This is a genomic window from Rhodanobacter sp. FW104-R8 (assembly GCF_001617365.1).
Taxonomy (GTDB): domain Bacteria; phylum Pseudomonadota; class Gammaproteobacteria; order Xanthomonadales; family Rhodanobacteraceae; genus Rhodanobacter.
This window is the reverse complement of the sequence record NZ_LVJR01000121.1, coordinates 1-50,935: the sequence shown is the minus strand read 5'-3', so window position 1 is coordinate 50,935 and position 50,935 is coordinate 1. Positions and strand designations below refer to the sequence as shown.

At 70.5% G+C, this 50,935-nt stretch carries 50 protein-coding genes; 32 read left to right on the top strand and 18 right to left on the bottom strand.

Going from position 1 to position 50,935, the window contains the following annotated elements; translation table 11 throughout:
- Positions 1 to 88 precede the first annotated feature (88 nt).
- Positions 89 to 1,480, bottom strand: coding sequence for an MBL fold metallo-hydrolase (locus RHOFW104R8_RS16075; protein ID WP_068097384.1), 1,392 nt, complete (start codon positions 1,478 to 1,480; stop codon positions 89 to 91).
- A 160-nt stretch (positions 1,481 to 1,640) separates the two neighbouring features.
- On the opposite strand from RHOFW104R8_RS16075, the gene RHOFW104R8_RS16070 reads away from it, so the two are divergent.
- The 5 genes from RHOFW104R8_RS16070 to RHOFW104R8_RS16050 are packed head-to-tail and all read left to right on the top strand — an operon-like array spanning position 1,641 to position 5,048.
- A complete protein-coding gene (locus tag RHOFW104R8_RS16070) occupies positions 1,641 to 1,913 on the top strand; it encodes a PepSY domain-containing protein (RefSeq protein ID WP_063089599.1) in 273 nt (90 codons plus the stop codon).
- Positions 1,914 to 1,939: 26 nt separating this feature from the next.
- Entirely contained in the window at positions 1,940 to 2,491 is a 552-nt protein-coding gene (locus RHOFW104R8_RS16065; protein ID WP_068097381.1) for a cytochrome b/b6 domain-containing protein, read from the top strand.
- A gap of 48 nt (positions 2,492 to 2,539) precedes the next feature.
- Positions 2,540 to 3,214 carry a response regulator transcription factor gene (locus RHOFW104R8_RS16060; protein WP_068097374.1) on the top strand — a complete coding sequence of 225 codons (675 nt, stop codon included), beginning with the start codon at positions 2,540 to 2,542 and terminating at the stop codon, positions 3,212 to 3,214.
- Complete coding sequence (locus RHOFW104R8_RS16055) at positions 3,211 to 4,590, top strand: ATP-binding protein (protein ID WP_068097371.1); 1,380 nt, start codon at positions 3,211 to 3,213, stop codon at positions 4,588 to 4,590. Before RHOFW104R8_RS16060 ends, RHOFW104R8_RS16055 begins: the two co-directional genes overlap by 4 nt.
- A gap of 35 nt (positions 4,591 to 4,625) precedes the next feature.
- Complete coding sequence (locus RHOFW104R8_RS16050) at positions 4,626 to 5,048, top strand: OsmC family protein (protein WP_068097368.1); 423 nt, start codon at positions 4,626 to 4,628, stop codon at positions 5,046 to 5,048.
- A gap of 96 nt (positions 5,049 to 5,144) precedes the next feature.
- On the opposite strand, the gene RHOFW104R8_RS16045 is transcribed toward RHOFW104R8_RS16050, so the two are convergent.
- Genes RHOFW104R8_RS16045 through RHOFW104R8_RS16035 form a run of 3 tightly spaced genes read right to left on the bottom strand, consistent with a single transcriptional unit; the run spans position 5,145 to position 8,939 of the window.
- Positions 5,145 to 7,661, bottom strand: a complete 2,517-nt coding sequence (locus tag RHOFW104R8_RS16045; protein WP_068097365.1) for a cation-translocating P-type ATPase — start codon at positions 7,659 to 7,661, stop codon at positions 5,145 to 5,147.
- Between the two features lie 52 nt (positions 7,662 to 7,713).
- Positions 7,714 to 8,151: a universal stress protein gene (locus RHOFW104R8_RS16040; RefSeq protein ID WP_068097363.1), complete on the bottom strand. Its 438-nt coding sequence runs from the start codon at positions 8,149 to 8,151 to the stop codon at positions 7,714 to 7,716.
- Positions 8,152 to 8,177: 26 nt separating this feature from the next.
- On the bottom strand, positions 8,178 to 8,939 hold the full coding sequence (locus tag RHOFW104R8_RS16035; RefSeq protein WP_068097360.1) for a glucose 1-dehydrogenase: 762 nt from the start codon (positions 8,937 to 8,939) through the stop codon (positions 8,178 to 8,180).
- A gap of 198 nt (positions 8,940 to 9,137) precedes the next feature.
- Between RHOFW104R8_RS16035 and RHOFW104R8_RS16030 the strand changes: the two genes are divergently transcribed.
- The 13 genes from RHOFW104R8_RS16030 to RHOFW104R8_RS15970 all read left to right on the top strand — a co-directional run bounded on the left by RHOFW104R8_RS16030 (position 9,138) and on the right by RHOFW104R8_RS15970 (position 22,018).
- Positions 9,138 to 10,385, top strand: a complete 1,248-nt coding sequence (locus tag RHOFW104R8_RS16030) for an NnrS family protein (RefSeq protein ID WP_068097357.1) — start codon at positions 9,138 to 9,140, stop codon at positions 10,383 to 10,385.
- A 127-nt stretch (positions 10,386 to 10,512) separates the two neighbouring features.
- Complete coding sequence (gene nirK / locus RHOFW104R8_RS16025; protein WP_068097354.1) at positions 10,513 to 12,039, top strand: copper-containing nitrite reductase; 1,527 nt, start codon at positions 10,513 to 10,515, stop codon at positions 12,037 to 12,039.
- A gap of 2 nt (positions 12,040 to 12,041) precedes the next feature.
- Positions 12,042 to 12,806, top strand: coding sequence for a formylglycine-generating enzyme family protein (locus tag RHOFW104R8_RS16020; RefSeq protein ID WP_068097352.1), 765 nt, complete (start codon positions 12,042 to 12,044; stop codon positions 12,804 to 12,806).
- 10 nt (positions 12,807 to 12,816) lie between these two features.
- Positions 12,817 to 13,389 carry an SCO family protein gene (locus RHOFW104R8_RS16015; protein ID WP_068097347.1) on the top strand — a complete coding sequence of 191 codons (573 nt, stop codon included), beginning with the start codon at positions 12,817 to 12,819 and terminating at the stop codon, positions 13,387 to 13,389.
- A gap of 200 nt (positions 13,390 to 13,589) precedes the next feature.
- Positions 13,590 to 14,840 (top strand): alginate export family protein, encoded by a 1,251-nt coding sequence (locus RHOFW104R8_RS16010; protein ID WP_068097344.1) that lies wholly within the window; start codon positions 13,590 to 13,592, stop codon positions 14,838 to 14,840.
- 65 nt (positions 14,841 to 14,905) lie between these two features.
- Positions 14,906 to 15,190, top strand: coding sequence for a DUF2249 domain-containing protein (locus RHOFW104R8_RS16005; protein ID WP_068097440.1), 285 nt, complete (start codon positions 14,906 to 14,908; stop codon positions 15,188 to 15,190).
- Positions 15,171 to 16,424 (top strand): hypothetical protein, encoded by a 1,254-nt coding sequence (locus RHOFW104R8_RS16000; RefSeq protein ID WP_068097341.1) that lies wholly within the window; start codon positions 15,171 to 15,173, stop codon positions 16,422 to 16,424. The genes RHOFW104R8_RS16005 and RHOFW104R8_RS16000 overlap by 20 nt, the downstream gene beginning before the upstream one ends.
- Positions 16,421 to 16,858, top strand: coding sequence for a putative zinc-binding protein (locus RHOFW104R8_RS15995; RefSeq protein WP_068097338.1), 438 nt, complete (start codon positions 16,421 to 16,423; stop codon positions 16,856 to 16,858). Before RHOFW104R8_RS16000 ends, RHOFW104R8_RS15995 begins: the two co-directional genes overlap by 4 nt.
- Positions 16,859 to 16,993: 135 nt before the next feature.
- A complete protein-coding gene (gene nadA, locus RHOFW104R8_RS15990) occupies positions 16,994 to 18,019 on the top strand; it encodes a quinolinate synthase NadA (protein ID WP_068097335.1) in 1,026 nt (341 codons plus the stop codon).
- On the top strand, positions 18,016 to 19,500 hold the full coding sequence (locus tag RHOFW104R8_RS15985; protein WP_068097332.1) for an L-aspartate oxidase: 1,485 nt from the start codon (positions 18,016 to 18,018) through the stop codon (positions 19,498 to 19,500). Before nadA ends, RHOFW104R8_RS15985 begins: the two co-directional genes overlap by 4 nt.
- A 65-nt stretch (positions 19,501 to 19,565) precedes the next feature.
- Complete coding sequence (gene fabA / locus RHOFW104R8_RS15980) at positions 19,566 to 20,081, top strand: 3-hydroxyacyl-[acyl-carrier-protein] dehydratase FabA (RefSeq protein WP_068097328.1); 516 nt, start codon at positions 19,566 to 19,568, stop codon at positions 20,079 to 20,081.
- A gap of 1 nt (position 20,082) precedes the next feature.
- Entirely contained in the window at positions 20,083 to 21,291 is a 1,209-nt protein-coding gene (fabB, locus tag RHOFW104R8_RS15975; RefSeq protein WP_068097325.1) for a beta-ketoacyl-ACP synthase I, read from the top strand.
- Between the two features lie 67 nt (positions 21,292 to 21,358).
- Positions 21,359 to 22,018: a hemolysin III family protein gene (locus RHOFW104R8_RS15970; RefSeq protein WP_068097323.1), complete on the top strand. Its 660-nt coding sequence runs from the start codon at positions 21,359 to 21,361 to the stop codon at positions 22,016 to 22,018.
- Between the two features lie 9 nt (positions 22,019 to 22,027).
- Here the strand turns inward: RHOFW104R8_RS15970 and RHOFW104R8_RS15965 are convergent, their stop codons facing one another.
- Complete coding sequence (locus RHOFW104R8_RS15965; RefSeq protein ID WP_068097320.1) at positions 22,028 to 22,414, bottom strand: helix-turn-helix transcriptional regulator; 387 nt, start codon at positions 22,412 to 22,414, stop codon at positions 22,028 to 22,030.
- A gap of 156 nt (positions 22,415 to 22,570) precedes the next feature.
- Here RHOFW104R8_RS15965 and RHOFW104R8_RS15960 point away from each other — a divergent pair, with 156 nt between their 5' ends.
- The 6 genes from RHOFW104R8_RS15960 to RHOFW104R8_RS15935 all read left to right on the top strand — a co-directional run bounded on the left by RHOFW104R8_RS15960 (position 22,571) and on the right by RHOFW104R8_RS15935 (position 29,585).
- Entirely contained in the window at positions 22,571 to 22,777 is a 207-nt protein-coding gene (locus tag RHOFW104R8_RS15960; protein ID WP_068097318.1) for a DUF2892 domain-containing protein, read from the top strand.
- Positions 22,778 to 22,790: 13 nt separating this feature from the next.
- Positions 22,791 to 23,231, top strand: coding sequence for a DUF302 domain-containing protein (locus RHOFW104R8_RS15955; protein ID WP_235604410.1), 441 nt, complete (start codon positions 22,791 to 22,793; stop codon positions 23,229 to 23,231).
- Positions 23,232 to 23,323: 92 nt separating this feature from the next.
- The gene (locus RHOFW104R8_RS15950; protein WP_068097312.1) at positions 23,324 to 24,613 is read left to right on the top strand and encodes an NAD(P)/FAD-dependent oxidoreductase; all 1,290 of its coding nucleotides are present in this window, start codon (positions 23,324 to 23,326) and stop codon (positions 24,611 to 24,613) included.
- A 35-nt stretch (positions 24,614 to 24,648) separates the two neighbouring features.
- Positions 24,649 to 25,746 carry an efflux RND transporter periplasmic adaptor subunit gene (locus tag RHOFW104R8_RS15945; RefSeq protein WP_235605155.1) on the top strand — a complete coding sequence of 366 codons (1,098 nt, stop codon included), beginning with the start codon at positions 24,649 to 24,651 and terminating at the stop codon, positions 25,744 to 25,746.
- The gene (locus RHOFW104R8_RS15940; protein ID WP_068097307.1) at positions 25,743 to 29,006 is read left to right on the top strand and encodes an efflux RND transporter permease subunit; all 3,264 of its coding nucleotides are present in this window, start codon (positions 25,743 to 25,745) and stop codon (positions 29,004 to 29,006) included. The genes RHOFW104R8_RS15945 and RHOFW104R8_RS15940 overlap by 4 nt, the downstream gene beginning before the upstream one ends.
- Before the next feature lie 81 nt (positions 29,007 to 29,087).
- Positions 29,088 to 29,585, top strand: coding sequence for a DnrO protein (locus tag RHOFW104R8_RS15935; RefSeq protein ID WP_068097304.1), 498 nt, complete (start codon positions 29,088 to 29,090; stop codon positions 29,583 to 29,585).
- 61 nt (positions 29,586 to 29,646) lie between these two features.
- Here RHOFW104R8_RS15935 and RHOFW104R8_RS15930 read toward each other — a convergent pair whose 3' ends face one another.
- The 8 genes from RHOFW104R8_RS15930 to RHOFW104R8_RS15895 form a co-directional block, all read right to left on the bottom strand.
- The gene (locus RHOFW104R8_RS15930) at positions 29,647 to 31,791 is read right to left on the bottom strand and encodes a TonB-dependent copper receptor (RefSeq protein ID WP_068097301.1); all 2,145 of its coding nucleotides are present in this window, start codon (positions 31,789 to 31,791) and stop codon (positions 29,647 to 29,649) included.
- A gap of 66 nt (positions 31,792 to 31,857) precedes the next feature.
- Positions 31,858 to 32,265 carry a DUF2946 domain-containing protein gene (locus RHOFW104R8_RS15925; protein ID WP_068097298.1) on the bottom strand — a complete coding sequence of 136 codons (408 nt, stop codon included), beginning with the start codon at positions 32,263 to 32,265 and terminating at the stop codon, positions 31,858 to 31,860.
- The gene (locus RHOFW104R8_RS15920) at positions 32,249 to 32,521 is read right to left on the bottom strand and encodes a hypothetical protein (protein ID WP_068097295.1); all 273 of its coding nucleotides are present in this window, start codon (positions 32,519 to 32,521) and stop codon (positions 32,249 to 32,251) included. Before RHOFW104R8_RS15920 ends, RHOFW104R8_RS15925 begins: the two co-directional genes overlap by 17 nt.
- Positions 32,518 to 33,282, bottom strand: a complete 765-nt coding sequence (locus tag RHOFW104R8_RS15915) for a prephenate dehydrogenase/arogenate dehydrogenase family protein (protein ID WP_068097438.1) — start codon at positions 33,280 to 33,282, stop codon at positions 32,518 to 32,520. The genes RHOFW104R8_RS15920 and RHOFW104R8_RS15915 overlap by 4 nt, the downstream gene beginning before the upstream one ends.
- Complete coding sequence (locus tag RHOFW104R8_RS15910) at positions 33,279 to 34,397, bottom strand: PLP-dependent cysteine synthase family protein (RefSeq protein ID WP_068097292.1); 1,119 nt, start codon at positions 34,395 to 34,397, stop codon at positions 33,279 to 33,281. The genes RHOFW104R8_RS15915 and RHOFW104R8_RS15910 overlap by 4 nt, the downstream gene beginning before the upstream one ends.
- A gap of 14 nt (positions 34,398 to 34,411) precedes the next feature.
- Positions 34,412 to 36,376 (bottom strand): pyridoxal phosphate-dependent decarboxylase family protein, encoded by a 1,965-nt coding sequence (locus tag RHOFW104R8_RS15905; protein WP_407071454.1) that lies wholly within the window; start codon positions 36,374 to 36,376, stop codon positions 34,412 to 34,414.
- Positions 36,364 to 36,768, bottom strand: a complete 405-nt coding sequence (locus RHOFW104R8_RS15900; protein WP_068097289.1) for a SirB2 family protein — start codon at positions 36,766 to 36,768, stop codon at positions 36,364 to 36,366. Before RHOFW104R8_RS15900 ends, RHOFW104R8_RS15905 begins: the two co-directional genes overlap by 13 nt.
- Before the next feature lie 72 nt (positions 36,769 to 36,840).
- Positions 36,841 to 39,123 carry a nitric-oxide reductase large subunit gene (locus RHOFW104R8_RS15895; protein ID WP_068097286.1) on the bottom strand — a complete coding sequence of 761 codons (2,283 nt, stop codon included), beginning with the start codon at positions 39,121 to 39,123 and terminating at the stop codon, positions 36,841 to 36,843.
- A 238-nt stretch (positions 39,124 to 39,361) separates the two neighbouring features.
- Here RHOFW104R8_RS15895 and RHOFW104R8_RS15890 point away from each other — a divergent pair, with 238 nt between their 5' ends.
- Together RHOFW104R8_RS15890 and tpx are read left to right on the top strand one after the other, a co-directional pair.
- Positions 39,362 to 39,799, top strand: a complete 438-nt coding sequence (locus RHOFW104R8_RS15890) for a CopD family copper resistance protein (RefSeq protein WP_068097283.1) — start codon at positions 39,362 to 39,364, stop codon at positions 39,797 to 39,799.
- Positions 39,800 to 39,825: 26 nt separating this feature from the next.
- Positions 39,826 to 40,326, top strand: coding sequence for a thiol peroxidase (gene tpx / locus RHOFW104R8_RS15885; protein ID WP_068097280.1), 501 nt, complete (start codon positions 39,826 to 39,828; stop codon positions 40,324 to 40,326).
- Between the two features lie 104 nt (positions 40,327 to 40,430).
- Here tpx and RHOFW104R8_RS15880 read toward each other — a convergent pair whose 3' ends face one another.
- Together RHOFW104R8_RS15880 and azu are read right to left on the bottom strand one after the other, a co-directional pair.
- Positions 40,431 to 40,847 (bottom strand): group III truncated hemoglobin, encoded by a 417-nt coding sequence (locus tag RHOFW104R8_RS15880; RefSeq protein ID WP_407071453.1) that lies wholly within the window; start codon positions 40,845 to 40,847, stop codon positions 40,431 to 40,433.
- An 89-nt stretch (positions 40,848 to 40,936) separates the two neighbouring features.
- Positions 40,937 to 41,383 carry an azurin gene (azu, locus tag RHOFW104R8_RS15875; protein WP_068097274.1) on the bottom strand — a complete coding sequence of 149 codons (447 nt, stop codon included), beginning with the start codon at positions 41,381 to 41,383 and terminating at the stop codon, positions 40,937 to 40,939.
- 143 nt (positions 41,384 to 41,526) lie between these two features.
- Between azu and fdxA the strand changes: the two genes are divergently transcribed.
- Positions 41,527 to 41,850: a ferredoxin FdxA gene (gene fdxA / locus RHOFW104R8_RS15870; protein WP_068097271.1), complete on the top strand. Its 324-nt coding sequence runs from the start codon at positions 41,527 to 41,529 to the stop codon at positions 41,848 to 41,850.
- 109 nt (positions 41,851 to 41,959) lie between these two features.
- Here fdxA and gap read toward each other — a convergent pair whose 3' ends face one another.
- Positions 41,960 to 42,961, bottom strand: coding sequence for a type I glyceraldehyde-3-phosphate dehydrogenase (gene gap / locus RHOFW104R8_RS15865; RefSeq protein WP_068097268.1), 1,002 nt, complete (start codon positions 42,959 to 42,961; stop codon positions 41,960 to 41,962).
- Positions 42,962 to 43,108: 147 nt separating this feature from the next.
- Here gap and RHOFW104R8_RS15860 point away from each other — a divergent pair, with 147 nt between their 5' ends.
- The 4 genes from RHOFW104R8_RS15860 to RHOFW104R8_RS15845 all read left to right on the top strand — a co-directional run bounded on the left by RHOFW104R8_RS15860 (position 43,109) and on the right by RHOFW104R8_RS15845 (position 47,192).
- On the top strand, positions 43,109 to 43,927 hold the full coding sequence (locus RHOFW104R8_RS15860) for a S1/P1 nuclease (protein WP_068097432.1): 819 nt from the start codon (positions 43,109 to 43,111) through the stop codon (positions 43,925 to 43,927).
- Positions 43,928 to 44,022: 95 nt separating this feature from the next.
- Entirely contained in the window at positions 44,023 to 45,495 is a 1,473-nt protein-coding gene (gene pyk / locus RHOFW104R8_RS15855; RefSeq protein WP_068097265.1) for a pyruvate kinase, read from the top strand.
- A 118-nt stretch (positions 45,496 to 45,613) separates the two neighbouring features.
- A complete protein-coding gene (locus RHOFW104R8_RS15850; RefSeq protein WP_068097262.1) occupies positions 45,614 to 46,054 on the top strand; it encodes an energy transducer TonB in 441 nt (146 codons plus the stop codon).
- A gap of 133 nt (positions 46,055 to 46,187) precedes the next feature.
- Complete coding sequence (locus RHOFW104R8_RS15845) at positions 46,188 to 47,192, top strand: class I fructose-bisphosphate aldolase (RefSeq protein WP_068097259.1); 1,005 nt, start codon at positions 46,188 to 46,190, stop codon at positions 47,190 to 47,192.
- 221 nt (positions 47,193 to 47,413) lie between these two features.
- On the opposite strand, the gene RHOFW104R8_RS15840 is transcribed toward RHOFW104R8_RS15845, so the two are convergent.
- Both RHOFW104R8_RS15840 and RHOFW104R8_RS15835 read right to left on the bottom strand, forming a co-directional pair.
- A complete protein-coding gene (locus RHOFW104R8_RS15840; RefSeq protein ID WP_068097256.1) occupies positions 47,414 to 48,013 on the bottom strand; it encodes an outer membrane protein in 600 nt (199 codons plus the stop codon).
- A 208-nt stretch (positions 48,014 to 48,221) separates the two neighbouring features.
- Positions 48,222 to 48,854 carry an outer membrane beta-barrel protein gene (locus RHOFW104R8_RS15835; RefSeq protein ID WP_068097253.1) on the bottom strand — a complete coding sequence of 211 codons (633 nt, stop codon included), beginning with the start codon at positions 48,852 to 48,854 and terminating at the stop codon, positions 48,222 to 48,224.
- 228 nt (positions 48,855 to 49,082) lie between these two features.
- On the opposite strand from RHOFW104R8_RS15835, the gene tkt reads away from it, so the two are divergent.
- A partial coding sequence (gene tkt, locus RHOFW104R8_RS15830; protein WP_068205467.1) for a transketolase occupies positions 49,083 to 50,935 on the top strand: 1,853 nt, incomplete at its 3' end.

Genomic DNA, 50,935 nt, shown 5'->3' with positions numbered 1-50,935 from the left:
GGCGGGTATGGCGGGCGCGGCCGGGCGGCGGCGCCCCTGCATGCGCGCGGCGCGGGCGGGCGCGGTCGTTGCCGCGGCAGCCGGTGGCTCAGTCGATCTTGATCGGCTCGTGCAGGCCGGGCAGCCGGCAGGCGACGCCGCGCGCGGCCAGCACCTCCTGCATCGCCTGCATGCCGCGGCCGTGTTCGCCATGCACCAGGAATACCTTGCGCCGCGGCGCGTCGCCCAGCCAGGCCAGCAGCGAGGGCTGGTCGGCGTGCGCGGAGAAGCCGTTGATCGTCCACACCTGCGCGCGCACCGGGATCTCCTCGTTGAACACGCGCACGCTGGCCGCGCCGTCGATGATCCGCCGTGCCAGCGTGCCCTCGGCGGCATAGCCGACGAACACCACGCTGCTGCGTTCGCGCCACAGGTTGTGCTTGAGGTGGTGGCGCACGCGGCCGCCGTTGCACATGCCGGAGCCGGCCAGGATGATCGCGCCGCCGTCTACGCTGTTGATCGCCATCGACTCGGCCGTCTCGCGGGTGAAATGCAGGCCGGGCATGGCGAACGGGTCGCCGTGCCGCAGCTCGTCCAGGAAGCCGTCGTCGAAGCACTCCGGATGGCGGCGGAAGATCTCGGTGGCGGAGATCGCCATCGGCGAATCCAGGAACACCCGCACGTGCTGCGGGATCGCGCCGCCCGCGATGCCGCGGTGCAGGTAGTAGAGGATCTCCTGGGTGCGTTCCAGCGCGAAGGTGGGGATCACCACGTTGCCGCGGCGGTTCACCGTCTCGCGGATGGCCCGGTACATCTCGTCCACGGAATCGGGCACCGAGCGGTGCGGGCGGTCGCCGTAGGTGCTTTCCATCACCACGTAGTCGGCGGCCGGCGCGGGCGTCGGGTCGCGCAGCAGCGGGCGGCCCGGGTTGCCGAGGTCGCCGGAGAACAGCATGCGGCGGCGCTGCCTGCCGTCGTCCAGTTCAAGCAGCACCGAAGCCGAGCCGAGGATGTGGCCGGCGTCGAGGAAGCACGCGCTGACGCCGTCGACGACGTGCACGGTTTCGCCGTAACCGACATCCGGGCCGAAGAAATCCAGTGCGTGCAACGCGTCGTCCAGCGTATACAGCGGCGGCGCCACCGCCTCGCCGCGGCGGTTGCTGCGCTGGGCGCGGCGCGCGTCCTCTTCCTGCAGGCCGGCGGCGTCCAGCATCACCACCCGGGCCAGCTCGCGGGTGGCGGCGGTGGTGAGGATGCGGCCGCGGAAGCCCCGGCGCACCAGCAGCGGAATCCTTCCGCAATGGTCCAGGTGGGCATGGGTGAGCAGCAGCGCGTCGATGCCGGCCGGGTCGAAGCCGAACGGTTCGGCGTTGGCCCGCTCGACCTCGTCGCTGCCCTGGAACATGCCGCAGTCGATCAGCACGCGGCGGTCGTTGCAGGTGACCAGGTGGCAGGAACCGGTGACCTGCTTGGCGGCACCGTGGCAGCTGTAGATGATCATGCGGATGTTTCCTCAGGGATGCAGCTCGCCGGACTCTCGCATCAAGCCCGTGCCGGCGTACTGACTGGTGTCAATCCGGATGCCGGGTTCTTAAGACTGGCATAAGCCGTCCCGGCTGCAATGGCACCCAAGGCAATCATGCCGAAACCGGAGACGCACCATGAAACGCTCACTCGTTGCACCGCTCTTTCTTGCCGCGGCCGCGCTGTCGGCGTCCGCCTTCGCCGCACCGCAATGCACCAGCGCACCGCGTGCGCAGTGGCTGACCGAAGCGGCGATGAAGCAGAAGATCCTCGACCAGGGTTACGCCATCAAGGTGTTCCAGGTCTCGGGCAACTGCTACGAGATCTACGGCAAGGACAAGGCCGGCAAGAAGGTGGAGATCTACTTCGACCCCACCGACGGCCGCATCGTCAAGCAGAAGGGCGGCTGATCATGCACCCGCGCGAGGACAGGCCTATGAACGCCACGGTCAAGGTCTGGGATCCGCTGGTACGCGTGTTTCACTGGTCGCTGGCGGGCCTGTTCCTCGCCAATTTCTTCACCGAGGACGGCGAGCTGGTCCACCGCGGGATCGGCTACGCCCTGCTGGCCCTGCTCGCCGTGCGTTTCGCGTGGGGCTGGGTCGGCACGCGGCACGCGCGCTTCAGCGACTGGGTGCTCGGCCCGCGCCGCGTGCGCGATTACCTGCGCGAACGCCTGGTCGGGCGTTCGCGGCGCCAGCTGGGGCACAACCCGGGCGCGGCGATGATGATCCTGGCCCTGCTCGCCGGCGTGCTGCTGGTGGGCCTCACCGGCTGGCTTCAGACAACGGATGCCTTCTTCGGCACCGGCTGGCTGGAGGAGCTGCATGAGGTGCTGGCCTACGGCGTGCTGGCCCTGGTCGGCGTGCACGTGCTGGCGGCGGTGGGCGAAAGCGTGCATTACGGCGAGAACCTGGTCGCCTCGATGATCCACGGCCGCAAGCGCGCCCTGGAGCAGGACGATGCCGGCGGCGGGAAGATGCGATGAATTGCCTCAGCCACGGCTGGCAGGCGGGCCGCTGAATAGAATCACGCCATGCGCATCCTGCTAGCCGAGGACGACCAGGCACTGGGGCGGGCGTTGGCCGATGGCCTGCGCCAGCTCGGCTATGCGGTGGACTGGATCACCGACGGCAACCAGGCCGCCGCCGCGCTGGCCGACACCGCCTACGCCGCCGCGGTGCTGGACTGGAATCTTCCGCGCAGCAGCGGGCCGGCCATCATCGCCGGCATGCGCCTGCGCCGGGATGCCACCCCGGTGCTGCTGCTGACCGCCCGCGACGAGCTGTCGGACCGGGTCGCCGGGCTGGATGCCGGCGCCGACGATTACGTGGTCAAGCCGGTGCACCTGGACGAACTCGCCGCCCGCCTGCGCGCACTGCTGCGCCGAGCCGACGGCCAGGTCGAGCCGGCGATACGCGTGGGCGAGCTTGAAGTCACCCAGGCCGCACGCAGCGCCACGCTGGCCGGCGCGGCGCTGGAGCTGACCGCGCGCGAGTACGCGCTGCTGGAAATGCTGGTGCGCCATCCCGGGCGCGCGTACTCCCGTGAGCAACTGGAGGATGCGCTGTACGGCTGGGACCGCGAGGTGGCCAGCAATGCGGTGGAAGTGCACATCCACCATTTGCGCCACAAGCTGGGGCCGGGCTGGATCCGCACTTTGCGCGGCATCGGCTATGCGATCGACCCGCCTGGCGGGCAGGCCGCATGATCCGCCCCTCGCTCAACCGGCGGCTGGTGCTGCGGCTAGTGGCCGGCATCGTGCTGGTGTGGTGCGCCGCCGGCGGCTGGCTGGCCTGGCGCAGCCTGCACGAGGTCGACGAGATCTTCGACCAGATGCTGGTGCGCACCGCCGCCAGCGTGTTCGCGGTGATGCCGGCCACGCCGGCGCCGGGCGTGGCGGCGCGCCTGCCGGACCGGCAGGCACTGGATTCCGATGCCACTGCGCATCGGCCCGCCATCACCGTGCGCGATGCCGCTGGCAGGCTGCTGGTCCGCAGCACCGAACTGCCCGCGCTGAGCTTCGATCCGGGCGATGCGCACTTTCATTCGGTCGTCTACGGGCAGCGGCGCTGGCGGGTATTCCAGCGCTGGGATGCGCAGCGGCAATACTGGATCCAGGTGGCGGCGCCGCTGGACGAGCGCGACGAGCTGATGCGCAAGCTGGTGGTGCCGGCGCTGCTGGCGCTGCTCGCCCTGCTGGTGCTGGTGCCGCCGACGGTGTTCGCCGGCTTGCGCAGTGGATTGAAACCGCTGCGCAAGCTGACCCGCAGCCTGTCCGCCGGCGCCAGCCCGATGACGGTCACGCTCACCGACGAACGCGTACCGGTCGAGCTGGCGCCGTTCACCGAGGCGATCGACCAGCTGGTCGATCGCCTCAAGCTCAGCCTGGAGCACGAGCGCCGCTTCACCGCCGACGCCGCCCACGAGTTGCGCCACCCGCTGGCGGCGCTGCGGCTGGAACTGGACCTCGCCGGACGCGGCGGCGATGCGGCCACCCGCGCGGGGCACCTGCAGCGCGCGCAGGAGGCGCTCGACCGCATGCAGCGGCTGGTGACCCAACTGCTGCTGCTGGCACGCGTCGAGAAACTGGCCGAGCTGGACGACGCCGGCCGCCTGCGCCTGGCGAGCGTGGCCGAAGCCGCCCTGTGCGACGTCAGCGAACGCGCGGCGGCGCGCTCGATCGAGCTGTCGCTGGATCACGAAGGCAACGACTTCGTGCAGGGCAGCCGCGGCCTGCTCTGCATCGTGGTGCAGAATCTGCTCGACAACGCCTTGCGCCACGTGCCCGAGCACGGCCGGGTCAGCGTGCGCGTCGGCGGCCATGCCGACCGGGTCACCCTCGAGGTGGACGACAACGGTACCGGCTTTGCGTCCACCGACACCTCGCGGCTGGGCGAACGCTTCCACCGTCCCGAGGGCAGCCTGGGCGAGGGCAGCGGGCTGGGCCTGTCGATCGCGCAGGCGATCGTCGACCTGCACCACGGCCAGCTCGCCTTCGGCCGCTCCGCCCTGGGCGGAGCGCGGGTCAGCCTGAGCCTTCCGCGCGTCGCGACCCTTGCGCCGCATGCGCCCGACTATGTCTGAGCAACTGGGCCCCATGGATGCCCGCGGAGGATCCCATGACTGAAACTACCCGCAAGCTGACTTGCCAGGTCACCGCACGTCGAACCGACGCCCACGGAGGCGTCGCCCGCTGCAAGGATGCCGAACCGTTGCTGGACACCGACCTGGCCGGCCGCATGGATGCGTTCAATCCCGCCGAACTGCTGCTGGCCGCGGTGTCGGCCTGCATGATCAAGGGCATCGAGCGGGTCACGCCGATCCTGCAGTTCCAGTTGCGCGGGGTCGAGGTGCGCGTGCATGGCGTGCGCCAGGACGTGCCGCCGCGCCTGGAATCAATCGACTACGAGATCCTGGTGGACAGCGACGAGAGCGAGCAGCGGCTCATCCTGCTGCACGACAACGTGCGCAAGTACGGAACGGTGTTCAACACGGTGGCGCCGGGCACCCGCCTTTCCGGCGTGCTGCGGCGGGCGGGTTGAGCCGCCGCCGGGCGGTGGACTCGTTGTGCGACTGGCGTAATCGCCTCCGCTGCGCGCGGCACGTCGGGGTGCGCAGCCACCTCAGTGCGCCACGGCCTAGCGCAGGTTGCCGCGCGTCGTGCGGCGCAAGAGTTCCAGCCAGGCGATGGCGGCGGCCAGCATGCCGGCGGTAGCGAGCAGTATGAACGTGCCGGGCACCGTCAGCCCCATCACGCCTCGGAAGAACGGCACTCCGACCACGATCGCCAGCATCAGCGCCACGCCGCCGAACATCCGTGGCAGCCAGGGGTTGCGCGCTGGCATGCGGCTCAGTGCGGGGCGCGACACGTCGCGGTTGGCCAGGGTCAGCAGGAACAGGCCGAGCACCAGGGCGATGAACACCGCGCTGCGGCCTTGCGCGGCGTCGAGGCCCCGACCGAGCAGCAGGCCGTAGCCGAGCAGCAGGATGCCGGCGAAGCCGAGCCCCTGGATCACCGCATGGCGCAGGTTGGCAGCGGCGAACGGGGAATCCGATGGCGCGCGCGGCGGTCGCCGCATGATGTCGGCGGCGGCGGGTTCGGCCTCGAACACCACCGAGCAGGCCGGGTCGATCAGCAGCTCCAGCAGCACGATGTGCACCGGCATCAGCAGCACCGGCCAGTGCAGCAGGGTCGGCACCAGCGCCAGGGCGATGATCGGCATGTGCACGGCGAACACGAAGCGGGTGGCCTTGGTGATGTTGTCGTAGATGCGCCGGCCCTGGCGGATCGCCGCCACGATGCTGGCGAAGCTGTCGTCCAGCAGCACCAGCGCGGCCGCCTCGCGCGCCACGTCGGTGCCGCGCTCGCCCATCGCCACGCCGACGTCGGCGGCCTTCAGCGCGGGGGCATCGTTGACGCCGTCGCCGGTCATCGCCACCACCTCGCCGCCGTCCCGCAGCAGCTGCACCAGGCGCAGCTTCTGCTCGGGCTTGAGCCGCGCGCACAGGTCGACCTGGCGCAGGCGTTCGCGCAACGCGGCGTCGTCCAGCACGGCCATCTCCGCGCCGGTGATGACCTCGGCGCGTTCGCTCAGCCCGACCTGGCGGGCGATCGCGCGCGCGGTGGCGGGATGGTCGCCGGTCATCATGATGATGCGCACGCCGGCATCGCGGCATTCGGCGATCGCCACCGGCACTTCCGGGCGCGGCGGATCGACGAAGCCGACCAGGCCGAGGAAGCGGAAGTCGAAATCGTGCTGGCTGCGCGGCCATGCCGCGCCTTGCCATTCGCCGCGGGCCACGCCGAGCACGCGCAGGCCGCGTTCGGCCATCGCCTCCACCTGGCGCAGGATGGCCGCGGCGTCGGCATCGCCCAGGTGGCACAGGTCGATCACCGCCTCCGGCGCGCCCTTGGTGGCCAGCAGGTGCGCGTGGCGCGCGTCGCCGCGGAACACGTGGGTCATCGCCAGGATGTCGGGCGACAGCGCGTATTCGAATTCCGGCGCCCACTCGGCGTGCACGTGCTCGGTATCGGTGAGCCAGTACAGCCCGAACTGCTGGATCGCCTTCTCCATCGGATCGAACGGGTCGGCCGGCGTCGCCAGCATGGCGAACTCGACCAGTTCGTGGAACGGCTCGGGCAGCTCAGCCGCCTCCTCGCCGTGGCAGCTGTCGTCGACCAGGCGCAGCTCGGCCACCTGCATGCGGTTCTGCGTCAGCGTGCCGGTCTTGTCGACCGCCAGCACCGAGATCGCGCCCAGCGCCTCCACCGCCGGCACGCGGCGGGTCAGCACCTTCTGCTTCGAGATCCGCCACGCTCCCAGCGCGAGGAACACGGTGAGGATCACCGGGATCTCTTCCGGCAAGATCGCCATGGTCAGCGCGATGCCGGCCAGCACGCTTTGCAGCAGGCCGTGGCCGTCCCACAGCCAGCCGAGCAGGGCATATGCCGCGGCGAGCAGCAGTCCGCCGACGGTGAGATTGCGGATCAGCCGGCGCGAGGCCTGCTGCAGGCCGGACACCGGTTCGACGGTATCGGCCAGCGCCTGGCCGATGCGGCCCACCGCGGTGGCGCCGGCCACGGCATGCACCTCGGCGACGCCCACGCCCTTGGTCACCACGGTGCTGGCGAACAGCTGGCCGGCCTCCCCGCCCGGCAGCTTGGTGGCCGGCACCGCCTCACCGGTGAGCAGCGACTCGTTGACGTCCAGGTGGCCGTCCAGCAGCACGGCATCGGCGGCGACGCGGTCGCCTTCGTGCAGCACCAGCAGGTCGCCCACCACCACCTCGCGGCCGGGGATGCGGATCTCCGCGCCGCCGCGGATCACCAGCGCGCGCGGGGCGGACAGCTCGCGCAGCGATTCCAGCGCCCGCTGGGTCTTGCGCTCCTGCGCCAGCGTGATACCGATGATCACGAACACGAACGACAGCAGGAACGCCGCCTCGGCACGGTCGCCCAGCGCCAGGTACAGGCCGCCGGCCACCAGCAGCATCAGGAACATCGGTTCCAGCAACACGCCGGCGACCATCGACCACAGCGTCCGCGGCGCGCTGCCGGGCAGCAGGTTCGGTCCGTGTTCGGCCAGCCGGCGTGCGGCCTCCGCCGGGTCCAGCCCGGCCAGGTTGGCGGGGCGGGGCGGCCTGGTGGCGCTCATGCGCGTTTGCGCCGCGCGCCGGGCGGCAAGGCGTGCGGCGCGCGGGAACGGCTCAGCGGCAAACCAGCACCGGCACGTCGCCGTTCAAGATCACCTTGTGCGTTTCGCTGCCCAGCAGCAGCCGGTCGAAGCCGCGCCAGCCGTGCGAGGCCATCACGATCAGGTCGCACTGGTGCTTCCTGGCGGCGCCGACGATGGCGGCGAAGGGGCGCGCATCCGTTTCGTGGCTGCTCTCGCAGGGGACACCGGCCGCTTCCGCCCGCCGGCGCACCTCCGCCAGGTAGCCTTCCGCGTTGGCCACCGCCTCGCGGGTATAGGCCGCCTCGCTGGCCTGGATGAACTCGGCGAAGTAGACGGTGGCGGGGAACGGCACCAGCACGTGGAAGGCATGCACGCGGGCGCCCAGCCGCGCCGCCAGTTCGATGCCGGTGTCGACCGCGCGCAGCGACAGCTCGGAGCCGTCGGTGGGCAGCAGGATGTGCTTGAACATGAGGGGATACTCCGTGGGGGAAAGCGTCAGCGGCAGGTATAGCCGCCGTCGATGACCAGCTCGCTGCCGGTGACGAATTTCGATTCGTCGGAGGCAAGATAGACCACGCCCCACGCGATGTCGTCCGGCTCGCCCAGGTGGCCGAGCGGATGCAGTGCGCCGACCTCGCGCCGGTGTTGCGCGGGGTCGCCGCCCATCGAGGCGAGGTGCTGCTCCACCATCGGCGTCCAGATGAAGCCGGGGTGGATCGAGTTGACCCGGATGCGGTCGGCCGCGTACAGCATCGCGTCGGTCTTGCTCATCAGCCGCACCGCGCCCTTGGACGCATGGTACGGCGGCGAGTCCGCCGCGCCGACCAGGCCGTAGATCGACGACAGGTTGATGATGCTGCCGCCGCCGGCCGCGCGCAGCGGCGCGATCGCATGCTTGGTGCAGAAGAACACGCCCTTCACGTTGATCGCCTGTACCCGGTCCCATTCCGCCTCGGTGAGTTCGTGGGTGGGCTTGTTCGCTCCGGCGATGCCGGCGTTGTTGACCAGGACGTCCAGACGTCCGAACGCCGCCACCGCGCCGGCGACCGCCGCCACCACCTCGGCCTCCACCGATACGTCGGCGTGGAAAAAGCGCGCGGCCGCGCCGAGGCGGGCAGCCAGCTGCCGCCCCGGTTCGCCGTGCAGGTCGACGATGGCGACCCGCGCCCCCGCCTCCGCCAGCCGCGCCGCGCAGGCGGCGCCGATGCCCACGGCGCCGCCGGTCACCAGTGCCACCTTGCCATCGAGCCTGCCCATCAGCGTGCCTCCCGGTTGCATGCCGACAGGGTGCGCGAGTCGGCACGGGTCGGCGTTGACCGGAGTCAATTGCACGGCGGGTCCGTGCGGCCGCGGCGTCCCGCACGCCTGCGGGCGGCGGGTCTGATACAAATCATGGCGAGCGCCTCCGGCGATCTGTCAGCATGGCGAATCATTCTCATTTCAGGCGAGCACACCATGGCCGAATCACCGACGTCGACGGCGAAGCCGGCGACCTTCGCCGAACTGCCGGCCTTGCTGGCCTCCGCGCCGCACCGGTTGCTGTTCTTCGCCGGCACGGTGGCGGTGATGCTGAGCATGGCGTGGTGGGCGGTGGAACTGACCTGGATGCGCTTCGGGCTGGCCGGCTGGCCGCAGCCGCCGATCCCGCCGGGCTGGGCGCACGCGATGCTGATCCAGTACGGGCTGTTCCCGCTGTTCATGTTCGGCTTCTTGCTGACCACGTTCCCGCGCTGGCTGGGCCGGCCAGCGCTGCCGCGCTCGCGCTACGTGCCGGTGGCCGGCGGCATCTTCGGCGGCTACGTGCTGGCGAACGTGGGCCTGCTCGACCTGATGTGGCTGCTGCGGCTGGGCGTGGCGCTGATGCTGGCGGGCTACTTGGTCGGCGTCGTCACGCTGGCCGGGGTGTTGCGCGGGGGCGACGACAAGCTGCACCACGCGAAATCCTGCCTGGCGGCGCTCACGCTGGGCACGCTGGGGCTGGCGGTGTTCCTGGCCTTCCTGTTCGGTGCGCCGGCGGAGTGCGCGCTGCTGGCGATCAAGCTGGGCACCTACGGCCTGCTGCTGCCGATCTATTTCACGGTGACCCACCGCATGCTGCCGTTCTTCAGCGGCAACGTGGCGAAGGGCTACGTCGTGGTGCGCCCGCGCTGGAGCCTGCAGGTGGTGTGGCTGCTGCTGCTGGCGCACCTGCTGCTGGAGTGGCGCAGCGCGCTGGGCTGGCTGTGGCTGGCGGACGTGCCGCTGGCGCTGGTGTTCGCCTGGCATGCGCTGGCCTGGCAGCCGTGGAAGGCGATGCGCCCCGGACTGCTGGCGGTGCTGCACCTGGCGTTCGCGTGGCTGCCGGTGGCGTTCGTGCTGTACGCGGTGCAGGACGTGGTCTATGCCGTGGGCGGCCACCACATCCTCGGCCGCGCGCCGCTGCATGCGCTGGCGATCGGCTATTTCGGCTCGATGCTGGTGGCGATGGTGACCCGGGTGACCCAGGGCCATTCCGGCCGGCCGCTGGAAATGAGCGCGATCCCCTGGCTGTGTTTCGCGCTGCTGCAGCTGGTGGCACTGGTGCGCATCCGCGCCGAATTGGGTGGCGATGTCTACCTCTGGCTGGTGATCGCCGCGTACGGCTGGCTGCTGGCGTTCCTGCCGTGGGTGCTGCGCTCGGCATGGATCTACCTGACCCCGCGGATCGACGGCAAGCCGGGCTGAAATCCGGGCGCTTCGCCGCTGTGGCAGGGTGACGCAGAAGCGCTTCGAATGGAGGTCGGTTGACTCAGGTCAAACGCAACATGTTACGTTTCCCTACGCTGGCACCAGTACCCAGGGAGAACGTTCCATGACACGTCCATACCTCTACGTCGCTGCTGCCGCCATGCTGGCGCTGGCAGCCTGTTCAGGCAAACCATCCGCTTCATCCTCCGGCCCGGCCGCCAATGCGACCGCGCCGGTCACCAGCACCTCGGTCGCCTCCGAGCGCGGCGACTTCGGTCCGCCGCAGGGCGAGCCGATCCACGCGGTGCTGACCAGCCCGCCGCACGTGCCGCCGCCGATCCACCGCAACTATCCGGCGAAGGTCATCGTCGAGCTGGAAGTGGTCGAGAAGGAGATGCCGATCTCCGAGGGCGTGAGCTACACGTTCTGGACCTTCGGCGGCACCGTGCCGGGCAGCTTCATCCGCGTGCGCCAGGGCGACACGGTGGAGTTCCACCTGAAGAACGCGCCGGACAGCAAGATGCCGCACAACATCGACCTGCACGGCGTGACCGGGCCGGGCGGCGGCGCGGCGTCGAGCTTCACCGCGCCGGGGCATGAGTCGCAGTTCACCTTCAAGGCGCTCAACCAGGGCATCTACGTCTACCACTGCGCCACCGCGCCGGTGGGCATGCACATCGCCAACGGCATGTACGGCCTGATCCTGGTCGAGCCGCCGGAAGGCCTCAGCCCGGTCGACCACGAGTACTACGTGATGCAGGGCGACTTCTACACCACCGGCAAGTACCGCGAGAAGGGCCACCAGCCGTTCGACATGGAGAAGGCGATCGACGAGCACCCGACCTATGTGCTGTTCAACGGCAGGGAAGGTGCGATCACCGGCGACAACGCGCTGACCGCCAAGATCGACCAGAAGGTGCGCCTGTTCGTCGGCAACGGCGGCCCGAACCTGGTCTCCAGCTTCCACGTGATCGGCGAGATCTTCGACAAGGTGCAGCCCGAGGGCGGCACGGTGGCGCAGCACAACGTGCAGACCACGCTGATCCCCTCCGGCGGCGCCGCGATCGTGGAGTTCCACACCGACGTGCCGGGCAGCTACGTGCTGGTCGACCACTCGATCTTCCGCGCCTTCAACAAGGGTGCGCTGGGCATCCTCAAGGTGGACGGCCCGGAGAACAAGGCGATTTACTCGGGCAAGGAGGTCGACTCGGTGTACCTGGGCGACCGTGCCGGCGCCAACCTGCAGGCGGTGAGCACGGCGGCGAAGGCGCATGCGGCCGGCACGCTGACCAAGGACGAGCAGATCGCCGCGGGCAAGCAGCTGTTCGCCGGCACCTGTTCGGTCTGCCACCAGGCGAACGGCGAGGGCCTGCCCAACGTGTTCCCGCCGCTGGCGAAGTCGGACTTGCTCGCGGCCGATCCGAAGCGGGCGATGACCATCGTCACCCACGGCCTGACCGGCAAGGTCACCGTCAACGGGCACGAGTACGACTCGGTGATGCCGCCGATGAGCCAGCTGACCGATGACGAGGTGTCCAACATCCTCACCTACGTGCTGAACAGCTGGGGCAACCCCGGTGGCCAGTTCAGCAAGGACGAGGTGGCCAAGGCGCGTGCCGCGGCGACCCCCGCACCGGCGGCGGGGCACTGACGATGCGCGTTCGACTGGCACTGGCGTGGTTCGGCCTGGTGCTGGCACTCCCGGTGGCGGCGGCGGACTATGCCGCCCTGCCGGGAGGCAGTTTCAGCAGCGTGCTGCCGGCGGACGGCAAGGCGGCAGCGGCGCAGGTGGCGCCGTTCCGCCTGCGCACCGAGCCGGTCACCAACGCCGAGTTCCTGGCCTTCGTGAAGGCCCATCCGCAATGGCGGCGCGACCGCGTCGCCAGCATCCTGGCCGACGCGCGCTACCTCAGCCACTGGACCGGTGCCGACACGCTGGGCGAGCAGGCGCTGCCGCAACAGCCCGTCACCCGGGTCAGCTGGTTCGCCGCGCAGGCGTACTGCGAGAGCGAGCAGGCGCGCCTGCCGAGCTGGTACGAGTGGGAGTACGCGGCGGCGGCCGATGCCACCCGCCGCGACGCCCGCGCCGATCCGGCCTGGCGCGAGGGCATCCTCGGCTGGTACTCGCGCCCCTCCAGCGCGGCGCTGCCGGCCGTCGGCGGCCCGCCCGACGTCTACGGCGTGCGCGATCTCAACAACCTGGTGTGGGAATGGGTGGACGACTTCAACGCGCTGATGGTCGCCAGCGACAGCCGCCAGCAGGGCGATCCCGATCTGCTGAAATTCTGCGGCGCCGGCGCGATCAGCCTGCAGGAGAAGGAGAACTACGCGGTGCTGATGCGCATCGCGATGCTGTCCGCGCTGAAGGCGTCCGACACCACCAACAACATGGGCTTCCGCTGCGCGAAGTCCGAGTGAGGAATACGCCATGAAACGCCTGTTGCCCCTGTTCGCGATGCTGCTGCTGTTCGGCGGCGCCACCGCGCGGGCCGCCACGCCGCTGCCCGGCGATTCGGTCTACCAGCTGGCGGTGCAGCTCACCGACCAGAACGGCCGGCCGCAGCTGCTGGCCGCCCGGCGCGGCCGGCCGCAGCTGGTGACGATGTTCTACACCTCGTGCCAGATGGTCTGCCCGATGATCATCGACAGCCTGCGGCTGACCCGCAACGCGCTGGACCCGGCGGCCCGTTCGCGGATCGACCTGCTGGCGGTGAGCTTCGACCCGGCCAGGGACGACGTGGCCACGCTGCATGCCTACGCCGAGAAGCGCAAGCTCGATCCGCGCATCTGGACGTTGGCCCGGGCCGAGCCCGCGCAGGTGCGCCAGCTCTCCGGCGTGCTTGGCCTGCAGTACCGGCGCCTGCCGGACGGCGAATTCAACCACAGCAGCGAGCTGATCCTGCTCGATGCCGAGGGCCGCATCGCGGCGCGCACCACGGTGATCGGCCGGCTCGATCCGGCCTTCGTCAAGGCCGTCAACGAGACAGCCGTCGCGCCGTGAGCCGCACCGGCAAATGGACGTCCATACGTCCTGCAACGATCCGTCGCCCCACGAACACGCCGCCGTCATGGCGGCGTGTTCGTGTGTGCCCGCGTGGCGTGTTGTCACAGTCGGCGCTTTCGTGACGACCGGCTGACCGCGGTCAAGCCCGTGCCGCCCCGGCATGCGCAGACTGCGCGCAGTCCACAAGGGGTCACACGATGAACATGACACGCAAGCTGCTTCCCGTCGCCTGCCTGCTGGCTGCAACAGCCGCGCCAGCGACCCGGGCCAGTGCCGACAACCTGTCGGCGACGCCGGCCAGCGCGCCGCTGCAGCTGGAATGGGACGCGCGTCTGCGCCACGAGCAGGTCGACGACGATGCCTTCAGCCGCGACGCGCGCGCCGATACCCTGCGCCTGCGGCTGGGCCTGCGCGCGAACTTCGGCAGCGGTTGGAGCGGGCTGCTGGAAGGCGCCGGCGTGGCCAGCGCCGGTGAGCACTACAACAGCGGCGCGAATGGCCGCACGCAGTACCCGGCGATCACCGACCCGCACGGCGGCGAACTCAACCAGGCCTGGCTGGGCTGGCAGAACGGCACGTTCGGCGCGATCCTCGGCCGCCAGCGCCTGCTGCTGGACAACCAGCGCTGGGTCGGCAACAGCGGCTGGCGCCAGTACGAGCAGACCTTCGATGCGCTGTCGCTGCAATGGCAGCCGCTGTCGGCGCTGAACGTGCGCTACGCCTGGCTCGACCGCGTGCACCGGGTGGCCGGCCCCGACGCGCTCAGCCCGCCGGCGCGCGAGCGCCGGCTGGACACGCACCTGCTCAACCTCGCCTGGACGCAGGGCGCGCAGCAGTGGACGGGCTATGCCTACCTGCACGAGGACCGCGACGTGGCCAGCGCGTCCACCGCCACCTGGGGCGTGCGCTGGAGCGGCAGCGCCCTGCGTGGCGGCAACGGTCCGGGCTGGACGCTGGAGGCGGCGCGGCAGGACGACTACGCCAACAACCCGCTGCACTTCGGCCATGACTACTGGCTGCTGGAACCGGCCTGGACCCAGGCCGGCATTACCGCGAAGCTGGGCTGGGAACATCTGGGCGGCAACGGCCGCCATGCGCTGCAGACGCCGTTGGCCACGCTGCACGCGTTCAACGGCTGGGATGACCAGTTCGCGGTGACGCCGCCCGGCGGCCTGGAGGACCGCTACGCGAGCGTCGCCGGCAAGCTCGGCCGCAGCGGTTTCGCCGGCAAGCTGGGCTGGGCGCTGGCCTGGCACGACTACCGTGCCGACCGCGGCGGCCGCTACGGCAGCGAGTGGAACGCGTCGCTGAGCTTCCCGCTGGCGGCGGGCCTGAGCGGCCTGGTCAAGCTGGCGGACTATCGCGCCGACGGCTTCGGCCGCGACAGCGCCAAGGTGTGGCTGCAGCTCGAATGGAAGGGGCGGCAGGCGCTGGCGGACGCACGCTGAGCGACCGGCGCCGCGCCTGATGCAGGTCAGCGCATCCGCGCGGCGCTTGCGTTGAGATGACGCCCATGCGAGCCGATCCGCCATCGCCCGGTTGCCGCGTCGACCACGGCGCACCGCCCGAACTGGACCTGCGCCGGCTGCCGTCGCCGGAACCGATGCTGCGCGCGCTGGCGGCAGCCGATGCGCTGGCGCCGGGGCAGGCGGTGCAGGTGCTCACCCCGCTGCTGCCGGTGCCGCTGCTCGACGCGCTGGCCGCACGCGGGCTGCACGCGTCGGCATCCGCGCTGCCCGCCGGCGGCGCGCGCGTGCTGATCCGCCGCCCGGACGACGATGGCGCGGCTGGCGCTTGACCGCGCGCCCGCCGCCTCGCTGCCGCGGCGCTTCCTGCTGAGCGCGCCGCCGTGGGGGATGCTCGCCGGCGTGCTGCTGCTGGTCGATGGCGACGCGCTGCTGCGCACGCGCTGGCAGCCGGGCACGCTGGCGCTGGCGCACGTGTTTGCGCTCGGCGTGCTGGGCAACGTGATGTTCGGCAGCGTGCTGCAGTTCCTGCCCGCGGCCGCCGGCGTGCGGGTCCGCGGCGGCGCGCGGCTCGGGCCACCGCTGCATGCGGCGTTCAACCTCGGCGTGCTGCTGCTGGTGGCGGGGCTGCACCAGGGCTGGCGCGGCGGCCTGCTCGGCGCCGGCGTGCTGTTGCCGCTGGCGTTCGCGACGCTGGCCGCGATGACCCTGCCCGGCCTGGTACAGGCGGCGGGGCAGCGGCTGCTGCGCGCCGGCATCGGCGCGGCGATCGGCACGGGCATGGCGGTCGCGCTGCTCGGCGGCGTGCTGGCGCTGGGTCTGGCCGGCCGGTGGATGCCGCCGGCGCCGGCGTGGGTGGACGTGCATGCCGGCTGGGGCGTGCTGGGCTGGGTGATCGTGCTGCTGGCCAGCGTGGCGCGGGTGGTGATGCCGATGTTCCAGGGCACCGCCGCGGTCGATGCGCGGGTGCAGGCGCTGTGGCTGGGCAGCGCCTGGCTGGCCCTGCTCGGCGCGGGCGGCGGGCGGCTGGCCGGCGCGGACGGCCGCTGGCTGGCCGGCGCGGTGGCACTGCACGCGCTGCTGTTCGTGATCGCCGCGCTGTGGCTGCAGTGGCGCGCCTCGCGTCAGCGCCGCGGACCGTTGGTGTGGAGCTGGCGCGCCGGGCTGGTCGCGCTGGCGCTGGCGGCGCCGGCGCTGGCCTTCGGCGCACGCGGCGGCCTGCTGGCCGCCGCGCTGGGGCTGGGCATCGCGCTGCCGCTGCTGCTGCTCGGCATGGCCATGGAGATCGTCCCCTTTGTCGACTGGATCGAGCTGCACCGGCGCTGCGGCCGCGGCGTGCAACTGCCGGGCGTGCAGCGCCTGCTGCCCGATGGCGACAAGTTCGGCGTACTGCTGGCGCAGCTGCCGCTGCTGCTGTTGCCGGCCGCCGTGCTGTGGCCGCGGCCGTGGCTGGCCTGCGCGGCCGGGCTGGCGTTGTTGCTGGCATGGCTGGCCGCATGGTCGGCACTGCGCGGCGTGCGCCGGCGCGCCGACGATTTCCTGCTGAAAGTGGAGTACCGCCCATGAGTGCCGGGTTGCCGCTCGTCTATGCCTGCTCCGGCTGCTCCAGCGCGGCGCAGATGACCAACCATCTGGCGCTGACGCTGGATCGTGCCGGCGTGGCCGAGATGTCCTGCATCGCCGGCGTCGGCGGCGGCGTGACCGGCCTGGTGCGCACCGCGCAGCGCGGGCGGCCGATCCTCGCGCTGGATGGCTGCGTGCTGAAATGCGTGGCGGCCTGCCTGGCCCGGGCGGGGGTGGTCGCCGACACGCACCTGGTGCTTTCCGACTACGGTGTGAAGAAGCGCCTGCATGCCGATTTCAGCTCGGCCGAGGCGCAGCAGGTGTATGCCGCCGAGGTGCTGCCGGCGGCGCAGGCGCTGCGCGATGCGCTGGCCGCGCGGCACCCCCGCGGGCCTGACGATCGCGGGCGCCTGCCGCCCGCAGGGGGCGGCGATTGATCCCGGTCAAGGCGCGCCGATGCCATCGCCCACCATGATGCCGGCCACCATGAGCGCCCCGTCCGAGCCCGCCTCCTCCGCACCGCGCCGGGGCGGCCCGAGCCAATCCGTTTTCCCCACTGAAAAACGATCACGATGACCGCCTCTGCAACGCTGCCCGTACCGGTCTGGCGCGACGAGCTCGAACACGAGTACGCCGCGCTGGCTGAGCGCCTGGAACCGCTGGTGCCCTGCCTGGAGATCCCGCTGCACCTGCCGTGGATCGACGCGATCAACAAGCTGAAGAAGCTGCGCGGCGCGGTGATCATGGCGCACAGCTACCAGTCGCCGGAGATCTTCCACGGCGTGGCCGACATCACCGGCGACTCGCTGGGCCTGGCGCAGGCGGCGCGCGATTGCGACGCCGACCTGATCGTGGTGTGCGGCGTGCACTTCATGGCCGAGAGCGCGAAGATCCTCGCGCCGGAAAAGACCGTGCTGCTGCCCGACCTGGAGGCCGGCTGCTCGCTGGCCTCGTCGATCACCGCCGCCGACGTGCGTGCGTTGCGCGCGCAGCACCCCGGCGCGCCGGTGGTCAGCTACGCCAACACCTCGGCCGCGGTGAAGGCGGAGTCCGATGCGATCTGCACCTCGGCCAACGCGGTGCAGGTGGTCGAGTCGATGGGCGCGGCCAGGGTGATCTTCCTGCCCGACGAATTCCTCGGCCGTCACGTCGCCAGCCAGACCAGGGTGGAACTGGTGCTGTGGCATGGCCGCTGCGAGGTGCACGAGAAGTTCACCGCGCAGGAAGTGCGCCACGTGCGCGAGCAGTTCGGCACCCGGGTGGTGGCGCATCCGGAGTGCTCGCCCGAGGTGCTGGCCGAGGCCGATTTCGTGGGTTCCACCACCGCCATGGGCAAGTGGCTGGCGCGCGAAAAGCCGGCCAGGGTGGCGATGATCACCGAGTGCTCGATGGCCGACAATCTCAAGTCGCAATTCCCCGCCACCGAGTTCATCAAGCCGTGCAACCTGTGCCCGCACATGCAGCGCATCACCCTGCCGAACATCTATGCGGCGCTGCGCGACATGAAGCACGCCATCGAGATCCCCGCCGGCACGATTGCGGGCGCGCGCCGCGCGCTGGAGCGCATGCTGGCGGTGGGCCGGCGCGAGACCGTGTGAGGCACGCGCGCCTGCCCATCGTGGTGGTCGGCGGCGGCGTGGCCGGCATGGCCACCGCGCTCGCCGCGGCGCCGGCGCCGGTGCGCCTGCTGTGCCGGGCGCACGACGGCACCGGCAGCGCCAGCGCGCTGGCGCAGGGCGGCATCGCGGCCGCCGTCGACGAACGCGACAGCGCCGGTGCGCACGCCGAGGACACCCTGCAGGCCGGCGCCCGCCACAACGATGCGGCGGCGGTGCACTGGCTGACCCGCGTCGCGCCGGAGGCGATCGCCTGGCTGCAGGCGCAGGGCGTGGCGTTCGACCATGCCGCCGACGGGCGCCTTCAGCTGGGCCGCGAGGGCGGCCACGGTGCGGCGCGCATCGTGCACGCCGGCGGCGACGCCACCGGGGCCGCCCTGGTGCGCGCCCTGCGCGCGCGGGTGCAGGAAGCGGGGCACATACAGTGGCGCGGCGGCGTCGACGTCGACGCGCTGTTGCTGCGCGACGGCCGCGTGGCCGGCGTGCGCACCTGCGACGTGCGCGGTCGCCATGAACAGATCGAGGCCGCGGCGGTGGTGTTGGCCACCGGCGGCATCGGCGCGCTGTTCGCGCATACCAGCAATCCGCCCGGCGCGAACGGCGCGGGGCTGGCCCTGGCACTGGCCGCCGGCGCGCTGCCGCGCGACCTGGAGTTCGTGCAGTTCCATCCCACCGCGCTGGACGTCGGCGGGCACTGCCTGCCCTTGGTCACCGAGGCGCTGCGCGGCGCCGGCGCGCGCCTGCTCGACGCCGCGGGCGCGCCGCTGATGCGCGGCCTGCACCCGCTGGGCGACCTCGCCCCGCGCGACGTGGTGGCGCGGCGCGTGTGGCAGGCCCAGCGCACGGGCGAGCGGGTGTGGCTGGACGCGACGGCGGTCGAGGGCGACTGGCGCGTGCGTTTCCCCACCGTGCTGGCGGCGTGCCTGGCGCACGGGCTGGATCCGCGCCGAGTACCGCTGCCGATCACTCCGGTGGCGCACTTCCACATGGGCGGCGTGGCCACCGACCTGGATGGCCGCAGCACGCTCCCCGGCCTGTACGCGGTGGGCGAAGCGGCCTGCAACGGCGTGCACGGCGCGAACCGGCTGGCCAGCAATTCGCTGCTGGAAGCGGTGGCCTGCGGTCGCCGGCTCGGTGCCGTGCTGGCCCAGGTCGCGCCGTCGCCCGGCGCCGGCGGCGAGCATCGCTGGGTCGAACGCGGCGACGCGCTGGCCGCGGACGCACAGGCCGCGCTGGGCGAGCTGCTGTGGCAGGCGGCGGGACCGGTACGCGAGGGGGCGGCGTTGCGCGATGCCTGGCGCACCTGCGCCGCGGCGGCGGGTGCCGGCTGGCAGATGCGCCTGGCCAAGGCCCTGCTGCGCGCCGCCCGGTTGCGCCGGCGCAGCCTCGGTGCGCATGACCGGTCCGACCGCGGCTGCGACGATATGTCCCACGAGGAAACGGCGCGTCGCCGCCGCGGCTGACCCGGATCAAGACGCCTGCGACGGCCACCCAGCACACTGCGGCTTCCTCACTCCGCGAGTTTTCCATGACACGTCCTTCCTCGTTCGACTACGAGCAACTGCTGGCCTGCGGCCGCGGCGAATTGTTCGGCGACGGCAACGCGCGGCTGCCCGCGCCGCCGATGTTGATGTTCGACCGCATCACCCGGATCGCCAGCGAAGGTGGTGCCTACGGCAAGGGGTTGATCCACGCCGAACTGGATATCCATCCGCGGTTGTGGTTCTTCGATTGCCACTTCCTCGGCGATCCGGTGATGCCCGGCTGCCTCGGGCTGGATGCGATGTGGCAGCTCAGCGGTTTCTTCCTGCCGTGGCTGGGCGAACCCGGCCGCGGCCGCGCGCTGGGCGTGGGCCAGGTGAAATTCACCGGGCAGGTCAAGCCGAGCGCGAAGCGCGTGCGCTACGAGATCGACATTCGCCGCGTGATGCGCGGCAAGCTGGCGCTGGTGATCGCCGACGGCAAGACCTTCGTCGACGACCGCCTGATCTACGTGGCCAGCGACATGCGCGTGGGCCTGTTCCAGTCCACCGAGGGCTTTTGAGATGCGTCGCGTGGTGGTGACCGGGATGGGCATGGTGTCGTGCCTGGGCAACCTGCCGATGACCGTATCGCAGGCGCTGCGCGATTGCCGCAGCGGCATCCGCGCGATTCCCGACTACGTCGCGCGCGGCCTGCGCAGCCACGTGGCCGGCGTGCCGCAGATCGACCTGGAGGCGGCGATCGACCGCAAGCTGAAACGCTTCATGGGCGACGCGGCGGCGTACGCCTACGTGGCGATGCGCGCGGCGATCGCCGATGCCGGGCTGGCCATCGAGCAGGTGCGCCACCCGCGCATCGGCGTGATCGCCGGTTCCGGCGGCGGTTCCGCACAGTGGCAGATCGAGACCGGCGACCTGCTGCGCGAGAAGGGCGTGCGCAAGATCGGCCCGTACATGGTGCCGCGCACGATGTGCTCCACCGTGTCGGCCACGCTGGCCACCGCGTTCGGCATCCTCGGCCTCAGCTACTCGATCGCCGCCGCCTGCGCCACCTCGGGGCACTGCATCGGCGCGGCCGCCGACCTGATCCGCCACGGCGCGCAGGACGTGATGTTCGCCGGCGGCGGCGAGGAAGTGCACTGGGGCATGACCGCGCAGTTCGACGCGATGGGCGCGCTTTCCAGCAGCTACAACGACACGCCGCATGCGGCGTCGCGCCCGTACGACAGCGGCCGCGACGGCTTCGTCATCGCCGGCGGCGGCGGCATGCTGGTGCTGGAGGAGTACGAGCACGCGAAGGCGCGCGGCGCGAACATCCACGCCGAGCTGGTCGGCTACGGCGTCACCTCCGACGGCGCCGAGATGGTGGCGCCCAGCGGCGAGGGCGCGGTGCGCTGCATGCGCATGGCGCTGGCCGGCGTGAACGGCCCGGTCGATTACCTCAACACCCACGGCACCGCCACGCCACTGGGCGACATCGTGGAGCTGCAGGCGGTACGCGAGACGTTCGGCACCGACGTGCCGCTGCTGTCCTCGACCAAGGCGCTGAGCGGGCACTCGCTGGGCGCGGCCAGCGTGCACGAGGCGATCTACAGCCTGCTGATGCTGAAGGAAGGCTTCGTCGCCGGTTCCGCCAACATCGACCGGCTCGATGAGCGCGCCGAGGGCTTCCCGATCGTGCGCGAGACCCGCTCCGCCCCGCTGCGCACGGTGATGTCCAACAGCTTCGGCTTCGGCGGCACCAACGCCAGCCTGGTGTTCGCCAGCGTGTAGCCGCGCCGGCTTGCCTGCGGCCGCCGGACCGGCGGCCGCGCCCCGCCACTGCAGCGAGCATCCACGCATGCCATCGACACCCGCGGCCGCCGTCTCGCGCGACTCCACTTTCGGCGAGGAAATCGCCAACAGCGTCAGCCACGGCCTCGGCCTGCTGCTGGCCATCGCCGGCCTGCCGGTGCTGGTCATCGGCGCGCTGCGCGATGGCGGCACCATGGCGGTGGTGGCGGCGGCCGTGTTCGGCGGCAGCGCGATCCTGCTGTACCTGGCGTCCACGCTGTACCACGCGGTGGCGCACGTGCGCATCAAAGCGGCGCTGCAGCGGCTGGACCACGCGGCGATCTACCTGCTGATCGCCGGCACCTACACGCCGATCGCGCTGGGCGTGCTGCGCGGCGGCTGGGGCTGGACCATGCTCGGCGTGATCTGGAGCTTCGCGGTGCTCGGCGTGGTGTTCAAGCTGGTCGTGGGGGCGCGCTTCCATCGCGTGTCCACCGCGCTGTACGTGGCGATGGGCTGGGCCGCCCTGGCCGCGATCCGGCCGCTGTGGCAGCACATGCCCCCGGGCGGCCTGGCCTGGCTGTTCGGCGGCGGCCTGGCCTACACGCTGGGCGTGCTGTTCTTCCTGCTGCACGAGCGGCTGCGCTACAGCCATTTCATCTGGCACCTGTGTGTGCTCGCCGGCACCGGCTGCCACTACGTCGCGGTGCTGCGCTACGCGTTCTGAGTACGCGGATCAGCCGCCGGCGCGCCGGCCGTTGTGCAAGGCGCGCGCGGAGGCCTTCTTCGCGGCGCGCCGGCCGCCGCCCGTGGCGCAGTAGATGCCGTAGAGCGTGGCCATGATGTCGTGGGCCGGGCCTTGGGGCAGGGTATACCAGACGCTCTGCGCCTCGCGGCGGGTACTCACCAGGCCTTCGTCGCGCAGCCGCGCCAGGTGCTGCGACAGCGCCGACTGGCTGAGCTCGGGCAGCCGTTCGTTGATCTGGTTCACCTGCATCTCGCCGTCCAGCAGCAGGCACAGCACGCGCAACCGCTGGGCGTTGCCCAGCGCCTTCAGCAGCCGGGTGGCTTCCTCGGCGCGCGCTTGCATGAGATTGAGATCGGCGTTGGCGGGCAGGTTCATCGGACGGGTTCTCTCGGAAGTTCGCTTGCGCGGGTTGACTTTACTACAATCTTCTAATTAAGATAAGTCTAAATTAGTAAACACCTCGCAAACGGATTGCGCGGACCCATGGCCACCGGCGCGGCGGCCGTTTCAACCCATATCGGGAGTTGCATCATGAATGTCGATCGTCTCGTTCTCGGCTTCGCCGGCACCGTCGTGCTGGTCGGTATCGCGCTGGCGCATTTCGTGGCGCCCGGCTGGATCTGGCTGTCGGTGTTCGTGGGCGCCAACCTGCTGCAGTCCTCGTTCACCGGCTTCTGCCCGCTGGCCATGCTGCTGCGCAAGCTGGGCCTGAAGCCCGGCTGCGCCTTCCCTTCCTGAGTCGTTCCAGCGCATGTCGAGGCAAGCCATGTACTACGTCGTGGAAACACCCAAGAGTTTCGACCAGGCCGCGGCCGACCTGGAGGCGGCGATCGCCCGCAACGGCTTTGGCGTGCTGCACGTGCACGACCTCGGCGCCACCTTGCGCGGCAAGGGCGTCCCGTTCGAGCACGAGTGCAAGGTGTTCGAGGTGTGCAACCCGCGTCAGGCGGCCCGCGTGCTGGGCGTCGACATGCGGCTGAACATGGCGCTGCCCTGCCGCGTGTCGGTGTACACGGAGGCGGGCGGCACCCGGATCGGCATGATCGAGCCGGTGGCGATGCTGGCCATGCTCTCGCCCGACCCTGCACTGGCGCAGGTCGCCCGCGAGGTGCAGGCGGTGGTCATGCGCAGCATCGATGAGGCCGGCGGCGGGGATGACGGAAAAGGCCGGCGGGATGCCGGCCACGGCTGACTCGCCGCGGACCGGCGACGACCGGTCGAGCTTGTCGGGTGTGCGGTCCCTGCGGCACGGCGTGCCGCCTTCTCCACCATGGAGTCCATGTCATGTCGCAGATCATCATTCTTGGCGCAGGCATCGGCGGCATGAGCGCCGCCTACGAGATCAAGGCCGCCCTCGGCGCGGCGCACCGGGTGGCGGTGGTGGGCGAGGGCGGACAGTTCTCGTTCACGCCGTCCAACCCGTGGGTCGGCATCGGCTGGCGCCAGCCGGCCGACGTGCAGGTGCCGGTGGCCGCCGCGCTGGCCCGGCACGACATCGAGTTCATCGATTCGCCGGCCAGCGCGGTGTGCCCGGCGGAGAACCGCGTGACGCTGGCGGATGGCCGCGAGCTGGCCTACGACTACCTGGTCGTCACCACCGGCCCGCGGCTGGCGTTCGACGAGATCCCGGGGTTGGGGCCGCTCGGCGGCCATACCCAGTCGGTCTGCACCACGCCGCATGCCACCACCGCGTGGCAGGCCTACCAGGAGTTCCTGAAGAATCCCGGACCGGTGGTGGTGGGCGCGGCGCAGGGCGCCAGCTGCTTCGGCCCGGCCTATGAATTCGCCCTGATCCTCGATACCGACCTGCGCCGGCGCCAGTTGCGCGACCGCGTGCCGATGACCTTCGTCACCAGCGAGCCGTATATCGGCCACATGGGGCTGGGCGGCATCGGCGATTCCAAGGGCCTGCTGGAGCGCCAACTGCGCCAGCGCCACATCAAGTGGATCTGCAACGCGCGGATCGACAAGGTCGAGGACGCCACCCTGCACGCCACCGAACTCGACGCGCATGGCCAGCCGCTGGAACGGCATGCGCTGCCGTTCCGGTATTCGATGGTGATTCCCGCCTTCACCGGCGTCGCCGCCGTGCGCGGCGTCGAGGGCCTGGTCAATCCGCGCGGCTTCGTGCTGATCGACCGGCACCAGCGCAACCCCGCCTTCCGCAACGTGTTCGCCGCCGGGGTGTGCGTGGCGATTCCCCCGGTGGAAGCCACGCCGGTGCCCACCGGGGCCCCCAAGACCGGCTTCATGATCGAGTCGATGGTCAGCACGCTGGCCGCGAACATCAAGGCCGACATCGAGGGCCGCCCGGCCACCGCCGAGGCGACCTGGAACGCGGTGTGCCTGGCCGACATGGGCGACAGCGGCGCCGCCTTCGTGGCGCTGCCGCAGATCCCGCCGCGCAACGTGACCTGGGCGCGCGAGGGCAAATGGGTGCACCTGGCCAAGGTGGCGTTCGAGAAATATTTCATGCGCAAGATCCGCACCGGCAACACCACGCCGGTCTACGAAAAATACGTGATGAAGGCCCTGGGCATCGCGCGCATCCGGCCCGGCACGGGCGACGAATGAGCACGCCAGCCGCCCCCCGACGACGGAAAGAAAACATGCATCGCCGATACACCATCGGGCGCGCCATGCGCCTTGCCACCACTGCGCTTGCCGTGGCCGCGCTCGCGGCCTGCGGGCGCATGGCGCCGCCGCCCGCGGCGGCCACGCCGCCGCCGCTGGCCGCGCTGGCCGTGCATGCCGAGCCGGCGCACGACGAGCAGGCCTGGGACGGCGTGGTGGAGGCGGTGCACGAGGCGGTGATCTCGGCGCAGACCAACGCGCGGGTGACCGAGCTGCCCTACGACGTCAACGACGCCGTGCACAAGGGCGACGTGCTGGTGCGCTTCAGCGACGTCGAGCAGAGGTCCGCGCGCAGCGCCGCCCAGGCGCAGATCGCCGCGGCGCAGGCGACCTACACGGAGGCGGCCGCCTCCTACCAGCGGCTCGTCGCGATCTACCCGCAGGGCTTCGTCGCCAAGGCACAGCTCGATGCGGAGCGCGCCCGCCGCGACGCGGCGCAGGCGGCGCTGCAGTCGGCGCGGGCGCAGTCCAGCCAGATCGGCCAGCAGCTCGACTACACCGTGCTGCGCGCACCGTACGACGGCATCGTCACCCGCCGCTTCGTGCAGGTGGGCGAGGCGGTGCAGGCGGGGCCGCCGACGCCGCAGCAGCTGATCGCGCTGGCGTCGCTGCAGGACCTGCGGGTCAGCGTGCAGGTGCCGCAAAGCGCGATCGCCGCGATCCGCCGCTACCACGCCGCCGAGGTGGTGCTCGACGACGGCCGCCGCGTGACGGCCGCCAAGGTCACCGTGTTCCCGTATGCCGATCCGCAGACGCACAGCTTCGGCGTGCGACTGGAATTGCCCGGCGGCGACACCGGCCTGTACCCGGGCATGACGGTGAAGGTGGCGTTCGCCAGCGGCGAGGCGAAGCGCCTGCTGCTGCCGCTCGACGCGCTGGTGCAGCGCGGCGAGCTGGTGGGCGTGTACGTGCTGGGCGAGCATGGCGTGGCGCTGCGCCAGCTGCGCCTGGGCCATCGCCACGGCGACCGGATCGAGGTGCTGGCCGGGCTCGACGACGGCGAACGCATCGCCGCCGACCCGGCCGCCGCGGCGCGCTGGCTGGCCGGGCAGCGGCGCGGGGCCACGCCATGAGCGGGCCACGGCTCGGCTTCTCCGGCCGCATCGCCCGCGCATTCCAGGACTCGCCGCTGACCCCGATCCTGGCGATCGCGGCGCTGCTGCTGGGCCTGGTCGCGGTGATGATCACGCCGCGCGAGGAAGAGCCGCAGATCGACGTGACCATGGCCAACGTGATGGTGCCGTTCCCCGGCGCCGACGTGCGCGACGTCGAGAACCTGGTGGCGTTTCCGCTGGAGCAGAAGCTGGCGGAGATCGAGGGCGTCAAGCACGTCTATTCGGTGAGCCGGCCCGGCATGGCGGTGATGACGGTGGAGTTCCAGGTCGGCGTGCCGCGGCAGGCGGCGATCGTGCGGCTGTACAACCAGGTGTTCCAGAACCAGGGCTTCGTGCCGCCGGGCCTCGGCGTGGGCCCGCCGCTGGTGCGGCCGATGGGCATCGACGACGTGCCGGTGATGGCGCTGACCCTGTGGAGCGACCTGCCCGCGCAGGGGCCGGTGCAGCTGGCCGAGGTGGCGCACACGCTGGAAACCGAACTGAAGCGCGTGCCCGGCACGCGCGACGTCTACACCATCGGCGCGCCCGCGCGCGCGGTGGTGGTGGAGCTGGATGCGGCGAAGCTGGCCGCCTATGGCATGACGCCGGGCGATCTGTCGAACGCCCTGAAGGCGGCCAACGCGGTGAGCCAGGCCGGCGACCGCGTGGGCGGCGAGCGCGACGTGCCGGTGACCGCCGGGCGCTTCCTCGCCGACGCGGCGGAGGTGTCGCAGCTGGTGATCGGCCTGAAGAACGGCCAGCCGGTGTTCCTCTCCGACGTGGCCACGATCCGCCAGGGCGCCGACCTGCCCGACAGCTACGCCTGGTTCGGCGCGCCCGCGGGCAAGGCCGGCCCGGCCACCGGCAACGCGCCGGCGGTGACCATCGCGGTGGCGAAGAAGCCGGGCACCAACGCGGCCGACATCACCGGCGCGATCCGCCGGCGGCTGGACGCGCTGCAGGGCGTGGCGATTCCCGCCGGCGTGCACGTGGCGGTCACCCGCGACTACGGCCAGACCGCCACCGACAAGGCGGACAAGCTGATCCACAAGCTGATCTTCGCCACCCTGTCGGTGGTGCTGCTGGTGCTGCTGGCGTTGAGCTGGCGCGCGGCGGTGGTGGTCGGCAGCGCGGTGATCGTCACCCTGGCGCTGACCCTGTTCGCCTCGTGGGCGATGGGCTTCACCATCAACCGCGTCTCGCTGTTCGCGCTGATCTTCTCGATCGGCATCCTGGTCGACGACGCCATCGTGGTGGTGGAGAACATCCACCGGCACATGGCGCTGGGCGGGCGCACGTTGCGCGAGGCGATCCCCGAGGCCGTCGGCGAGGTCGGCGGGCCGACCATCCTGGCCACCTTCACGGTGATCGCCGCGCTGCTGCCGATGGCGTTCGTGTCCGGCCTGATGGGGCCGTACATGCGGCCAATCCCGATCAACGCCTCGGCCGGCATGCTGCTGTCGCTGGCGGTGGCGCTGGTGGTCACGCCATGGCTGGCGCTGCGGCTGCTCGGCCACGGCCACCCTGCCGGCGAAGCCGCCACGGCCGCTGCGCACGAGTCGGCCGGCGGCTGGCTGCCGCGGCTGTTCCAGCGGGTGATGACGCCGTTCCTGCACGGCGACCGCGCGCCGCGCCGCCGCCGCCGGCTGTTCGCCGTGATGGGCCTGCTGGTGCTGGCGGCGGTGGGGCTGGTGGTGGTCAAGGCGGTAGTGCTGAAGATGCTGCCATTCGACAACAAGTCCGAGTTCCAGGTGGTGGTGGACATGCCCGAGGGCAGCACGCTGGAACGCACCAACCGCCTGCTCGGCGAGCTGGCGCAGGCGGTGGCGGAGGTGCCCGAGGTGAAGGACTGGCAGGGCTACGCGGGCACCGCCGCGCCGATCACCTTCAACGGGCTGGTGCGCCAGTACTACCTGCGCAGCGGCCCGATCGTGGGCGACCTGCAGGTGAGCCTGGTCGACAAGCACGAGCGCCAGCGCCAGAGCCATGCCATCGCGCTGGCCGTGCGCCCGGCGCTGGCGAAGATCGGCGCGCGCTACGGCGCTTCGGTGAAGGTGGTCGAGGTGCCGCCCGGGCCGCCGGTGCTGGCGCCGATCGTGGCCGAGGTCTACGGCCCGGACTACGCCACCGTGCGCAAGGTCGCGCTGGGGTTGGAGCGGGATTTCAAGGCCAACCCGGACATCGTCGACGTCGACACCAGCGTGGAGGCGCAGGCGCCGCGCGACGTGCTGGTGGTCGACCGCGCCCGCGCGGCGCGGCTGGGGCTGGACCAGGCCGCCATCGCGCAGGCGCTGCGCACCGCCCTGTCCGGCGACGACGCCAGCTACCTGATGGACGGCCATGCCAAGTACGCGGTGCCGATCCGCCTGCGCCTTGGCGCGGGCGACCAGGCGGCGATGAGCCAGCTGCTGGCCCTGCGCGTGCGGGCGCGGGGCGGCGCGCTGGTGCCGCTGTCCGAGGTGGTCGCGGTGCAGCCGGCGCAGCGCGAGCAGGCGATCTGGCACAAGGACCTGCTGCCCTATGCCACCGTCACCGGCGACGACGCCGGCGCCACCGACAGCCCGCTGTACGGCATGTTCTCGCTGGTCGGCAAGCTCGGCCACGACAAGGTGGCGGGACAGCTGCTGCAGCAACACTTCATCGCCCAGCCGACCGACACCACCGATGCCTCGGTGAAGTGGGACGGCGAGTGGCAGATCACCTACGAGACCTTCCGCGACATGGGCCTGGCCTATTCGGCGGGCCTGCTGCTGATCTACCTGCTGGTGGTCGGCCAGTTCAGGAGCTACGTGGTGCCGCTGATCATCATGGCGCCGATCCCGCTGACCGTGATCGGCGTGATGCCCGGGCATGCGCTGGTGGGCGCGCAGTACACCGCCACCTCGATGATCGGCATGATCGCGCTGGCCGGCATCATCGTGCGCAACTCGATCCTGCTGATCGACTTCATCAACCACGCGCTGGCGGCCGGTCAGCCGCTGCGCGAGGCGGTGATCGACGCGGCGGCGGTGCGCGCCAAGCCGATCGTGCTGACCGGCGTGGCGGCGATGATCGGCGGCTTCTTCATCATCGACGACCCGATCTTCCAGGGCCTGGCGGTATCGTTGATCTTCGGCATCCTGGTCTCGACCGCGCTGACCCTGCTGGTGATCCCGCTGCTGTACTACGCGTGGCTGCAGCGCCGGGTCGGGCCGGATGGCCGTTTGTCGCAGGCGCCGGCGGCGGTGGTGCCGGGTTGACGTGGGTCAGCCGGGGCCACGGTGCGTCGCGCTAGCCTTTTCCCACCCGCGGCCACCTTGCCGCTTGCCGGAGTATTCCGCATGAAACCGTTCCATGCCGTACTTGCACTGGCGTGCAGCCTGGGCCTGGCCACGGCCGTGCAGGCCTCCCCCCAGCACGCCCACGAAAGCCACGCGGCGCATGCCGCCGCGGCCGCCGCACCGCTGCCGGCGCAGCGCTGGACGCCCGACGCGCCGCTGGCCGAGGGCATGCGCCGCGCGCACGCGGCGGTGGACCAGCTCGCCCACTACGAGATGGGCCACATGAGCGCGCCGATGGCGGTGGATCGCGCCACCGAGGTCGAGCAGGCGGTGACCTACATGTTCGCCAACTGCAAACTCGCGGCCGAGCCCGATGCCGCGCTGCACGGCATCCTGGTGCCGCTGCTGGGCGCGGCACAGGCGCTGAAGGCCGATCCGAAGAAGGTCTCGGCGGTGGCCGATATGCGCGCGGCGATCGCGCACTATCCGCAGTACTTCAACGACCCGGGCTGGGACAAGCCGGCACCGGTCGAGCACGCGATGCACGACGAGCCGTGAGGCAACCCATCCCGGACGGCGCGCACGAGGCGGGCCGTCCGGGACGCCTCCCGCTGCGCCGTCAGAGTTTCACGTCCAGCTTCAGCCAGCCGGTGCGGCCCGGCTCATTCACCCGCAGCGTGTTGACATAGCCGACCAGGCCCGCATTCGCCGCGTTGACGTGCTCGGCATAGGTCTTGTCGAGCAGGTTGTCCACGCCCGCGCTCAGCGTGAGCGTGCGGCTGAGGCGGTAGCCCGCATTCAGCGAGAACACCCCGAAGCCGGCGCCGGGGCCGAGGTCCTGGCCGACGATGTTGCCGCTGCCCGGCGCCACCCGGTGCTGCGCCGAGGCCACCCGCCACAGCGCGCCCACCGACCAGATGCCGCTGTCGTAGGTGAGGCCGAGGCGGGCCTCCAGCGGCGGCATCTGCGGCAGCGGACGGTGGTCGCTCTGGTTTTCGCCCCAGGCCCAGGACAGCGTGGCGTCGCCCTTCCAGTGGCGGTCGAACGCATAGACCAGGCCGGCCTCGGTGCCGGCGATGCGCGCCCGGACATTGCGCGCCTGGCTCTTGCCCATCATGCCGCGGCCATAGTCGAGCAGGATGAAGTCGTCGACCACGCCGACATAGCCGGACACCCAGGCCTTCAGCCGCTGGTCGTCGTTGTACTGCAGGCCGACGTCGAGCTGGGTGGTGCGCTCCGGGTCCAGTCGGCGGAACGCGGCGACGCTCTTGTCGACATGCTGGCCGAACAGTTCCCAGTAGTCGGGGAAGCGCTCGACGTGGCCGATGCCGGCGTAGAACGTGGCCGGTGCCGCGGCCAGGTCGTGCTCGTAGCGCACGAAACCGGCGGGCAGGGTGGACGAGCGGCTCGCCGCGAGCTTCGTTGCGCCGCCCATGCCGCCCATGCCGCCCATGCCGGTGGCGGGTGCGGTCAGGCGGTAGCCGCGCGCGTGCGCCCGATCGAGGCGCGCGCCGCTGACCAGCCGGTCGCGCTCGGCCAGCGTCCACCGCAGTTCGCCGAAGGCGCCGAGCGTGCCGATGCGCGCGTCGCGCAGGCGCGGCTGGTTGCGATAGTCCGGCAGCATCCCGCCGGCAGGTCCTCCCATGCGCGCGTTGTGCGTGTTGGCCGGACCGTCGGCGCCGGCCACCAGCTCCAGCGACTCATCCCACCGGAAGCTGGCGGCGACGCGACCGCCGACGGTGGTGCGTGCCACGTCGCTGGCCATCGCCATCGGCATCATGCCGCTGGGGTCGGGCCGGCGCAGGGTGTAGTTGTCCATCACGTGGTCGGCGTAGTTGTAGTAGAGCTGCGCCTCCAGCTTTTCCAGCGCGCTGTCGGCGTAGCGCTGCTCGAACTTCAGCCCCGCGCTCTCGCGCAGGAACTGCGCGCCGTCCATGCCGCTGAAAGCGTAGGCGGCCTTGCCGTCGCCCTTGCCGGCGGTCAGTTCGAGGCGGGTGTCGTCGTCCGGCGTCCAGCCCAGGGTCAGGTCGGCGTTCCAGCGGTCGTAGTAGGAATGCACGCGGTGGCCGTCGCCGTCCTCGTAGTCCTGTGCATGGGTGTGGTTGGCACTGATGCCCATGTAGACGTCCGGCGTGCCGGCGCGCAGGTCGACCATCTGGTCGTTGCGGCCGTTCGATCCGCCGAGCAGGCTGCCCTCGAATGCATGGCCCGGTTGCGTATAGCGCTTGAAATCGCGCTCGAACAGCACCGTGCCAGCCGAATTGCCGGGGCCGTACTGGACGGTTTCCGGCCCCTTGATCACGGTGACGCGGTCGTACAGCTGCGGCGAGATGTAGGCGGTGGGCGGGTCCATCCGCGACGGACAGCCGCCACCGATCTGGCCGCCGTCGATCAGGATGTTCAGGCGCGAACCGGTCATGCCGCGCAATACCGGATCGCCGTTGCTGCCGCCCTTGCGGATGACGGCGAAGCCGGGGATGGTTTTCAGGAAATCCGCGCCGTCGCTGGCCGGCACGGGTTGGCGCGGTGCCTTCGGATCGGTGATCACGGTGAGCGGGCTGTCCTGCATCACCGCGGTGACCACGATGGGTGCGAATACCTGGACCGGTGGCTCGGTGGCCGCCGCGGCCAGCGGCGGGCCCAGCAGCAGGGCAACTCCGATCGTCCGCGGCAGGGCATGGCGGACGGGTAGGGGCGCGGCGGTGGCGCGCGGTGACGATGGCGCAGCCGCACGGGCGCGCTCGCAAAAGATACGGGCAGACATGGCATTCCTCGTTGTTCTGGCAGGGCGGCGGGCGCGGACAGCACCCCGGCCGCGGGTCGGTGCAGATCAGCCGGGCAGGAATGCAGGCGGGCCGCGCGGTACGGCGGTCAGCGTGTAACGTTCGGGGCTGCGCTGCGGCGCAGTCGGCACCGGTTGGCGCGGCGTGGCGCGCGGTAGCAGGCCGGGCAGCCACGCGATGACGATCAGCAGAGGACTGTGGCCGAGCAGGCTGCAGTAGCCGCACTGCTCCATCAGCATGCCGTCGCGGTCGCCGCGTGCGTTGTCGTGCCGGTGCGTGTCGGCGTGTCCTGCGGTCATCTGCGCCGACATGTCCATGGCGTGATGCGCGCCGTGCGCAGCGCTTGCGGTGACGCTTGCCAGGGTGCGGGAAACCACCGGCGCAACGATGGTCAGGCCGAGGGCGAACCAGGCCAGGCAGGCAAAAAAGATGCGGATTTCACGCGTGCGGCGCAAGGACTTTCCCGATAGCCTGACGGGGAACTTTCGGCAAGTTCATGCTGCCATGCCACGGCGCGGAAAGCGTTGTGGCACGGCGCCGCAGCGGGGTTGCCGGGAAGGTGCGGGCTTCGTCCGCGCGGGCATGCGGTGCTGCGTGCAGCGCGTCCGGCCACGCGCGCGTGCGCTGGCCGCGCAGCAGGCCGACGAATCCGCGGGTGGACACCGCCGGTACGGGCTGTGCGAGGAAGCCGCACGGCCCGTGGAAGCTCATGCCGGCGGTGCAGGGATCGCCAGGCTGTCGCCGTCTGCGTCGGCCAGCAGTTGCCGGTGCACCCGTTCGAGTTCGGCCAGCAGTTGCGCGCGTGCCTCGGCGGCGAACGGGTTCTCGCGCTGGATCGCGGCGAACAGGTGGCCGGCGTCGCCGCGCACCGCGGCCAGCATGTGCTTCATGCCCTGGAACGAGGGCGGCGCCACCGGCACGCCGTCGTCCACGCCGAGGTCGACCAAGCCCTTGGCGATGAAGAACGCCAGCGCGTGGGTCATCGCCATGGCGCGGTCGTGGCTTTCCGGATCCTGTTCGATCACCTCGCAGCCGAGTGTGCGGAACAGCGCGCCGGCGCGGGCGGCGGCTTGCGGATGCTGCGCGGCGGGGCAGACCACCGTGCGCAGCGGCTCGCCGCGGGCCAGGCTGAGCGGGCCGAACAGCGGATGCGTGCCGGCGTGCGGGATCGCCGCACCGAGCAGTTCGTCCATCGTCGCGCAGGGATGCATCTTCACGCTGCCCACGTCGAGCACGGTCTGCCCGGCGTGCAGCTGCGGGCGCAGCGCGCGCAGGGCCGCGCGCAGGTGCGGCACCGGCATCGCCAGCACCACCCACGCCGCGCCGTCGATCGCCGCCGCGGCCGAGGGCGCGGCGAGGTCGGCGGGCACCCTGGCCTGCGGGTCGAAGGCGCGCACCGGGTATCCCGCCTGTTGCAGCAGGCCGGCGAAGGCCTGCCCGAAGCGGCCGTAGCCGAGGATGGCGAAGGTCACGGCACGGCGCCGGCCGCCATCGGCAGGCTGCCGCTGGTCAGGCTGTCGCGCAGCGCGGCGCTCCATGGCGCCAGGTCGATGCCGCGGGCGGCCAGCCACGACGGATCGAACAGCGTCTGCGCGTAGCGCTCGCCGCGGTCGCACAGCAGGCTGACGATGCTGCCGCGCTCGCCGCGGGCGCGCATCGAGGCGGCCAGCTGCAGGCAGGCGACCAGGTTGGTGCCGGACGAGCCGCCGTAGCGGTGGCCGATGAGTTCCTCCAGCAGCCAGGCGGCGGCGATCGAGGCGGCGTCGGGCACCTCGATCACGCGGTCGACCACGTCGAACAGGAAGCCCGGCTCCACCCGCGGCCGGCCGATGCCCTCGATCAGGGTGGGCTGGCTGGCCCGTGCCTGGGGGTCGCGCGTGAGCCAGCCGTGCACGAAGCCGCTGCCGGCCGGTTCGGCCACGCACAGCTGCGTGTACAGCCGGCGGTAACGCAGGTAGCGGCCGATGGTGGCCGAGGTGCCGCCGGTGCCGGCGCCGCAGACGATCCAGGCCGGCTCGGGCTCGGCCTCGAGGGCGAGCTGGCCGATGATCGACTCGGCGATGTTGTTGTTGCCGCGCCAGTCGGTGGCGCGCTCGGCCAGGCCGAACTGGTCCAGGTGGCAGGCGCCGCGCGCGGCGTGCTCGGCGGCGCGCGCATGCACCTGGGCGGGATCCTCGACCAGGTCGCATTCGCCGCCCAGCGCCTGCACGTCGCGGATCTTGCCCGGCGCGGTGCAGGCCGGCATCACCGCGATGAACGGCAGGCCCAGCAGGCGCGCGAACCACGCCTCGGAAATCGCCGTGCTGCCGGAGGAGGCATCCACCACGGTCTGCCCGCCGCGCAGGCGGCCGTTGCACAGCGCGTAGAGGAACAGCGAGCGCGCCAGGCGGTGCTTCAGGCTGCCGCTGGGGTGCGCGGCCTCGTCCTTGAAGTAGAAGTCGATGCCGTGGAAGCCGGGGAAGTTCAGCTTCAGCAGGTGGGTGTCGGCCGAGCGCGCCGCTTCCTGCGCCAGCTTCACCAGCGCGGTGTGCACCCAGCGCCGGTCGGCCTCGCGTTGCGGATTGACCAGTCGTAGGACGGTGTCCATCGCAGGCTCCGTGATCATGGGCGGGAGCCGGCAGCGTCGCGCAGGGCGCGCACGCGCCGGCCGAGGAAGTCGAAGTAGCGGTCGATGTAGCTGATGCCGTTTTCGCGATCGATCAGGTAGGGGTTCATCAGCGTGTGGCGCAGGATCAGCAGGCGGTCGTCGCCGGGAACGAAGCTGGCCGGGTCGAGGCCCAGCGCACCGAGGATACGCGCCGTCTGCGCCGCGCCGAGCATCTCCGGGCGCAGGCTGGTCACCGAGCCGAAGAACTCCCTGGTCTGCAGCGGCTGCTGCGGGTCGCAGCGCAGCTCGTCGTGCAGGGCGCGCACGAATGCGTTCGCCGTCGCCACCGAGGCGTTGCCGGGCGGGTTGAGCGCCAGGCAGACCAGGTTGCTGTCCGGCGCGAACGGCACCAGCGCGTGCACGCAGTCGGCCAGCTCCAGCGCGAAGCGTTGCGCGCGGGCGTGGAACGCCTCGGCCGCACGCACGGTGGCGCGCGGCAGCCGGCCGAAGTGGGCGTGGTCCAGCGGCAGCACCTTGTGCGTCACGTAGACCGCGGCAGCCGCCGCGCCGGATTTCGAGCCCTCCGGGATGAACTGGCCCAGGCTGCGGTAGCGCGCCAGGTAGTCGGCGGGCGTGGCGGCATGGAACACGTAGTCGGCGCGCTCGGCCAGCAGCGCCATTGCGCGGTGGTCGCGGCAGATGAAGGCGCCGCTGCCGTAGGGCAGGTAGCCGAGCTTGTGCGGGTCGACGGTGACCGAGTCGGTGTCGCCCAGCGCGGCAAACGCGGCATGCACCGCGGGCGTGGGGAACTGCGTGTAGTCGGCGGCCACTTCGTCGCGCGTGCGCAGCGAGCCGTCCTCGTGGCGGAACAGCGTGGCCAGGTAGCCGCCCCAGGCGGCGTCCACGTGCACCGCGAAATCCAGCCCGCGCCGGCGCGATGCATGGCGCGCGTCGAGCACCGCGTCGAGCGGGTCGATGGTGCCGTACTCGGTGCCGCCGAGCACGGCCACGCACATCAGCACGGGTTGAAGCTCGCGTGCGCAGCGTTCCAGCGTGTCGTGCAACGCGGCGGGGTCCAGCCGCATGCCGTCGGTGGACAGCAGCTCCAGCTGGTCGCGGCCGAGGCCGAGCAGCTTCAGCCCCTTGCTCCAGGAGTAATGCGCGGTGACCGGAGCCAGCACCAGCGGCACGCGCAGCTGCGGATGCGCGGCGAAGAAGCCGGCCAGGCCGCGCTGCTCGATGCGCTCGCGCTCCACCCGCTGCAGCCAGTGCGCGCGTTGTGCCGGCGTCTGCGCGGCCAGCCAGCGCTGCCACGCCTCCAGCAGCGCGATGCCGTCGGCGGTGGAAAGATTGAAGGCGGCCCAGGCGTCCGCCGGCAGCGGCAGCTCCGGCACGCCGGCCGCGCGCAGCGCCACCGGGAACGCCTTCAGCGCCAGCGCCAGCCGCAATGCCTGGTAGTTCGCCAGGGTGCCGCCGGAGGTGAGGTGGCCGAACGCGCAGGCCGGCTGCGCGGGATCGTGCGGGTAGCCGAGCATGCGCGCCAGCTGCAGGCCCACCTGCACCTCCAGGTCCACGGTGACCGGGGCGGCATCCTCGCTGACGTTGTTGGGGTTGTACGGCAACGTGAGCATCTGCGCGGCCAGCCCCGGCAGCAGCAGGTCGGAGGCCATGTGGCCGATGTAGCGCGGGCTGTGGAACGGCACCGACCTCTTCAGCGCGGCGGAGAGCTGGTGCAGCTCGCGGCGCATGCGCGATTCGAAGGCGAGGTAGTCCGGATGATGGGCGGCGGCGGTGGCGATCGCCGGCGGATCCTCGGGGTGGAAGTTGCGCCGCCAGTAGACGTGGTCGCGCAGGAACTCCACCAGCAGTTTTTCCAGCAGCGTGTCGTTCTCGCCGTAGGGGCCGAGGAAGCAGGCGTCCAGCGCGTGGTCGCGCGGTTCTTCCGTGGGGAAGGGCTGCGCCGCGCTCACGCGGACCATCCGTGCAGCCAGCCCAGCGGATGATGCATGCGTGCCACCCCGAGCATGTAGACGTAGGTGGCCAGCGCGGCCACGTAGAAGATCCGCCGCATGCGCGGCGTGCGCGCCCGCTTCAGCGCCAGCGTGCCCAGCACCACGTAGGCCACCAGCAGCACCAGCTTGGTGGCGAGCCAGCCGTTGGCGTACAGCGCGTGCGGCAGGATGCTCACCAGCATCAGCGCGGCGGTGAGCAGGGTGGTGTCGATGGCGTAGCTGAGCCAGCGCACCGGCTCCCACTGTGCGGCGCCGGCGTGGCCGCCCTGCACCAGCAGGCCGCGCAAGGCGAACAGCAGGCCGCTGGCCAGCACGCAGGCGATGTGCACCCATTTGATCTGCGGATAGAACTCGAGCATCGGGGATTCGGGCGCGGGAATGGGGAATGGGACAAGCATCAGGGCGCGCCTCGCGGCGCGCCCTGATTTGCGTCACGCGTTGTCGCGGGCCGCCTGCGGCAACGCCGCCGGGGCCGGCCGGCGCTTCGGCGCCAGCCACAGCGCGGCGGCGAACACCGCGATCAGCACGGCGCCGACGGCGAACAGGGTGTCGCCCGGCACGCGCATCCACACCAGCAGGTGGATCAGCGGGCGATCCATGAACTCGGCCGAGCGGGCGAACCAGTAGCCGTGTTCCAGCACCGCCTTCAGCTGCAGGATGCCCAGCGGCAGCAGGGTCAGCGCGGCCATCATCGACAGGCCGATGTTGAGGCACCAGAACGAGCCGCGCAGCCAGCCCTCGCGCCACTGCGCCTCCGGCTTGATGCCGCGCAGGCAGAACAGCATCAGGCCCAGGCCGAGCATGCCGTATACGCCGAACAGCGCGGTATGGGCGTGCGTGGCGGTGAGGTTGAGGCCCTGCATGTAGTACAGCGCGATCGGCGTGTTGACGAGGAAGCCGAACAGGCCTGCGCCCACCAGGTTCCAGAAGCTCACCGCCACGAAGAACATGATCGGCCAGCGGTAGCGCGCCATCCACGGCGCGGCGTGCTGCTTCTTCCAGGTGTCGTAGGCTTCCAGCCCGATCATCGCCAGCGGCACCACTTCCAGCGCCGAGAAGCTGGCGCCCAGCGCGATCACCGCCGTGGTGGTGCCGCTGAAGTACAGGTGGTGCAGGGTGCCCAGCACGCCGCCGGCCATGAACACGATGGTGGCGAACAGCACGTTGGTGGTGGCGGTGCCCACGCGCAGCAGGCCCAGCTTGACGAACAGGTAGCTGATCACCGCGGTGGCGAACACCTCGAAGAAGCCTTCCACCCACAGGTGCACCACCCACCAGCGCCAGTACTCGACCATCGCGATGTGGGTGTGCTCGCCCCACATCAGGCCGGCGCCGTAGAGCAGGCCGATCGCCACGGTGGAGAGGAACAGCAGGCCCACGATCGAGGCGCCCTCCTTGTCGCCGCGCATCGCCGGCCACAGCGCGCGGCCGACCAGGAACAGCCACAGCATCAGCCCGATGAACAGGAAGATCTGCCAGAAGCGGCCGAGGTCGGTGTATTCCCAGCCCTGGTGGCCGAACCAGAAGTTGTACTGCAGGCCCATCTTGTCCATCACCGCGAACCACTGGCCGGCGAACGAACCGACCACGATCACCAGCAGGCAGACCCACAGGAAGTTCACCCCGAGCCGCTGGAATTTCGGCTCATGGCCGGAGATCAGCGGGGCGATGTACAAGCCGGTGGCCAGCCACGCGGTGGCGATCCACAGCACCGCCAGCTCGGTGTGCCAGGTGCGGGTGAGGCTGTACGGCAGGTAGTTGGCCAGCGCGAAGCCGTAGGCCTGCTGGCCTTCCACCTGGTAGTGCGCGGTGGTGGCGCCCAGCAGGATCTGCGCCAGGAACAGCGCCAGCACGGTCCAGAAATACTTGCCGGTGGCCTTCATCGACGGCGTCGGCTTCAGCTCGGTGAGCGGGTCGCGCGCCGGAATCGGCGGCAGCGGCTCGTGGCTCACCTGGCGCGCATGGTGCCAGCCGAGCAGGCCGATGCCGAGGATCAGGAACAGCACGCTGAACACCGACCACATGAAGCTGGCCGGGGTGGCGGTGTTGCCCGTCAGCGGATCGTACGGCCAGTTCTGCGTGTAGCTGATGGTGCTGTCCGGCCGGTCCGCGGTGGTGGCCCAGCTGGCCCACCAGAAGAACGCGGTGACCGCGCGGCGATGGTCCAGCTCGGCGATGGTGTTGTCACGCATCGCATAGACCTTGCGCAGCCTGGCGGTGGCCGGGTCGTTGCTGAACAGGCTCATGTAGTGCGCGCCCACCACCATCATCGCCTGCGCGCGCAGCGGCGACACCTTGATGGTGTCGGTGGCCGGGTCGTAAGTGTTGGTGCGCATTTCCGCCTGCACGCGCGCCTTCAGCGCGGCCTGGTGTTCCGCATCGAGCGAGTCGAACGATGCGGCGCCCCGGTCGTGCGCCAGCAGCTCCAGCATGGCGAGCGCCTCGCGGTGCATCCAGTCGGCGCTCCAGTCCGGCGCCAGCAGCGCGCCGTGGCCCCAGATCGAGCCGAGCTGCTGGCCGCCGATGCTCTGCCAGACCTCGCGGCCCAGCTCGATGTCGCCCTTCGTGTACAGCGTCTCGTCGCCGCTGGTGACCACCGCCGCCGGCAAGGGCGGGGCCTGCTGGTGGACCAGGCTGCCGACCCACAGCAGCACGGCAAAGGACGCGACCAGCAAGGCCGCGAGTCCAAGCCAGAGTTTTCGGGTACTGCTCATTGCGCATCTCCCTGTAAGGATGCGCGCATGCTGGGGGCGGGGCCGGGCGCCCTCCCTGATTCAAGTCAGTTTGCGCCGCGTCAGGTGCGGCACGAATTGTCGCAGGCAGCGGCGGCCGGCCGGACCGCTTGCATCGCGCCTGCCGGCGCACGATCCGGCAAGCCATGATGCAGGTCATGGCGCCGGCACGGCTCGCGGCGGAGCCTGTATGCCTCTCATTCGCGCTTCGGGATTCGCCATGCCTGCCTGGTATCCGTGGATTGTCCTGCTGCACCTGTCCTGCGCCATCGTGTTCGTCGGCGCGGTGGCGTTCGAGGTACTGGTGGTGGAATCGTTCCACCGGCATTTCGACGCGGCCACCGTGCAGCGCATCGAGCAGGCCGTGATGGCGCGGGTGCGCAGGTTCATGCCGGTGGTGGTGATCCTGCTGTTTATCAGCGGCGGTGCGCTGTTCGACATCCGCTGCGACGGCTTCGCCTGCGTCGGCTCGCGCTTCGGCAACTGGCTGCTGCTGAAGGTGCTGCTGGCGTTCGGCGTGCTCGGCGTGTTCGTCAACGCGATGTGGGCGATGCGCCGCGGCAGGATGGACCTGTGCCGGTTCCGGCATACCCATCGCATCGTGCTGGGCCTGATGGTGGGCATCGTCTTCCTGGCCAAGGGCATGTTCTACTTGTAGCCATCCTTCCACGCACGAGGTGCACCATGTCCCATGTCACGTTCAAGGGCCAGCCGATCAAGGTCGACGGCCAGTTTCCCGCGGCCGGTTCGACGGCGCCGGCGTTCACGCTGGTCGGCAGCGACCTGTCCGACGTGTCGCTGTCGGCCTATGCCGGCAAGCGCAAGGTGCTGAACATCTTCCCCAGCGTCGACACCGGCGTGTGCGCCGCCTCGGTGCGCCATTTCAACCAGGTGGCCGGCAAGTTGGACAATACCGTGGTGCTGTGCATCTCGGCCGACCTGCCGTTCGCGCAGGCGCGCTTCTGCGGCGCCGAGGGGCTGGACAAGGTGGTCAACCTGTCGCTGATGCGCGGCCGCCGGTTTCTCGACGACTACGGCGTGGCGATCGCCAGCGGCCCGCTGGCCGGACTGGCGGCGCGCGCGGTGCTGGTGCTGGACGGGCACGACAAGGTGCTGCACGCCGAGCTGGTCGGCGAGATCGGCCACGAGCCGAACTACGATGCGGCGCTGAAAGCGCTCGGCTGATGCCGATTTCGTAGGGCGGGCATCGCCCGCCGCCTGTTGCCTCCACGTGGTCTCACGGCGGGGCGAAAACGGCGGGCGGTGCCCACCCTACGTGCCATCTCGCGTCAGCGGCTGGTACCGATGATCGGCACGCCGAACGGGCGTGCCTGCGGGTGCAGGCCGAGGCCCAGCTTGAGGCTGCTGCCGATGCGCCGGGCGTACTCCAGCATCTGCGCGGCGTGGGCCTCGTCCAGTTCCTCGGCGCAGGTCTCGCGCCACAGCGCGAGCCAGTGGTCGAAGTGCTCGACGCGGATCGGGTGCGGGCGATGCGCGGCCATCGGGTTGCCGCGGTAGCTGCCCGCGCGCAGCGCCACCGAGGCCCAGAACGAGGTCAGCAGGCGCTTGTGTCCGTCCCAGTCGTGCACCGCCGCGTTGAAGATCGGGCCGATCCGCGGATCGGCCCGCACCTTCTCGTAGAAATGGTCGACCAGCCTGGCGATCGCCGCCTCGTCGAATGATGTTGCCGGTTGCATGCGGGACATGGTGGGGCCGTGCGCGTAGCGATGGCAAGGAGCCGAAACAAAAAAGCGCATCCGGCCATGACAGCCGGATGCGCCGCCTTACCGAAAGCTTACTTGCCCAGGCTCAGCGTGCCCTTCATCAGCGCGGCGTGGCCGGGGAAGGTGCAGAAATAGGCGTACTGCTCGCCGGCCTTGAGCTTGGTCACGTCGATCGTGGCCGTGTCGGACTCGCCGCCGCCGATCAGCTTGGTGTGCGCGAGGATGCGCGCATCGCCCGGCTTCTCGTAGCTGTTCGCCGCACCGGCCTTCATGCCGTCGGAAATCACGCCGGCCTCGTCGGAGGAGTGCGCCAGCACCCAGTTGTGGCCCATCGCGGTGGCCGGCAGCTTGCCGGTGTGCTTCAGGGTCACCTTGAAGGCCTTGCAGGTCTTCGGCACGGTGATGGTCTTGGTGTTGAACTGCATGGCGTCGTTGGCCTCGACGGTGGTCGAGCACTCGGCGGCCATCAGCGGAGTGGAAAGCAGGCCGAGCAGGGCAATGGCGATCAGTTTGCGCATGGGTGTCGCTCCTGGAGGAGGTGGTGAAGTTCGGGTGGATTCTGCGATGGCGGCGTGGGGCGGGCACTGATCTGGGTCATTGCCATGGCACCTGCTGTCATCGACACTCTAGCCATCGCTGGCGGAAGCCGGAAGGAGGCACGATGACGCACGTCGTCACCGAAAATTGCATCAACTGCAAGCACACCGACTGCGTCGAGGTGTGCCCGGTGGACTGCTTCCACGAAGGGCCGAATTTCCTGGTGATCGACCCGGACGAATGCATCGATTGCACGCTGTGCGTGGAGGAGTGCCCGGTCGGCGCGATCTTCCCCGAGCTCGACGTGCCGGCCGGGCAGGAAGTATTCCTCTCGATCAACGCCGAGCTGGCGAAGGAATGGCCGGTGCTGACCAGCAAGATCCCGTCGATGGAAGACGCCGACAAGTGGGACGGCGTGCCGGACAAGCTGCCGCTGCTGAAGCGGTAGACACAAAAAGCCCGCGAATCGCGGGCTTTTTTGCTTTGAAGAGTGCGGCCATGGATGGCCGCCCGTTTGACTTCGCGATCAGGGATGATCGCAAGGATTTCGCGGCGGCTTACTTCGCCACCACCCGCACCATCTCCAGGCACTTGTTCGAGTAGCCCCACTCGTTGTCGTACCAGCTGACCAGCTTGACGAAGGTGCTGTCCAGCGCGATGCCGGCTTCGGCGTCGAAGATCGAGGTGCGCGCGTCGCCGCGGAAGTCGGTCGCCACCACCTTGTCCTCGGTGTAGCCGAGGATGCCCTTCAGCGCGCCCTCGCTCTGCGCCTTCATCTCCGCGCAGATCTCGGCGTAGCTGGCCGGCTTGTCCAGCTCGACGGTGAGGTCGACCACGGACACGTCCGAGGTCGGCACGCGGAAGCTCATGCCGGTGAGCTTCTTGTTGAGCTCGGGGATCACCACGCCGACCGCCTTGGCCGCGCCGGTGGACGAGGGGATGATGTTCTCCAGGATGCCGCGGCCGCCGCGCCAGTCCTTGTTGCTCGGGCCGTCCACGGTCTTCTGCGTGGCGGTGGCGGCGTGCACGGTAGTCATCAGGCCGCGCTTGATGCCCCACTTGTCGTTGAGCACCTTGGCCACCGGGGCCAGGCAGTTGGTGGTGCAGCTGGCGTTGGAGACGATCGCCTCGCCGGCGTACTTCCCTTCGTTGACGCCGTAGACGAACATCGGCGTGTCGTCCTTCGACGGCGCGGACAGGATCACCTTCTTCGCGCCGGCATCGATGTGCTTCTGCGCCGCCTCCTTGGTCAGGAACAGGCCGGTGGACTCGATCACCACGTCGGCGTTCACCTCGTTCCACTTCAGGTTGGCCGGGTCGCGCTCCTGGGTCAGGCGGATCTTCTTGCCGTTGACCACCAGATGGCCGCCCTCGACCTTCACGTCGCCCTCGAAGCGGCCGTGCACGGAGTCGTGCTTCAGCATGTAGGCCAGGTAATCCGGCTCCAGCAGGTCGTTGATCGCGACGATCTCGATATCGTTGCCGAAGTTCTGCACGGCAGCGCGCAGCACGTTGCGACCGATGCGGCCGAAGCCGTTGATGCCGACCTTGATGGTCATGAGGGAACGTCCTCCGATAGCGATGGGGTGGCGAATGGGCAGCCGCGACCGCGGCGCCGCGTTTCAGCCGCGAATCTTACAATGAAAGCGGCCAGGTCGCGGCGGCCGCTGTGGCAGACTCCGGTCATCCTTCCGCCGGAAAACACCATGATCCCGTTGCGCCGTTCCCTTGCCATCGCACTGGCCATGCTCGCGGTCGCGCCGCTGGCGCAGGCCTGGGGGCCGCTCGGCCACCGCGTGGTCGCGGAGCTGGCGCAACGGCACCTCAGCCCGGCGGCCGAGGCCGAGATCGAGCGGCTGCTGGCGCCGGAGCACACCGGGCGACTGGCCGACGTGGCCAACTGGGCCGACCAGATCCAGGACGACCCGGCGCAGGCCGCGTTGTGGCAGCAGACCCGCAGCCAGCACTACGTCAACTTCCGCGGCGGCAGCGACTGCGACTATATGCCGCCGCGCGATTGCCGCGACGACCGCTGCGTGGTGGCCGCGCTGCGGCATTACACGGACGTGTTGGGCGACCGCAGCCAGCCCGACGCGGCGCGGCGCGAGGCGCTGAAGTTCGTGGTGCATTTCGCCGGCGACATCCACCAGCCGCTGCATGCCGGCTACCGCGACGACAAGGGCGGCAACACGTACCAGGTGCAGTTCGCCGGCAAGGGCAGCAACCTGCACAAGGTATGGGACTCGGGCCTGCTGAACACCCGCGGCCTCGATTGGCAGGCCTATGCGCGCCAGCTCGATGCGGCCGGGCCGGTGGACCTGCCGGCGCCGATCGCGCCGCTGGACAATCCCTACGCGCAATGGGCCGAGGAGTCCTGCCGGTTCACCGGCGCGGCGGGTTTCTATCCGGACGGCCACAAGATCGATCAGGCATATGTTGTTGCCGAACTGCCGCTGGCCGAACAGCGTCTGCGCGAAGCCGGGCGGCGGCTGGCCGAAGTGCTGAACCTCGCGCTGACGCGGTAGCGCCGGAGGCGTCATCTGTGCCCCGGTACACATCGGCGGCATGCATACGAATGCAGGGTGATGGCGCGCCGCGTGGCATCTGCTAGCCTCGGCGCATGAACGAGAATCCCCTGCGCCGCACCAAGATCGTCGCCACCCTCGGCCCCGCCACCGACGCGCCGGGCATGCTCGAGCGGATCATCGCCGAAGGCGTCAACGTCGCCCGCCTGAACCTTTCGCACGGCCAGCCGGACGATCACCGCGCCCGCGCCAGCGCGGTGCGCGCGGCGTCGCTGGCCACCGGGCGCGAGGTGGGCATCCTGGCTGACCTGCAGGGGCCGAAGATCCGCATCGAGACGTTCGCCGCCGGGCCGGTGGAACTCGCCGACGGTGCGTCGTTCGTGCTGGATTGCCGCCCCGACGCGCCGCCCGGCGATGCGACCCGCGTCGGCGTGAGCTACTACGGCCTGCCGCACGACGTGCACGCCGGCGACGTGCTGCTGCTGGACGACGGCCTGGTCGCGCTGACCGTGCAGGAGGTGGCCGGCGCCGAAGTGCGCTGCAAGGTGCTGATCGGCGGCAGGCTGTCCAACCGCAAGGGGCTCAACCGGCAGGGCGGCGGGCTGTCGGTGACGGCGCTGTCGGACAAGGACAAGGCTGACATCAAGCTGGCCGCCGAGATCGGCGCGGATTTCCTCGCGGTGTCGTTCGTGCGTTCGGCCGACGACATGCACCAGGCCCGCCGCCTGCTGCACGAGGCCGGCGGCAACGCGGCGCTGGTGGCGAAGATCGAGCGTGCCGACGCGATCCCGGTGCTGGGCGAGATCATCGACGCCTCCGACGTGGTGATGGTGGCGCGCGGCGACCTCGGCGTGGAGATCGGCGACGCCGAGCTGCCCGGCCTGCAGAAGAAGATCATCCGCGAGACGGTGCAGCGCAACCGCGCGGTGATCACCGCCACCCAGATGCTGCAGTCGATGGTGCGCTCGCCGATCCCCACCCGCGCCGAAGTGCTGGACGTGGCCAACGCGGTGATCGACGGTACCGACGCGGTGATGCTGTCGGAGGAAACCGCCGCCGGCGCGCACCCGGACAAGGCGGTGGCGGCGATGACCCGGATCTGCCTCGGCGCCGAGCGCCAGTTCGAACCGAAGGAGGATCTGGCCAGCGCCAGCCACCAGATGAACCGCACCGACCAGGCGATCGCGCTGGCCGCGATGGTGCTGGCCGGCCAGCTCGGCGTGCGGGCGATCGTGGCGCTGACCGAATCCGGCGCCACCGCGCAGTGGCTGTCGCGCTACCGCAGCGCGGTGCCGATCTACGGCATGTCGCCGTCCGGGGCGGCGCGCCGGCGCATGCTGGTGCTGCGCGACGTGCAGCCGGTGGAGTTCAGCCACGGCGAGAACCAGAGCATGGCCGCCTCCACCCGCGCCGCGGTGCAGCTGCTGTTCGAGCAGGGCAAGCTGGTCGAGGGCGACAGCGTGGTGATCACCTACGGCGACCGCGTCGGCCATGTCGGCGGCACCAACACGCTGAAGCTGCTCTCGGTCGGTCCCGACGGCACGGTCGAGAGCCTGCGCGACCTGTAACGGCCTGCTCGCGATCTCCCAGGCTGGCCCGCAGCTGTCCGGCGGACGGCCGTCGACCGCCGGCGGGCGCCGGGGCGGTTACACTCTGGGCCGACCGCCGCGTGCACAGGAGATCACCATGAAAATGTCGTTTCGTCCGCTGGGCCAGGGCCTGCTGCTGGCGTTGCTCGTGGGGGCCGCGGCACCCGTGCTGGCGCAGGCGCGCAAGGTCGACCAGCAGAACCTGTACCGCTACTGGATCCTGCTCAATACCCAGGTAAAGGCGGTCGCGCCCAACAGCGGGCTGAACCTGGACAAGCCGGGCTGCGCGGCGGTGACCTACACGGTGGGCTCCGACGGCGTGCCGATGGACGTGCAGGTGGTCAAGGTGGCGCCCAAGAGCGACCTGGGCCCGGTCGCGCGCAGCGCGGTGTCCGACTTCCGCTACGGCCCCTCGCTGACCAACCGCATCAGCGAGCCGGTGGCTACCTATTACATCGTGCCGTTCAACGCCCCGGCCGATCCGGCGCAGCGCCAGCATCTGCTGGACGCCTGCAAGCTGGGCGGCTACGGCGCCTGATCCCCGGCCCGCGGCGGCCCGGCACGTCCGGCCGCCAATCTGGCCTATAATCGCCGTTTTGAAACGTGCCGCCTCGGTCTCGAGGCGGCGTCAACCATGTGCGGGCGGCGAGCCCCCGCGCCACGGAGTCGCCATGAGTATTGAAGATCTCGAAAGCATCGCCCTGGCGATGGTCGCGCCCGGCAAGGGCATCATCGCCATCGACGAGTCGACCAACACCATCAAGAAGCGCTTCGAGGCCGTCGGCATCGAAAACACCGAGGAAAACCGCCGCGCCTACCGCGAGCTGCTGCTGACCACGCCGAGCCTGAACGAGCACATCTCCGGCGCGATCCTGTACGACGAGACGATCCGCCAGAAGACCCGCGACGGCGTGCCGTTCACCGAGCTGATGAAGAAGAACGGCATCATCCCCGGCATCAAGGTCGACAAGGGCCCGCAGCCGCTGGCCGGCTTCCCCGGCGACGTAGTTACCGAAGGCCTCGACGGCCTGCGCGAGCGCCTGCAGGAATACGTGAAGCTGGGCGCCCAGTTCGCCAAGTGGCGCGCGGTGATCAACATCTCCGAGGAAAACCCCAGCTCCACCGCGATCGAGGCGAACTGCCACGTGCTGGCGCGCTACGCCGCGCTGTGCCAGGAAGCCGGCCTGGTGCCGATGGTCGAGCCCGAGGTGATCATGGACGGCGACCACAGCATCGAGGTGAGCTACGAGGTGCACGAAGCGGTGCTGCGCAGCCTGTTCAACGCGCTGTACGAGCAGAACGTGATGCTGGAAGGCACCATCCTCAAGGTCAGCATGGTGATCCCGGGCAAGGACTGCGACGAGCAGGCCGACGTCGAGGAAGTCGCCGAGGCCACCGTGCGTGTGCTGAAGTCCACCGTGCCGGCCTCGCTGCCGGGCATCGTGTTCCTCTCCGGCGGCCAGACCGACCAGCAGTCCACCGCCCACCTGAACGCGATGAACCAGATCGGCCCGCACCCGTGGCCGCTGTCGTTCTCCTACGGCCGCGCCATGCAGCAGGCGGCGCTGAAGCTGTGGGCGAAGGACATGAAGGCGAACTACGCCGAGGCGCAGAAGACCGTGCACGCGCGTGCGCGCGACAACGGCCTGGCCGCGCTGGGGCAGTGGAACGGCTGATCATCCGGAAGCGCCGTCCCTGACGGCGGCCAAGTGATCCGCGTTGTAGGAGCCCGCTTGCGGGCGAAGCCTTTGGCTTTTGCGAGTGCCGAATCTCCAATCTCGGCTCTCAACAGATGGATGTGTGGTCGTCTCGGCCCAAAGGCATCGCCCGCAAGCGGGCTCCTACAGCAAAAAGGGCGCCGTGAGGCGCCCTTTTTTGATGCATGGAACATTGAAACTCAGAAGCGGTATTCCGCGCTGACCGAGACCATGTCGGTGCTCAGGTCGACGTTGCGCTTGCTCGCGTCGAAGTAGTCGTAGTTCAGGCCGACGCTGAGGTTGCTGGTGAGGTTGTAGCCCACCCCGGCACCGGCGTACCAGCTGTTGGAGCTCAGGCTCTTGTTGATCGGGTTGATGTCGTTGCTCAGGCCGTGGCCGGTCCAGCTGTAGAGGCCGGCGCGACCGCCGACGTACCAGTTCGGGCTGAGGTCGAAGCGGCCGTTCGCGCCGACGGTCCAGCCGTGCAGCTGGGACTTGCCCGGGGCGATCACCGGCTGGCTGTTGAAGACGTTCTTCGCATGGATATTGCCCAGGTCGTTGTAACCCACTTCGGCACCCAGCGAGAAGTTCGGCGCCAGCGACCAGCGATAGCCGCCGTTGAGGGCATAGCCGGTGTCATGGCCATCGTACGGGCCCTGGTTGATGGCGGTGCGGCCGACATTGCCGTTGATGAACCAGCCGCCGTTTTGGGTCGACGCGCTCTGTGCGAACACGGCGGGCACGGCCAGCAGGCCGGCGGTGCTGAGGGCGAGGGCAAGCAGGGTCTTTTTCATTTTCATGGAGCTTCTCCAGTTGTTATCGTGGCAGTCGGCCCAAGGGGGGAGTGGCCGCTGCTGGCGGTGCGCCGCCCAGGCTGGGCGGCGCACCTGAGACTTAGATAGGGCGGGCGCCGGAAGACTCAATACCGGTTGGTTCAGTATTAAGCATTCGTTAATCCGGCAATCCCGCATGGCGCGGCAGCGGGCGCCGCGCCATGCGGGCCGTACGTCAGAAGCGGTACTCGGCGGTCAGCGATGCCGTATCGGTGCTCAGGCCGATGTGGTCCTTCTTCGCGTGGTAGTAGTCGTAGGCCAGGCCCAGGCCGAAGCGCTCGCTGAAGTCGTAGCCCACGCCGGCGCCGGCGTAGTAGTCGACCCGATCCAGGTGATGGCGATTGATGTCCTGGTTGCTGTAGCCGTCGCCCTTCCAGCCGTAGATGCCGGTGCGGCCGCTGAGGTACAGGCCCTGCCATACGTTGATCTTGCCGTTGGCGCCGGCGGTCCATCCGCGCAGGGCCTGGCGCTGCGAAGTCAGGTTGACGGCGTTGCTGTTGAATGCGTTCTTCAGCTTGAAATTGCCCAGGTCGTTGTAGCCGACCTCGACGCCCAGGCCGAGATCCTGGCCCACCTTCCAGCGGTAGCCGCCGTTGAGCGCGTAGGTGGTGGGGTGGTCGCCGTACGGGCCCACGCGCATGTGCGCCTGGCCGACGCTGCCGTTGATGAACCAGTTGCCGCTGCCGATCGGCTGGGACGGCTGGAAGTTGCCGCCGGCCGCCGGGTTGGTCGGGTTGTCCTGCGCGAAGGCGGGCAGGGTGCCCAGGGCGGCAGCGGTGATGGCGAGTGCAAGGAAAGTCTTTTTCATGGGGATACTCCACTTTTTTGAGCCGGGCCGGTGGTCACGGGGAAGGACGCACGCGGTCGGGCAGCGCCTGGGGATGGCGTTGCGGGGCGTATTGATAACGGGGCCTTGCTGAAGGCATTCGAACCGTATGGCCCGGGGTTAAGCGGCAGTTAATTCCCGTGGCGCCGGCGACAGCGTGGGGCCGGATCGGCGACAATGCGCGCTTTTGCACCCGCCGGAGACTGCCTGATGACCACCCGCCGCGAACTCGCCAATGCCGTGCGAGCCCTTGCCATGGATGCCGTGGAAGCGGCCAAGTCCGGTCATCCGGGCATGCCGATGGGCATGGCCGACCTCGCCGAGGTGCTGTGGAACGACTTTCTGAAGTTCAACCCGGCCAACCCGAAGTGGTTCAACCGCGACCGCTTCGTGCTCTCCAACGGCCACGGTTCGATGCTGCAGTACGCGCTGCTGCACCTGACCGGCTTCGACCTGCCGATGGACCAGCTCAAGCGCTTCCGCCAGCTGCATTCGAAGACCGCCGGCCACCCCGAAGCCAGCGAAACCCCCGGCGTGGAAACCACCACCGGCCCGCTCGGACAGGGCCTGGCCAACGCGGTCGGCTTCGCGCTGGCCGAGAAGGTGCTGGCGGCGCATTTCAACCGCCCGGGCCACGCCGTGGTCGACCACCACACCTACGTCTTCCTCGGCGACGGCTGCCTGATGGAAGGCATCTCGCACGAGGTCGCCTCGCTGGCCGGCACCTGGGGCCTGGGCAAGCTGGTGGCGATCTACGACGACAACGGCATCTCGATCGACGGCGAAGTGCACGGCTGGTTCACCGACGACACCCCGGCGCGCTTCGAGGCGTACGGCTGGAACGTGATCCGCGGCGTGGACGGGCATGATGCCGAGGCGATCGGTCAGGCGATCGCGAAGGCTACCGCGCAAGGCGACAAGCCCACCCTGATCTGCGCCAGGACCATCATCGGCTTCGGGGCGCCGCACAAGCAGGGCAAGGAGGAAAGCCACGGCGCGCCGCTGGGCAAGGACGAGATCGCCGCCGCCCGCGAACAGCTGGGCTGGCACCATGCGCCGTTCGAGATCCCGGCCGAGATCTACGCCGGCTGGGACCACCGCAAGGCCGGCGCGGCCAGCGAGCAGGCCTGGAAGGAGGCGTTCGCGGCCTATGCCGCCGCCCATCCGGAGCTGGCCGCCGAGTTCGACCGCCGCATGCGCGGCGAGCTGCCGGCCGACTGGGCCGCGAAGTCGCAGGCGTTCATCGACAAGCTGCAGGCCGACGGTCCCGAAGTGGCCTCGCGCAAGGCTTCCCAGATGAGCATCGAGGCGTTCGCGCCGCTGCTGCCGGAGCTGATCGGCGGTTCGGCCGACCTGGCCGGCTCCAACCTCACCAAGTGGAAGGGCAGCCTCGACGCCGCCACCGGCGACAGCGCCGGCGGCAAGGGCAACTACGTCTACTACGGCGTGCGCGAGTTCGGCATGACCGCGATCGCCAACGGCCTGGCCCTGCATGGCGGCTTCATCCCGTACGACGCGACGTTCCTGGTGTTCTCCGACTACGCGCGCAACGCGGTGCGCATGAGCGCGCTGATCCCGGCCCATGCGATCCATGTCTACACGCACGACTCGATCGGCTTGGGCGAGGACGGCCCGACCCACCAGCCGGTGGAGCACCTGGCCTCGCTGCGCTGCATCCCGAACAACCAGCTGTGGCGCCCGTGCGACGCGGTGGAATCGGCGGTGTCGTGGAAGGCGGCGATCGAGCGCAAGGGCAACCCGGCCTGCCTGGTGTTCTCGCGGCAGAACCTCAAGCACCAGCAGCGCAGCGCGCAGCAGGTGGCCGACATCGCGCGCGGCGGCTACGTGCTGTCCGATCCGCTGGACACCAGGTTCCAGGCCATCCTGATCGCCACCGGCTCGGAAGTGGAACTGGCGATGGAAGCCTCGCGCGCGTTGGCCCAGCAGGGCGTGGCCGTGCGCGTGGTGTCGATGCCGTGCACCGAGGCGTTCGATGCGCAGCCGCTGGAATACCGCGAAGGCGTGCTGCCTTCCTGGTGCCGCGCCCGCGTGGCGGTGGAGGC

Coding starts and splice junctions, on each gene's coding strand:
- RHOFW104R8_RS15845 (WP_068097259.1), top strand. CDS start 46,188: ATGAGTATTGAAGATCTCGAAAGCATCGCCCTGGCGATGGTCGCGCCC.
- nirK (WP_068097354.1), top strand. CDS start 10,513: ATGACACGTCCATACCTCTACGTCGCTGCTGCCGCCATGCTGGCGCTG.
- RHOFW104R8_RS15960 (WP_068097318.1), top strand. CDS start 22,571: ATGAATGTCGATCGTCTCGTTCTCGGCTTCGCCGGCACCGTCGTGCTG.
- fdxA (WP_068097271.1), top strand. CDS start 41,527: ATGACGCACGTCGTCACCGAAAATTGCATCAACTGCAAGCACACCGAC.
- RHOFW104R8_RS15910 (WP_068097292.1), bottom strand. CDS start 34,397: ATGGACACCGTCCTACGACTGGTCAATCCGCAACGCGAGGCCGACCGG.
- RHOFW104R8_RS15905 (WP_407071454.1), bottom strand. CDS start 36,376: ATGGTCCGCGTGAGCGCGGCGCAGCCCTTCCCCACGGAAGAACCGCGC.
- RHOFW104R8_RS16075 (WP_068097384.1), bottom strand. CDS start 1,480: ATGATCATCTACAGCTGCCACGGTGCCGCCAAGCAGGTCACCGGTTCC.
- RHOFW104R8_RS15920 (WP_068097295.1), bottom strand. CDS start 32,521: ATGAGCTTCCACGGGCCGTGCGGCTTCCTCGCACAGCCCGTACCGGCG.
- RHOFW104R8_RS16050 (WP_068097368.1), top strand. CDS start 4,626: ATGACTGAAACTACCCGCAAGCTGACTTGCCAGGTCACCGCACGTCGA.
- RHOFW104R8_RS15850 (WP_068097262.1), top strand. CDS start 45,614: ATGAAAATGTCGTTTCGTCCGCTGGGCCAGGGCCTGCTGCTGGCGTTG.
- RHOFW104R8_RS15940 (WP_068097307.1), top strand. CDS start 25,743: ATGAGCGGGCCACGGCTCGGCTTCTCCGGCCGCATCGCCCGCGCATTC.
- RHOFW104R8_RS16030 (WP_068097357.1), top strand. CDS start 9,138: ATGGCCGAATCACCGACGTCGACGGCGAAGCCGGCGACCTTCGCCGAA.
- RHOFW104R8_RS16010 (WP_068097344.1), top strand. CDS start 13,590: ATGAACATGACACGCAAGCTGCTTCCCGTCGCCTGCCTGCTGGCTGCA.
- RHOFW104R8_RS16015 (WP_068097347.1), top strand. CDS start 12,817: ATGAAACGCCTGTTGCCCCTGTTCGCGATGCTGCTGCTGTTCGGCGGC.
- RHOFW104R8_RS16040 (WP_068097363.1), bottom strand. CDS start 8,151: ATGTTCAAGCACATCCTGCTGCCCACCGACGGCTCCGAGCTGTCGCTG.
- RHOFW104R8_RS15890 (WP_068097283.1), top strand. CDS start 39,362: ATGCCTGCCTGGTATCCGTGGATTGTCCTGCTGCACCTGTCCTGCGCC.
- RHOFW104R8_RS16055 (WP_068097371.1), top strand. CDS start 3,211: ATGATCCGCCCCTCGCTCAACCGGCGGCTGGTGCTGCGGCTAGTGGCC.
- RHOFW104R8_RS15895 (WP_068097286.1), bottom strand. CDS start 39,123: ATGAGCAGTACCCGAAAACTCTGGCTTGGACTCGCGGCCTTGCTGGTC.
- RHOFW104R8_RS15970 (WP_068097323.1), top strand. CDS start 21,359: ATGCCATCGACACCCGCGGCCGCCGTCTCGCGCGACTCCACTTTCGGC.
- RHOFW104R8_RS15950 (WP_068097312.1), top strand. CDS start 23,324: ATGTCGCAGATCATCATTCTTGGCGCAGGCATCGGCGGCATGAGCGCC.
- fabA (WP_068097328.1), top strand. CDS start 19,566: ATGACACGTCCTTCCTCGTTCGACTACGAGCAACTGCTGGCCTGCGGC.
- pyk (WP_068097265.1), top strand. CDS start 44,023: ATGAACGAGAATCCCCTGCGCCGCACCAAGATCGTCGCCACCCTCGGC.
- RHOFW104R8_RS15935 (WP_068097304.1), top strand. CDS start 29,088: ATGAAACCGTTCCATGCCGTACTTGCACTGGCGTGCAGCCTGGGCCTG.
- RHOFW104R8_RS15945 (WP_235605155.1), top strand. CDS start 24,649: ATGCATCGCCGATACACCATCGGGCGCGCCATGCGCCTTGCCACCACT.
- tpx (WP_068097280.1), top strand. CDS start 39,826: ATGTCCCATGTCACGTTCAAGGGCCAGCCGATCAAGGTCGACGGCCAG.
- RHOFW104R8_RS16020 (WP_068097352.1), top strand. CDS start 12,042: ATGCGCGTTCGACTGGCACTGGCGTGGTTCGGCCTGGTGCTGGCACTC.
- RHOFW104R8_RS15955 (WP_235604410.1), top strand. CDS start 22,791: ATGTCGAGGCAAGCCATGTACTACGTCGTGGAAACACCCAAGAGTTTC.
- RHOFW104R8_RS16070 (WP_063089599.1), top strand. CDS start 1,641: ATGAAACGCTCACTCGTTGCACCGCTCTTTCTTGCCGCGGCCGCGCTG.
- RHOFW104R8_RS15930 (WP_068097301.1), bottom strand. CDS start 31,791: ATGTCTGCCCGTATCTTTTGCGAGCGCGCCCGTGCGGCTGCGCCATCG.
- fabB (WP_068097325.1), top strand. CDS start 20,083: ATGCGTCGCGTGGTGGTGACCGGGATGGGCATGGTGTCGTGCCTGGGC.
- RHOFW104R8_RS15995 (WP_068097338.1), top strand. CDS start 16,421: ATGAGTGCCGGGTTGCCGCTCGTCTATGCCTGCTCCGGCTGCTCCAGC.
- RHOFW104R8_RS16045 (WP_068097365.1), bottom strand. CDS start 7,661: ATGAGCGCCACCAGGCCGCCCCGCCCCGCCAACCTGGCCGGGCTGGAC.
- RHOFW104R8_RS15880 (WP_407071453.1), bottom strand. CDS start 40,847: ATGTCCCGCATGCAACCGGCAACATCATTCGACGAGGCGGCGATCGCC.
- RHOFW104R8_RS16000 (WP_068097341.1), top strand. CDS start 15,171: ATGGCGCGGCTGGCGCTTGACCGCGCGCCCGCCGCCTCGCTGCCGCGG.
- RHOFW104R8_RS15835 (WP_068097253.1), bottom strand. CDS start 48,854: ATGAAAAAGACTTTCCTTGCACTCGCCATCACCGCTGCCGCCCTGGGC.
- nadA (WP_068097335.1), top strand. CDS start 16,994: ATGACCGCCTCTGCAACGCTGCCCGTACCGGTCTGGCGCGACGAGCTC.
- gap (WP_068097268.1), bottom strand. CDS start 42,961: ATGACCATCAAGGTCGGCATCAACGGCTTCGGCCGCATCGGTCGCAAC.
- azu (WP_068097274.1), bottom strand. CDS start 41,383: ATGCGCAAACTGATCGCCATTGCCCTGCTCGGCCTGCTTTCCACTCCG.
- RHOFW104R8_RS16035 (WP_068097360.1), bottom strand. CDS start 8,939: ATGGGCAGGCTCGATGGCAAGGTGGCACTGGTGACCGGCGGCGCCGTG.
- RHOFW104R8_RS15840 (WP_068097256.1), bottom strand. CDS start 48,013: ATGAAAATGAAAAAGACCCTGCTTGCCCTCGCCCTCAGCACCGCCGGC.
- RHOFW104R8_RS16060 (WP_068097374.1), top strand. CDS start 2,540: ATGCGCATCCTGCTAGCCGAGGACGACCAGGCACTGGGGCGGGCGTTG.
- RHOFW104R8_RS16065 (WP_068097381.1), top strand. CDS start 1,940: ATGAACGCCACGGTCAAGGTCTGGGATCCGCTGGTACGCGTGTTTCAC.
- RHOFW104R8_RS16005 (WP_068097440.1), top strand. CDS start 14,906: ATGCGAGCCGATCCGCCATCGCCCGGTTGCCGCGTCGACCACGGCGCA.
- RHOFW104R8_RS15900 (WP_068097289.1), bottom strand. CDS start 36,768: ATGCTCGAGTTCTATCCGCAGATCAAATGGGTGCACATCGCCTGCGTG.
- RHOFW104R8_RS15860 (WP_068097432.1), top strand. CDS start 43,109: ATGATCCCGTTGCGCCGTTCCCTTGCCATCGCACTGGCCATGCTCGCG.
- RHOFW104R8_RS15965 (WP_068097320.1), bottom strand. CDS start 22,414: ATGAACCTGCCCGCCAACGCCGATCTCAATCTCATGCAAGCGCGCGCC.